This is a genomic window from Streptomyces lothianensis, from assembly GCF_047779955.1.
In the GTDB taxonomy this organism is placed as follows: domain Bacteria; phylum Actinomycetota; class Actinomycetes; order Streptomycetales; family Streptomycetaceae; genus Streptomyces.
In genome coordinates this window covers 114,689-170,610 of record NZ_JBLMKT010000023.1, presented here as the reverse complement: position 1 = coordinate 170,610, position 55,922 = coordinate 114,689, and the positions used below count along the sequence as shown (strand labels likewise).

Here is a 55,922-nt window from a genome sequence, read left to right as displayed (position 1 = left end):
CCCCGCGGGCGCTGCCCACCTGCGGCGCGGAGCGCGGGGATGTCTCGGGCGGTGCGGACCGGCTCGTGGGCGAACCCTCGAAGCTGGCGGCCCTGCTCGTCTGCGCCGACTACGACGCGCGGGCGGCGCGGCTGCCGGCCGGCTGCGACTGGTACGGGGCGAGCGGCATCGAGCGCATCGAGGTGCAGCTCGCGCTCGGCATCGCGGTGGTCCTCGCGCTGGTGGGCGGGGTGCTGTGGTGGCGCAGGCTGCGGCACCACCGCTGGGCGACGGTGGCCTGCGCGGCCGGGCTCGTGGGGCTCGTCCTCGACGTGGCGGGCGCGACGCAGGGGCTGCAGTCCGGGTATCTGCCCGCGGTGGCGCTGCTGTTGACGGGGGCCTGGTGGGTCGGCGCCGGTGTGGTGCTGCGCGGCGAGCGGCCCTGGTTCGGCTGGGTGACGGTGGCCCTCGGCGGGCTCACGCTCCTCGACGCCTTCGACAAGGCCGTGGTGATGCTGCCGTGGATCCCGCTCGGTCCCGCCTGGATCCGCGGACTCCTCGGCGTGGTCTGGGTGATCTGGGCCGTTGCGGTCGCGGCGACCCGCTCCGGAGAGGCGGGAGAGGCAGGAGGCGCAGGAGAGGCACCGGAGTCCCCGGAGGGGAACGGGGAACGGCCGCCGACCGCGGATGCGGACTCGGAGGTACCGGCGTGAGGGAAGCAGGGGGAGGAGCGGCTGCCGGGATGCAGGCGGGCGCGGTTTGCCCGCGCTGCCCCGGCCGCCGGGGTGGCCGGGGTGGCGCGGTCGGTCGGCTGCTCGGAGGCGTGGGCGAAGCGCCGGTCGGCCGGCGGCTGCTCGCCAGGCCGTTGCGGGCGGTCGCCGTGGGGCTGCTGCTCGTCGCCGCCACGGCAGGGTGCAGCGAGCGGCCGACCACCCATCACAAACCGGGTACCAGCCACGAGGAGGCCAGTGGCCCGGCCGGGCAGCTGCTCGACCGCAAGGACGCGTCGGGCCACCGCTTCCGGCAGGTCCCCGCCTCCGAGGCACCCTCCGTCGCGCTCACGGTGCGGCGCGACTCGGCGGACGGCTGGAACCTGCACCTGTCCGTCAAGCGCTTCCGGTTCACGCCCGACAGCGTCGGCGGGGGAGCGCTGCCGGGGCGGGGGCACGCGCACCTGTACCTGGACGAGCGCAAGATCGCCCGGGTCTACGGCGCGTGGTACCACCTGCCCGCCTCCGCCGTCCCGAAGGGCGAGCACCGCCTGACCGTCCGGCTGTACGCGGACGACCACACGGCCTGGGCGGTGGACGGCGAGCAGGTCGAGTCGACCGCCGACCTGACGAGCACCGGTGAGCCGGGCGGCCACGCGCACGGGGACGGCGGGAGTGGGGACGACGGGAACGGCGGTCATGGCGGCGGTGACGGGAACGGCGGCGGCGAAGGCACCGGGCATGGCGGTGGTGACGGCTCCGCCGGTGCGGACGCGGGCAGCGTCGACCGCACCGTGACGATCACCGTCGACGGCACCGAAGTCACCCCGCCCCCGGGACGCATCGAGGTGAAGAAGGGCGAGCGCGTCCGCCTCTCCGTCACCAGCGACCGCGCCGACACGATCCACGTGCACGGCTACGACCAGGAGGCCCGGCTCCCCGCGGGCCGCGCGGGCACGCTGACCTTCACCGCCGACCGCACCGGCCTCTTCGAGGTCGAGACCCATGGCTCGGGCCTCGTCCTGACCCAACTCGTGGTGCGGTGAGACGTGTTCGACCCTGCCGCCACCGCGCTGGCCCACGGCATCGGTTCCCGGCACGACCTGCCGCTCTCCCCCTTCTACGCCTACGCCGGTGCCTTCACCGCCCTGCTCGTCTCCTTCCTCGCGCTCGGCCTGCTCTGGTCCACCTCCCGCTTCCGCGGTGACCGCTCCGGCCTCGCGCTGCCCCGCGGAGTGCAACGCTTCGCCGATGCCCGGCCCATCCGCCTGCTTCTGCGCGGACTCGGCCTGGTAGCCGCCCTGTTCGTCCTCGCCCACCTCCTGTTCGGCCCCGACGATCCGGACCGCAATCCGGCGCCCGGCATGGTTCATGTGCTGTTCTGGGTCGGACTGGTCCCCCTCTCCCTGCTGTTCGGTCCCGTCTGGCGCCTGCTCAACCCCCTGCGCACCCTGCACGCGGCCGGGTGCCGCCTGCTGCGCCGCTCGCCCTCCACCGGGCACCCGCTCCCGCCCTGGCTCGGCCTGTGGCCGGCTGCCGCCGGGCTCTTCGCCTACACCTGGCTGGAGCTCGCTGCCCCCGATCCGGCCGCACGCACCGCGCTGCTCGCCTTCCTCCTCGCCTACGCCGCCGTCCAGCTCGCCGCCGCCGCATGGTTCGGCGCGCGCTGGTTCGGCCAGGGCGATGCCTTCGAGGCCTACTCCACCCTGTTCGCCCGTCTCTCCCCGCTCGGCCGCCGCCGCGACGGACGCCTCGCACTCCGCAACCCCTTCCACGGCCTCGACGCAACCCCGCCCGTCCCGGGCCTCGTTGCCACCGTCTGCGTCATGCTGGGCTCCACCGCCTATGACGGCTACTCCGACTCTCCCTCCTGGATCACCACCCTTCAGACCTCCTCCCTCGGCCGCACCGCCACGGCCACCCTCGGACTGCTCGGCGCCATCGCCCTGGTCGCCGCCCTCTACTCGCTGTGCGCGGGCGCCACCCGCGCCTTCGCCCGCAACACCCCACAGGACAACCCCCGGGCCGCCTTCGCCCACTCACTCGTGCCGATCGCCCTCGGCTATCTCATCGCCCATTACTTCACCCTCTTCGTGACGGAAGGGCCACGCACAGTCATGGTGGCATCCGGCACTGACAATCCGGATCCGCCCGCACCCCTCCTGGACGTCGGCGGCATCGCCGCTCTCCAGGTCGTCGCGATCATCACGGGGCATGTCCTGGGTGTCGTGGCGGCCCACGACCGCGCCGTACGCCTGCTGCCCCCGGCCAAGGCCGTCGCAGGTCAACTGCCACTGTTCGCCCTTATGATCACGTACACCCTGGGCGGCCTCGGCCTGCTCATCGCCTGAGGCGCGTACGCGAAGCCTGCATGATGGACCCCGTGACCACGATGCCTTCACTCAGCGACCAGTCCGCAGGCGCACTGCGCCGCGTCCCCGTGCAGGAGCGCAGCGCCGAACGGCTCGCCCGGATCCTCGACGCCTGCGCCGAACTGCTCGACCAGGTCGGCTACGACGGGCTGACGACCCGCGCCGTCGCGGACCGCGCGGGCGTGCCGATCGGTTCGGTGTACCGCTTCTTCGGCAACAAGCGTGCGCTCGCCGATGCCCTGGCGCTGCGCAATCTCGATCTGTACGCGGAACGCACCACGGCCCGGCTGGAGGGCCTCGAAGCCCCCGACTGGCGCGCCGCCGTGAACACCGCGCTCGACGAGTACCTGGCGATGAAGCGTTCCGTGCCCGGTTTCGGGCTGATCGACTTCGGGGTGCCCGCGGGCGGCACGGACGCCAACCACCGGGTCGCGGACCGGCTCGGCGGTGCGCTGGTCGGTCACCTCGGCAAACCCCTGGACGCACAGGTCCGCCGCGCGCTGCTGGTCGCGGTGGAGGCCACGGACGCGCTGCTGCAACTCGCCTTCCGCACCGATCCGTCGGGCGATGCCGACCTGATCGACGAGACCCGCAAGCTGCTGCACGCCTATCTGGCGCAGACCTTCGACTGAGCGTCCACCTCCGGCGGCCCGCTCGGCGATTCGGCCCCCGGACCCCCTCCCCAGCGTGCATACCGGTCGGTATGCTCACGGGAGCAAGCGCCGCACCCGCGACCGAAGCCCCCGGGAGGGCCCCGTGTCTGCCAGCCGTGACGCCCGTACCGCCCTGCGCATCTGCCCGCTCTGCGAAGCCACCTGCGGGCTCACCCTCACCATCGAGGGCACCCGCGTCACCGGCGCGCGCGGTGACCGGGACGATGTGTTCAGCCAGGGCTTCATCTGCCCCAAGGGCGCCTCCTTCGGCGCCCTCGACGCCGACCCCGACCGCCTGCGCACCCCGCTCGTCCGCAAGGACGGCCGGCTCCAGGAAGCGAGCTGGGACGAGGCCTTCGACGCCGTGGCCGCGGGCCTGCGGCCGCTGATAGAGGCCCACGGGCCCGAGGCGCTCGGCGTCATGCTGGGCAATCCGAACGTGCACACCATGGCCGGGGCCCTCTACCCGCCCGTGCTCCTTTCCGCGCTCAGGATCCGTAAGCTGTTCACGGCGAGCACCCTCGACCAGATGCCCAAGCACGTCTCCAGCGGACTGCTCTTCGGCGACCCGCTGGCGATCCCCGTGCCGGATCTCGACCGCACCGACCATCTGCTCCTCATCGGCGCCAACCCGCTCGAATCGAACGGCAGTCTCTGCACGGCCGCCGACTTCCCCGGCAAGCTCAAGGCGCTCAAGCGGCGCGGCGGCAGCCTCACCGTCATCGACCCGCGCCGCACCCGCACCGCCCGCCTCGCCACCCGGCACCTCGCCATCCGCCCCGGCGGCGACGGACTGCTGCTCGCGGCCCTCGCGCACACCCTCTTCGAGGAAGGGCTCGTCGAGCTCGGCGATCTCGGTGCGTACGTGGAGGGAGTGGAGCAGGTGCGGGAAGCGCTGGGCGCGTTCGGCCCGGAGGCCGTCGCGGGCGCCTGTGACATCCCGGCCGAGGAGATCCGTACCCTCGCACGGGAACTCGCGGGCGCGCAGTCCGCCGCCGTCTACGGCCGGATCGGTGCCAGCACCGTCGAGTTCGGCAGCCTCACCAGCTGGCTCGTGGACGTCCTCAACATCCTCACCGGCAATCTGGACCGCCCGGGCGGCGCGCTCTTCCCGCTCTCCGCGACGGACAAGACGCCCCGCGCCACCGCCACCGCCAGCGCCGACAAGGCATCGGGAGTCATCGACCGGACGCCTCGCCCCGACACCCCCGGCAAGGGCTTCGCCCTCGGCCGCTGGACCAGCCGCGTATCCGGATATCCCGAGGTCAAGGGCGAGCTGCCGGCCGCCGCGCTCGCAGAGGAGATCGACACCCCGGGTGAGGGCCGGATCCGCGCCCTGGTCACCATCGCCGGCAACCCCGTCCTGTCCGCGCCGGACGGCGAGCGGCTCGACCGGGCCCTGGCAGGCCTGGACTTCATGGTCGGCGTCGACCCGTATCTCAACGAGACCACCCGCCACGCCGATGTGATCCTGCCCCCGCCGCCGCCCGCGCAGAGCGCGCACTTCGACTTCGCCTTCAACGCCCTCGCCGTACGCAACCAGGTGCGCTACACCCGCCCGGCCGTACCCCTGGAGGACGGCCGGATGCAGGAGAGCGAGATCCTCGCCCGGCTCATCCTCGCCGCGACCGGAATGCACGGGATGCCGCCCGGGAGCGTCGACGACTTGGTGATCGAGCGCTCCCTCGGCAAGGCGGTCGCCGATCCGCGCTCGCCCGTGCACGGCCGCGAGCCGAAGGAGCTCGCGGCCCTGCTGAGCGGGGAGAACGGAGTCGAGCGACGCCTGGACATGATGCTGCGCCTCGGCCCGTACGGCGAAGGCTTCGGCGCCCACCCCGAAGGCCTCACGCTGACCGCTCTGCTCGCCCGTCCGCACGGCATCGACCTCGGGCCGCTGCAGCCGCGCATCCCGCAGCTCCTGCGGACCCGCAGCGGCCGCATCGAGCTGCTGCCCGAGCCGCTCGCCGCCGAACTGCCGCGCCTCGCGGCTTCCGTCGACCGCCCGTACGACGGTCTCGTCCTCATCGGCCGGCGTCATCTGCGGTCCAACAACAGCTGGATGCACAACCTCCCCGCCCTGGCCGGCGGCTCCAACCGCTGCACCCTGCAGATGCATCCCGAGGACGCGCGGCTGCACGGCCTGGACGACGGGGAGCGGGCGCGTGTGCGGGGCGAGGGCGGCGAGATCGAGGTGCCGGTGGAGATCACCGATTCCCTGCGCAGGGGAGTGGTGAGCCTTCCGCACGGCTGGGGCCACGACCGGCCCGGTACGCGGATGTCCGTGGCGCACCGCACTCCGGGCGCCAACTACAACCAGCTGCTCGACGGCACCCGGCTCGACCGGCTCTCCGGGACGGCCGTACAGAACGGCGTGCCCGTGCAGGTGGCACCGGCACCTGCCGGTCCGATCGCGGACGTCAGCGACTAACGTCACTTCCAGGGGCCCGAGGCCCCTCTGGCGCCGGAAAACTAACAGCGCTAGTTTGAAGGCTCACGCCGGTGACGTCAGGAAGGTCGAGGTATGAAGCCGCACGAGGGGCTCTACATCAACGGCACGTGGACGCCCGCCGCGTCCGCGGAGACCATCGAGGTGGTCAATCCGGCCGACGAGCAGGTGATCGGCCAGGTCGCGGCAGCCGGACCCGCCGATGTGGACACGGCGGTACGGGCCGCCCGCGCCGCCCTGCCCGCCTGGGCCGCGACCGCGCCCGCCGAACGCGCGGCCCGGCTGACCGCGCTGCGTGACGCGCTCGCCGCACGCCACGAGGAGATCGCCGGGACCGTCACCGCCGAACTGGGCGCACCGCTCGGCTTCGCCAAGGCCGTGCACGCGGGCCTGCCCATCGCGGTGGCCGGTACGTACGCTGAGCTGGCCGGCACGTACGCCTTCGAGGAGAAGATCGGGAACTCGACCGTCCTGCACGAGCCGGTCGGTGTCGTCGGCGCGATCACGCCCTGGAACTACCCGCTGCACCAGATCGTTGCCAAGGTGGCTCCCGCACTCGCCGCAGGCTGCACGATCGTCCTCAAGCCCGCCGAGGACACCCCGCTCGTCGCGCAGCTCTTCGCCGAGGCGGTGCACGAAGCAGGCGTGCCCGCGGGCGTGTTCAACCTGGTGACGGGCCTCGGCCCGGTCGCCGGACAGGCCCTGGCCGAGCACCCCGACGTCGACCTGGTCTCCTTCACCGGCTCGACCGCCGTCGGCAAGCAGATCGGCGCCACCGCGGGCGCCGCGGTCAAGCGGGTCGCCCTGGAGCTGGGCGGCAAGTCCGCCAACGTCATCCTGCCGAGCGCCGATCTGGCCAAGGCGGTCAACGTCGGCGTGGCCAACGTGATGTCCAACTCCGGCCAGACCTGCAGCGCCTGGACCCGGATGCTGGTCCACACCGACCAGTACGACGAGGCGGTCCAGCTCGCCACCGCGGCCGCCGCCAAGTACGTCCCCGGCGATCCGAACGACGAGTCGACCCGCCTCGGCCCCGTCGTCAACGCCAAGCAGCAGGCCCGCGTACGCGGTTACATCAAGCGCGGCGTCGAGGAAGGCGCCCGGATCGTGGCCGGCGGCCCCGAGTCCCCGCGCCCCGCCGGCTATTACGTCAGCCCCACCCTCTTCGCCGACGTCCGCCCGGAGATGACCATCGCCCAGGAGGAGATCTTCGGCCCCGTGATCTCCCTGATCCGCTACGAGGACGAGGCGGACGCCCTCCGTATCGCCAACGGCACGGTGTACGGGCTCGCGGGCGCGGTGTGGGCCGGTGACAACGACGAGGCCGTGGCGTTCGCGCGCCGGATGGACACCGGCCAGGTCGACATCAACGGCGGCAGGTTCAACCCGCTCGCCCCCTTCGGCGGCTACAAGCAGTCGGGCGTCGGGCGCGAACTCGGTCCGCACGGCCTGACCGAGTACCTGCAGACGAAGTCCCTGCAGCTCTGAGACAAGCGCTCCCCGCAGCTCTGCGACAAGTGCTCCCCGCAGCTGTCGACCAGCACCGCACCAGTTCCACCGGGTCCGCCCGTTCCGAGTCCGTCCTTGCCTACCCCAGGAGTACGCACCGTGGTCCGCGCCGCCGTTCTGCCCGCCGTCGGCTCCCCGCTGGAGCTCACCGAGATAGATCTGCCCGAGCCGGGACCGGGGCAGGTGCGGGTGAAGCTCGCGGCGGCCGGGGTCTGCCACTCGGACCTCTCACTGTCCAACGGCACCATGAGGGTGCCCACTCCCTGCGTCCTCGGCCACGAGGGCGCGGGCACGGTGCTTGCCGTAGGTGAGGGCGTGGACCATGTGGCGCCCGGCGACGGAGTCGTCCTCAACTGGGCGCCGTCCTGCGGCAGCTGCCACCACTGCATGATCGGCGAGGTCTGGCTCTGCTCCTCCGCGCTGAGCGGTGCGGCGAACATCCACGCCCGCGGCGCGGACGGCCGCGAGCTCCACCCGGGCCTGAACGTGGCCGCCTTCGCCGAGGAGACCGTGGTCGCCGCGAACTGTGTGCTCCCCGTCCCGGACGGCGTCCCGCTCACCGACGCCGCGCTGCTCGGCTGCGCCGTGCTCACCGGCTGGGGCGCGGTGCACCACTCGGCGCGGGTGCGGGAAGGGGAGTCCGTCGCCGTGTACGGCGTCGGCGGCGTGGGGCTCGCCACGCTTCAGGCGGCCCGGATCGCCGGCGCGGGACCGATCATCGCGGTCGACGTCTCCCCCGAGAAGGAGGAGCTGGCTCGCGCGGCAGGTGCCACCGGCTTCGTCCTCGCCTCCGAGACCACCGCCAAGGAGATCCGCAAACTCACCGAGGGCCGGGGCGCCGACGTGGCCATCGAGTGCGTCGGCCGCGCGAGCACCATCCGTACGGCCTGGGAGTCCACCCGGCGCGGCGGCCGCACCACCGTCGTCGGGATCGGCGGCAAGGACCAGCAGGTGACGTTCAACGCCCTGGAACTGTTCCACTGGGGCCGCACCCTCTCCGGCTGTGTCTACGGGAACAGCGATCCGGCCGCCGACCTGCCCGTACTCGCCGAACACATCCGCGCGGGCCGCCTCGACCTGTCGGCGCTCGTCACCGAGCACATCGGGCTCGACGGCATCCCGGCGGCCTTCGAGAACATGCTCGCGGGCAAGGGCGGCCGCGCGCTCGTCGTCTTCTAGAGCCTTCCAGAGCTGGTCCGGGGCTGGTCCGGGGCTGGTCAGGGGCCGGTCAAGGGCCGGTCAGGAGCCGGTCCTGGCAGGCCCTCAGCGCCGCACCCGACGGGCCGGGTCCGCCACAGGGCCCGGCTCCCGGGTGCCGGAGGCCACCACCCGCGACCGCCCCTTGGTACGCGAAACCGCCACGCCCGCCAGGCAGACCGCCCCACCGAGCAGCGTCAGCCACCCCGGCACCTCGTCCAGCGCCAGCCACGACATCAGCACCACGATCGCCGGCACCGCGTACGTGGTCGCGCCCAGCCTCCCCGCGGTCGTACGGGCCAGGGCATACGCCCAGGTGGTGAAGGCGAGGGCGGTCGGGAACACGCCCAGGTACACCATGTTGAGCGTCGCGCTCACCGGCGCCTCGCCCACCTCGGACAGCAGCACACCGGAGAACGGCAGGCAGGCCACCGCGCCGATCAGGCAGCTGAACGTGGTCACCTGCAGCGGGCTCGCATGCCGCAGCGTCGGCTTCTGTGCCACCATCCCGCTCGCGTACGAGAGGGCGGCGAGCAGGCAGAGCAGCACCCCGAGCAGGGACGCATCGCCCTCGCCGGACATCGAGAGCCCGACCACCGCCGCGCCCGCGAAGGACACGGCCATCCCGGCGAGCAACCGCTTCGGCAGGCCCTCCTTCAGGAGCCAGCCGGCGAGCAGCGCCATGACGAGCGGCCCGATGTTCACCACGAGCGCGGCCGTCCCCGCGTCCACCAGCTGCTCGCCCCAGTTGAGCACCACCATGTAGAGCCCGAACCAGAGCACCCCGGAGAACGCGATCCCGGGCCAGGCGGCCTTCGGCGGCAGCCCCTCGCGCCGTATGAGCAGGAACAGCCCGAGCGTCACCGTACCCGCGAGCAGACGTCCGAGAGCCAGCGCGCCCGGCGAGTACGCCTCGCCCGCGCTGCGGATGGAGACGAAGGCCGAGGCCCACAGCACCACCGTGACACCGGCGGCGGCGAGTGCGAGCAGTTCGGAGCGGCGCGTGCCCGAAGGAACGGGAGGCGTGGAGGTCGTCATGCAGCGGACCTTATGCGCGGGACTGTTCGGCGCCCATCGAATTGACGGCTGCCGTCAATCGGGCGGGCGCGGGCGCCGGCGCCCGCGCGACTCACAGCGCCCTGAACTGCTGTTCCAGACCGTCGAGCAGCGCCGTCAGACCCGCCTCGAAGGCCCGCTCGTCCACCTTGTCCTGCCGCTCGGCGAGCAGGTGCGCCTGGCCCAGGTGCGGATAGTCCGCCGGATCGTAGGCCTCCTCGTCGTCCACGAAACCGCCGGCGAAGGAGCCGAGGGCCGAGCCCATGATGAAGTAGCGCATCAGCGCGCCGATCGAGGTGGCCTGCGCGGGCGGCCAGCCCGCCGACGTCATCGCGCCGAAGACCGCGTCGGCGACCCTGAGGCCCGAGGGCCTGCGCCCCGGCCCGCGGGCGAGCACCGGAACGATGTGCGGATGGTCGCGCAGTGCGGCCCGGTAGGACACCGCCCAGTCGTGCAGTGCCTCCCGCCACGGCCGCCCGTCCTCGAACATCGACAGGTCGACTTGTGCACTCACCGAGTCGGCGACCGCCTCCAGGATCTGGTCCTTGGTGCGGAAGTGGTTGTACAGCGAGGGCCCGCTCACCCCCAGCTCCGCCGCGAGCCGCCGGGTGGAGACGGCGGCGAGCCCCTCCGCGTCCACCAGCGCACGCGCGGTCTCCACGATGCGGTCGGTGCTCAGCAGGGGCTTGCGCGGTCGGGCCATGCGGCACATAGTAGGGCCCCGGAGCTGAAAACTAGCAGTGGTAATTTACTGTGGTGATTCAGCAGTGGTCATTCACGAGGCGGGGCGGGTGCCGATGAACCTGGAACTCAGCGAAGAGCAGACGGCCGTGCGCGAGCTGGCCCGGGAGTTCACACTCTGCGAGATCACCCCGCACGTCACCGAGTGGGACCGCGCCGAGCAGGTCGACCGCACCATCGTCAAGAAGCTCGGCGAGGTCGGCTTCCTCGGGCTCACCATCGACGAGCGCCACGGCGGCAGCGGCGGCGACCACCTCGCGTACTGCCTGGTCACCGAGGAGCTCGGCCGCGGCGACTCCTCGGTGCGCGGCATCGTCTCCGTCTCGCTCGGCCTCGTCGCCAAGACGGTCGCCGCCTGGGGGAGCGAGGAACAGAAGCAGCAGTGGCTGCCCGGCCTCACCTCCGGCGCGTACGTGGGCTGCTTCGGCCTCACCGAACCCGGCACCGGCTCGGACGCGGGCAACCTCACCACCAAGGCCGTACGCGACGGGGACACGTACCTCGTCACCGGCACCAAGATGTTCATCACCAACGGCACCTGGGCCGATGTCGTACTGCTCTTCGCGCGCACCGGCGAGGAGTCCGGCCACAAGGGCGTCTCCGCCTTCCTGATCCCCACCGACACCCCCGGCCTCACCCGTCGCGCCATCCACGGCAAGCTCGGGCTGCGCGGCCAGGCCACCGCCGAACTCGTCCTCGAAGACGTGCGGGTGCCCGCCGCCGCGATGCTCGGACCCGAGGGCAAGGGCTTCTCGGTCGCGATGTCCGCGCTGGCCAAGGGACGGATGTCCGTCGCGGCGGGCTGCGTCGGAATCGCCCAGGCCGCCCTGGACGCGGCGGTGCGGTACGCGGGGGAGCGCGAGCAGTTCGGCGGCCCGATCGCCCGCCACCAGCTGGTCCAGGAACTGATCAGCGACATCGCCGTCGACGTGGACGCGGCACGCCTGCTGACCTGGCGGGTCGCCGACCTCGTCGACCGAGGCCTGCCGTTCGCCACGGAGTCCTCCAAGGCCAAGCTCTTCGCCTCCGAGGCGGCCGTACGCGCGGCCAACAACTGCCTCCAGGTCTTCGGCGGCTATGGCTATATCGACGAGTACCCCGCGGGCAAGCTGCTGCGCGACGCCCGCGTCATGACCCTCTATGAGGGCACCTCGCAGATCCAGAAACTGCTCATCGGGCGTGCACTGACGGGGATTTCGGCGTTCTGAGCCGTGCCGTGCCGTGCCGTGCCGTGCGGTGCCGTGCCGGCCGAGCCGTGCCATGCCGTGCGGTGCCGCTCCATCCCTGTCGTGTCGGACCGTTCTGAGTACCGCATGAGTAGGTCGACGGATGTGGCAGGCCCCCCGCGCCCCACCCTGTCGAGAAGATCCTCGCCGAGCGCGACCCCTTCCGTAACACCGGCCCCTAAGCGCTTGCTCACCGCTCGGGGTATGGTGTTCGCCCGGTGACTTGAAGGGGTGAGCGATGACCGCGAGCGAGGAGATCCAGGACGTGCCCTGGGGCGACGTCACCCCCGACGCCGCCCGGCGGCTCATGGTCGCGGCGGTCGAGGCCTTCGCCGAACGCGGCTACCACGCGACCACGACCCGGGACATCGCGGGCCGCGCCGGGATGAGCCCCGCGGCGCTCTACATCCACTACAAGACCAAGGAAGAGCTGCTCCACCGGATCAGCGCCATCGGTCACACCAAGGCCCTGGAGATCCTGCAGACCGCCGCCGACGCCGAGGGCACCCCCGCCGAGCGCCTCGCGCAGGCCGTGCACCACTTCGTGGTCTGGCACGCCGGGCACCACACCACCGCCCGTGTCGTGCAGTACGAACTCGACGCGCTCGACGCCGAGCACCGCGCCGAGGTCGTCCAGCTGCGCCGGCAGTGCGATGCGGCGGTACGGCGGATCCTCACGGACGGCGTGAAGGCCGGCGACTTCGAGGTCCCGGACATCCCCGGCGCCACCCTCGCCGTGCTCTCGCTCTGCATCGACGTCGCCCGCTGGTTCAACGTCGCCGGACGCCGTACGCCCGACGAGGTCGGCGCCTCGTACGCCGACCTCGTCCTCAGGATGGTGGGGGCGCGCCCCCGCTCGTGAAGCCCGGGGTCCCTGGAAGCAGCGAGGCCCCTGGGAGCGGCTCCGGACCCCCGGAAGCAGCTCTAGAAGTAGAACCGCGAGACCGACTCCGCGACGCACGCCGGCTTCTCGCCGCCCTCGCGCTCCACGGTCACCGCCGTCGTCAGCTGCACCCCGCCGTCCGCGGTGTCGGTGACCTCCTTGAGCACCGCGGTAGCGCGCACCCGGGAGCCGGCCGGGAGCGGGGAGGGGAAACGGACCTTGTTGGTCCCGTAGTTGATGCCCATCTTCACGTTCTCCACCCGCATGATCTGCGGCACGAGGGTGGGCAGCAGCGACAGGGTCAGATAGCCGTGCGCGATGGTCGTCCCGAACGGGCCCGCGGCCGCCTTTTCCGGGTCCACATGGATCCACTGGTGGTCCCCGGTGGCCTCCGCGAAGAGATCGATCCGCTTCTGGTCGACCTCCAGCCACTCGTCGCCGCCGAGCTGCTCACCGATCGCCGCACGCAGTTCCTCGGCCGACCTGAAAATCCTGGGCTCTGCCATCTGTGTCCCTGCCTCCCATAGGTTGCTAAGCGCTTGCTCAGCATGGGTCCAGGTCCTTGCCCATGTCAACGGAGCGGCGGCGACGGGTCCGGGCGGAACGCAGCGACGTTCCTGGTGGAGACAGCGACGGTCCGGGCGGAGGCGGCGACCGTGGAGTCAGGGCGTACGACCGGTGCCGGTAGGGTCCATGACGTGCCCCCGCAGATCCCGGAGAAGATCCACGAACTGTCCGTCGGCCAGCTGTCCGCCCGCAGCGGAGCCGCCGTCTCGGCCCTGCACTTCTACGAGTCCAAGGGCCTCATCAGCAGCCGCCGCACCTCCGGCAACCAGCGCCGCTACAGCCGCGACGCGCTGCGCCGCGTCGCCTTCGTCCGCGCGGCACAACGCGTCGGCATCCCCCTGGCCACCATCCGCGACGCCCTCGCCGAACTCCCCGAGGAGCGCACCCCCAACCGCGAGGACTGGGCCCGCCTTTCTCGGGCCTGGCGCGGCGAACTCGACGAACGCATCAAACAGCTGGGCCGCCTGCGCGACCACCTCACCGACTGCATCGGCTGCGGCTGCCTCTCCCTGGAGACCTGCGTCCTGTCCAACCCGGACGACACCTTCGGCGAGAGCATGACGGGTTCGCGTCTGCTGCCCGAGGCGAAGGCGTAGAACCTGCGGTGGGCTGAATGCCGGAGCGGACGCGCGCCGCGGGAGCGGATGCGGAGCTGCTGCTCAAGGCGGAGCTGCTGCTCAAGGCAGAGCTGCTGCTCCGGTGGAGCCTCTGCTCAAGGCGGAGCTGCTCGGGATGGCCGAAGTTGAGCGGTGGGGAGTGCTACGAGGTGCGGTCGAAGACCTGAGCCACCAGCTCCGCGTTGTCCGTCGCCCGGCGTCCGTTCGGCAGGAGCAGCGTGTCCTCCAGGCCGATGCGTATGAGCAGGCCGCGCTCCAGGGCGAGGCGCAGTACCGGCCAGGTGCCGTCCTCCTCGCCGTGGAGGAGGACGGGACGGCCGTGGGATGTGCCGATTTCGGTGAGGAGGGCGGTGGCCGATGCCGCCGCGGTGTCGGCTGAGGGGTCCGTGACCTCGGCGAGGACCCGCAGGACCCGTGCGGACAGGGGAGAGTTGCGGAAGCGCGCGGGTCCCTCGGTTCCCGACCACAGGCCCGCCTCAACACCCACGCCCCGGTCGAGGAGCGCCGCGGCCACCTCCTCCGCCCCCGGCTCATGCCAGTTGACCGAGGCGTGGTCGGGCAGGACCGTCCATGAGCGGATCCGCTCGATCCGGCGCTCCGGGTCCGGCTCGGCCCAGGTGCCCGTGGTCACCCCGACGGGAACGCTCACCACCGAACGTATGGCCTCCAGCGTCGCCGCGACCGCCCGCGGGGACAAGGTGTCCTGGCCGCACGGGGACTTGGGATGCACATGCACATCGCGCGCTCCCGCGGCGACCGCGCGCGCCGCCGACCGGCCCATGTCCTCGGGGGACATGGGCACGGCCGCGCCGTCGGCGGTGCCGCGCGAGCCGTTGAGACAGACCTGGAGCCACACCATGCCCTCGATGGTGCCAGCCGCCACTGACAGTTCCGCCACCACGCCACCACGCCATCACGTCGCGTCGCGCGCCTGCGCGTCAGCGGCATGATCCGCCGGGCGGACCCCAGGCGGACGCCGCCGACAGCAGCGGGCGGGCTCCCCGTGCCCGTATCCGCTGCAGCGCCCGCGCGCTCAGCACCGGGCGCGGTACGACGATGCCGCAGCGCAGGCAGAGCGGGCCGGTGAAGGGTTCGTGGGTGAGGGCCTGCTCCCAGGCGATGTCCGCCGAGGCGCAGACGGGGCAGACCTCGCCGGGTTCCCGTTCCAGCGCGGATATCAGGCGTCGCAGCACGGCCCCGAGCGGTGCGACGGGGTGGACGGCCGGGTTCTCGCACCAGGCGATGCCATGGCCACCCCAGGTCAGCCGGTGCCAGTCGTCGATCACACCGGGGCGGCGCAGCCCGTCGTGCTTCTCGCGCCTGCGGCGGGTGGCGAACTCGGCCTCGTAGGCGAGCCACACGGACCGCGCCTCCTCGAGTTCGTCGAGCGCGGCGACCAGCCGGGCCGGGTCGGGGGAGCGGTCCTCGGGGCCCAAACCCGCCCGTGTGCACAGATGGTCCCATGTGGCACGGTGCCCGTACGGGGCGAACCTCTCGAGGCATTTGCGCAGCGAATAGCGGCGCAGCGCCAGGTCGTTGTGCGGTTCACGCACCTGTCTCGCGAGGCTACGGAATCCCGCCATCGCCACGCACCTCCGTCGGTGGTACTCGGACGTCGGAGTTTGGACGCAGCGGGGCGCGATTCGGCTCCATTGCGTTTCGATGCGGTTCCGAAGGGCGTTCCGGTGGGGGTGGGCCGCGGTCCCGACCGAAGCCGTGTTTTTGGCCCTGACCGGCCCGCCACCGTCCCGGGGGTCAGCGGTACGCCAGGTACTTCCGCCGTACGTCACGGAATTCGGACAGGTCCGATCGCCAGCCGCCGACCACCTCGTCGAGACCGGCCCCGGCGTCGATCATCGTGCGCACCCGGGTGGAACCGGTGAGCTTGTCGATCCAGTGGTCGGGCCGCCAGGCGAAGCCGCTCCAGGTCTGTTTGGCCGTGATCAGCAGGCCGATGCCGGTGCGGATCGCGTCGAAGGCCGCACGGTCGTGGACGTGCAGCTGCACCCCGCCGACGGTCCTGCCCTGGAACTTGGAGAACGTCGGCTTGTAGTACGCCTCACGGAAGTGCACACCGTCCAGGCCGAGTTCATTGGCCGCCTCCGCCCACCGGCGGTCGATCCCCTCGGCGCCGAGCAGCTCGAAGGGTCGGGTCGTCCCGCGGCCCTCGGAGAGGTTCGTGCCCTCGAACATGCAGGTGCCGGGGTAGACCAGGGCGGTCTCGGGCGTGGGCATGTTGGGGCTCGGCGGCACCCAGGGCAGGCCGGACTGGTCGTAGAACTCGTCCCGACGCCAGCCGGACATCAGGACGGTCTCCAGCGGAACGGGGGAGCTGAGGAACTCGCCGTTGTACAGCCTTGCCAGCTCGGCGACGGTCATGCCGTGCGCCTGCGCGATCGGCTCGCGGCCGACGAACGTCGCGAACTCCTTGTGCAGTACGGGGCCTTCGGCGGACCGGCCGGTGACGGGGTTCGGGCGGTCGAGCACGACGAAGCGCTTGCCGGCGAGCCGGGCGGCGACCATGCAGTCGTAGAGCGTCCAGATGTACGTGTAGAAGCGGGCGCCGGCGTCCTGGATGTCGAAGACGACCGTGTCCACGGCGGCGGCCGTGAAGATGTCGGCGAGCTCCTGGCCGCTCTTCAGGTACGTGTCGTACACGGGCAGGCCGGTGGCCGGGTCCTGGTAGAAGCCCTCCGAGCCGCCTGCCTGGGCGGTGCCGCGGAAGCCGTGCTCGGGGCCGAAGACGGCGACGAGGTCGACGCGTTCGTCGGCGTGCATCACGTCGACGATGTGGGTGGCGGTGCGGGTGATGCCGGTGGGGTTGGTGACGATGCCGGCGCGTTCGCCGTCGAGGACGGCGTATCCGTCGGCCTGGAGGCGCTCGAATCCGGTGCGGAAGGGGCCGCCCGGGCGGGGCGGGTGTGGGGCCGCGGTGGCGCGGGCGGCGGTGGTCGCGGCCGAGGCCGCGGTGGCGGTCAGGGCGGTGGCTGCGGTTGCGGTCGTGGCTGCGGTGAGCAGCGTCCGTCTGGAGGGGTGCGGCATGGGCTCTCCTTGCGTCCGCGGTGGCTGAGGTGAGGTGCGCCTGCGGCGGGCTTCCTTCCCCACCCCGCCCCTCCCCGAAACCGGGGGCTCTGCCCCGGCCCCCCCGTATCGCGCTGAACGCGCTCGGCCGCGAACGCCGGCCGGACTGGGGTGCTGGACCGGGCTTGGCCGCAAACGCCGACCGGGCTGAGCACATGTCTTCCCCAGTGACATACCGACCGGTTAGTCTGCCGCGTAGGCACACGTACCCGGGACGGAGACCCGTATGACCTTCGCGCAGCAGAACGCCATCGTCACCGGAGCCGGCAGCGGCATCGGGGCCGCTCTCGCGCGGCGGTTCGCGGGAGAAGGGGCCCGGGTCGTCGTCAACGACATCGACGAGGCGAAGGCGAAGGCCGTCGCCGAGGAGATCGGGGGGATCGCGGTCGCCGGTGACGCCTCGGCGATCGTCGAGGAGGCGCGCGAGGCCCTCGGCGGCACCGTCGACGTCTACTGCGCCAACGCCGGCCTCGCGAGCGGCGGCACCGAGGCCGCCGAGGAGCAGGTCTGGGCGCGCGCCTGGGATGTCAACGTCATGGCGCACGTCCGGGCGGCGCACGCCCTGCTCCCGCACTGGCTGGAGCGCGGCGCGGGCCGCTTCGTCTCCACCGTCTCCGCCGCCGGGCTGCTCACGATGGTCGGCGCCGCCCCGTACAGCGTCACCAAGCACGGCGCGTACGCTTTCGCGGAGTGGCTCTCCCTCACGTACCGCCACCGCGGCCTGAAGGTGCATGCGATCTGCCCGCAGGGTGTGCGCACCGACATGCTCACGGCGGCCGGTTCCGCCGGTGAGGTCGTGCTCGCGCCGACTGCGATCGAGCCGGAGGACGTTGCGGACGCGCTCGTCGCGGGCATCGAGGAGGACCGCTTCCTGATCCTTCCGCACCCGGAGGTCGCCGAGTACTACCGTGTGCGGGCCGCCGAGCCCGACCGCTGGCTCGCAGGCATGAACCATCTGCAGCAGAAGTGGGAGGCACACACCAAGTGACGTACGCCGAGAAGCCGTGGCTCGCGCGCCTGAGCGAGGCCCAGCGCGCCCCCGTGTCCCCGCCGCCGTCTGTCGTGCACAGCTTCCGGGCCGCCGCGGCAAAGGCCCCGGACCGTACGGCACTCGCGTATTTCGACGGCCGCCTGAGCTATGCAGAGGTGGAGGCGCTCTCCGATGCGGTGGCCGGTCATCTCGCCGCGCGCGGCATAGCCGAGGGCGACCGGGTCGCACTGATGCTGCAGAACTCCCCACACTTCGTGCTCGCCCTGCTCGGCGCCTGGAAGGCCGGCGCGACCGTGGTGCCCGTCAACCCCATGTACAAATCGGGGGAGGTGCGTCACGTCCTCCACGATGCCGGGGTCGCCGGACTCATCTGCGCGGACCGGGCCTGGGCCGGGTATCTGCGCGAGGCGGCCCGGGGCTCGGCGGTACGGGTCGTGCTTACCGCCTGCGAACTCGATCTGCAGACGCGCGGCGACCGACGGGTCCTCGACTTCGAGCGGGCCGAGCCGGCCGAGGACGCCGAGGACCTGATCACCGTCGCCCGGCGCGGTACGAAGGCCCCCGACGTGCCGCAGCGCACCGCCGCCGACGTGGCCCTGATCAGCTACACCTCCGGCACGAGCGGGCAGCCCAAGGGCGCAATGAACCTGCACGGCAACATCACCTACAACGCCGAGCGGCAGCGCGCGGGCCACCCGCTGGCCGAGGGCTCGGCCTACTTCGCGCTCGCCCCGCTGTTCCACATCACCGGCATGGTCTGCCAGCTCGCGGCCTGCGCCGCCAACGCGGGCACGCTCGTGCTCGCCTACCGCTTCCACCCGGGTGTCGTCCTCGACGCCTTCACCGAGCACCGGCCCGCCTACACGGTAGGCCCGTCCACCGCGTTCATGGCCCTCGCGGCCCATCCGGAAGCCACCCGCGAGCACTTCGCGTCCTTCCAGGTGATCTCCTCGGGCGGCGCGCCCGTGCCGCCCGCGCTCGTCGAGAAGTTCCGGGCCGGCTTCGGGCCGTACATACGAAACGGCTACGGCCTCACGGAGTGCACCGCCCCGTGCGCCTCCGTGCCCCCGCAGCACGAGGCCCCCGTCGACCCCGCCTCCGGCACCCTGTCCGTCGGTGTGCCGGGCCCGGACACCGTCGTGCGGATCGTCGACGAGGCTGGGCGGGAGGTGCCGTTCGGCGAGCAGGGCGAGATCCTGGTCTCCGGGCCGCAGGTCGTGCCGGGTTACTGGGAGCGGCCCGAGGCGACCGCCGAATCCTTCCCCGACGGGGAGCTGCGCACCGGCGACATCGGTTTCATGGACAGCGACGGCTGGCTGTATGTCGTGGACCGCAAGAAGGACATGATCAACGCCTCGGGGTTCAAGGTCTGGCCGCGCGAGGTCGAGGACGTCCTCTACACCCACCCCGCCGTCCGCGAGGCCGCCGTCGTCGGCGTCCCCGACAGCTACCGGGGCGAGAGCGTCAAGGCCTACGTCAGCCTGCGGCCCGGCGCCGGGGCCGACCCGGGCGAGCTCGTCGCGTACTGCGAGGAGCGACTCGCCGCGTACAAGTACCCTCGCGCGGTGCAGATCCTGCCGGAGCTGCCGAAGACGACCAGTGGCAAGATCCTCCGGAGGGAACTGCGCGAACGTGCGCGGTGACCGAAGGAGAAGGAGCGGAAGGCAGGTGGCGACAGTGCCGAGGACGACAGGGCAACGCGCGACGGAGCAGAGCGGCACACCCGTCCCGCAGCGGCTGCTCGCCGCCGCCACCCGGCTCTTCGCGGAGCAGGGCTACGACCGCACCTCGGTGCAGGAGATCGTGGAGGCGGCGGGCGTCACCAAGGGCGCGCTGTACCACTACTTCGGCTCCAAGGACGATCTGCTGCACGAGATCTACGCCCGGGTCCTCCGGCTCCAGCAGGAGCGGCTCGACGCCTTCGCCGAGGCCGAGGAGCCGGTCGAGCAGCGCGTGCGGGCCGCAGCGGCCGATGTCGTGGTCACTACGATCGAGAACCTCGACGACGCGCAGATCTTCTTCCGCTCCATGCACCACCTGAGCCCGGAGAAGAACAAGCAGGTGCGGGCCGAGCGCCGCCGCTACCACGAGCGTTTCCGCGCCCTCATCGAGGAAGGGCAGAAGACCGGGGTGTTCTCCTCGGCCACGCCCGCGGACCTGGTGGTCGACTACCACTTCGGCTCCGTGCACCATCTGTCGACCTGGTACCGGCCGGACGGGCCGCTGACACAGCAGCAGGTGGCCGACCACCTGGCCGATCTACTGCTGCGGGCGCTGCGGCCCTGACGGCCCGTCGCTGCAGCCCTGACGGCTCGGCGATGAGGCCCTGACGGCCGGGCGCTGCGACCGTGACGGCCGGGGTGGGTCCGGCGGACCCGCCCCGGCCCGCACTCAGAGGTACTTCTTCAGCTCCCGACGCGCCAGCGAGCGCTGGTGCACCTCGTCCGGCCCGTCCGCGATCATCAGCGTCCGGGCCCCGGCGTACAGCTCGGCGAGCGGGAAGTCCTGGCTGACCCCGCCCGCGCCGTGCAGCTGAATCGCCTTGTCGATAATCCCGACGACCGTACGAGGCGTCGCGATCTTGATGGACTGGATCTCGGTGTGCGCGCCCTTGTTGCCGACCGTGTCCATCAGCCACGCGGTCTTCAGGACCAGCAGCCGCAGCTGCTCGACGGCCACGCGGGCATCGGCGATCCACTCGTGGATCACACCCTGCTGGGCGAGCGGCCTGCCGAAGGCCGTACGCGACACCGCACGCCTGCACATCAGCTCGATCGCGGCCTCCGCCATGCCGATGAGGCGCATGCAGTGGTGGATACGGCCCGGGCCGAGCCGCGCCTGGGCGATGGCGAAGCCGCCGCCCTCCTCGCCGATCAGGTTGCCCGCCGGTACACGTACGTTGTCGAAGATCACCTCGGCGTGCCCGCCGTGCCAGTGGTCCTCGTAGCCGAACACCCGCATGGCGCGGCGGACCTCCAGGCCCGGGGTGTCGCGCGGGACGAGGATCATGGACTGCTGGCGGCGGATGTCCTCGCCGTCCGGGTCGGTCTTGCCCATCACGATGAAGATCCGGCAGTCCGGGTTCATCGCCCCGGAGATGTACCACTTGCGGCCGTTGATGACGTACTCGTCGCCCTCGCGCTCGATGCGCGTCTCGATGTTCGTCGCGTCCGAGGAGGCCACCTCGGGCTCGGTCATCGCGAAGGCCGAACGGATCTCACCGGCGAGCAGCGGCTGAAGCCACTGCTTCTTCTGCTGCTCGCTGCCGAACTGGTGCAGCACCTCCATGTTGCCGGTGTCGGGGGCCGCGCAGTTCAGCGCGGTGGGTGCCAGATGCGGGGCGCGGCCGGTGATCTCGGCGAGCGGCGCGTACTGCAGATTGGTCAGCCCCGCCCCGTACTCGGAATCCGGCAGGAAGAGGTTCCACAGGCCCTGCCTTTTCGCCTCGGCCTTGACCTCCTCGACGACCGGCGGCACCAGCCACGGCGATTCGAGGTGTGCGGCCTGTTCGTGCATCACAGCCTGCGCCGGGTACACATGCTCGTCCATGAAGGCGAGCAGCCTGGCGCGCAGTTCCTCGGTGCGGGCGTCGAATGCGAAGTCCATACGGAATCAGCCTTCCTGAAGGGTGGTCAGGCCGTGCTCGATGAAGACGGGGACGAGTTCGCCGATCCGGTCGAAGCCGGCGCCGACGGTCTGGCCGAGGGTGTAGCGGTAGTGGATGCCCTCGAGGATCACGGCGAGCTTGAACCAGGCGAAGGCCGTGTACCAGCGGACGGCCGAGACATCGCGGCCCGAGCGCTCGGCGTAGCGCTCGATCAGTTCCTGCGGCGAGGGGTGGCCGGCCGCCGACGCGGTGGTGCTGATGGGGGAGTTGTCGAGAGCGAGCGGCTCGCTGTACATGATGAGCAGCCCGAGGTCGGTGAGCGGATCGCCGAGCGTGGACATCTCCCAGTCCAGGATGGCCTTGATCCGGTCGCCCTCGCCGATCAGCACGTTGTCGAGACGGTAGTCGCCGTGCACCACGGTCGGCGCTGGCGAGACGGGCATGGCGCGGCCGAGCGCGGCGTGCAGTTCGTCGATGCCGGCGAGATCGCGGTTGCGGGAGGCGTCGAGCTGCTTGCCCCAGCGTCGCAGCTGCCGGTCGAGGAAGCCCTCCGGCCGCCCGAAGTCCCCGAGGCCGACCGCCCCCGGGTCCACCGCGTGCAGCTCGACGAGCGTGTCCACCAGCGAGAACAGCGCCGCACGGGTCCGCTCGGGACCGATCGGCGCCAGTTCCTGGGCGGTGCGGTACGGGGTGCCGTCCACGAACTCCATCACGTAGAACGGCGCGCCGATGACCTCCTCGTCCTCGCACAGGAGCAGCGGCCGGGGCACCGGCACGTCCGTCGGGTACAGGGCCTCGATCACCCGGTGCTCACGCTTCATGTCATGCGCGGTGGCCAGTACGTGACCGAGCGGCGGGCGTCGTACCACCCAGTGCGAGGAGCCGTCGGTGACGTCGTACGTGAGGTTCGACCGGCCGCCCTCGATGTGCCGCCCTCGCAGCGGGCCCTGGACGAGACCGGGGATCTCTCGGTCGAGCCGGTCGCGCAGCCGGTCCAGATCGAGACCCGGCAGCTGATCTGAGCTCATACGTCGCTCTCCTCGTGGTGGACTTGAGAGTATGATGCCGACCAGTCGGTATGTAGTCCAGTGCGGGAGCGTCACGTGATCTGATTCTCGTGACCGTACGGGAGATTCGCATGACCGTACGGGAGATTCCCGTGGTCGTACGGGAGATTCCCGTGGTCGTACGGGAGGATTCCGTGGCCGTACGGGAGGATTCCGTGGCCGTACGGGAGGAATATGCCGCTTCGGTCAGTGGACGATCGTCACCGCGCACACCGTCAGGGCCAGCGTGCACCCCACCGCACCCCACGCCGCCCGCACGGAGAGCACCGCGGGGCGCGGCACGCTCAGGGCGTGCATCCGCCGGTGCGCCAGGGTGACGAACGCCAGCCACACGCACAGCGTGGCCGCCAGCGCGAGCAGGCCCGGCGCCGAAGGGCCGCCGCGCAGGGTCTGCCTGGCGGCGAGCGCCGCGGCCACCGTGCAGGACAGGGTCGTACGCCGCCAGGCCAGGCGGGTGCGTTCGGGCTGCAGCCCGGGATCGCGCGCCTCGGCGGCAGCCGGCGGCCGGCCGGAGCTCACTGCTCGTCCCAGCCGAACAGCACCACCACGACCATGATCAGCGCGACCGCGCCGACCGCGAGACTCAGCAGGGCCGGGAAGCGGGTCACCGGCAGATCCTCGCCGCGGCGCATCGCCAGCTCGCAGCGCACCCAGTGGTTCACCGCCCGCAGCGAGCACAGCGCGCCCACCGTGAGCAGGCTCAGCGCGAGCCCGATCCGCCAGGCCCAGCGCAGGTCCGGCAGGAACTGGTCGACCGCGAAACCGCCCCCGATCAGCGCGAGGGCGGTCCGTACCCAGGCGAGGAAGGTCCGTTCGTTGGCGAGTGAGAAGCGGTAGTCGGGGGTCTCGCCCTCGTCCCGTACCCGGGCGGGCGCGAACCACAGCCGCACTGCTGACAGGAGCCCGTTCACGTCCCGCACCCTATCCCCGGAGGATCACCGGCATGGGATGCCGGTTCCGGGAGGTCCTTCAGCCGGTGCGGTGCGGTGCGGTGCGGTGCGGTGCGGTGCGCCAGTGCCGGTGCCGACGTCGGTGCCAGTGCCGGTGCCGGGAGGCTCCTCACCTCTCCGGTGTGGTGCCCTGTGCCCGGAAGTCCTGCAGGCGCCGGTAGGCGTCGACGCCGTCCGGCGTCCACTCCCAGGTGCCGAGCAGCGGCTCCAGCTCCTCCTCGGTGACGAAACCGTGCCAGTCGATCTCGGACTCCTGCGGGGAGACGGGGAGGTCGCAGCGCACCTCGTACACGGTGGACCACCAGCTCCAGCCGTCCCCCTCGTACAGGAACTTGAACAGCGGAGTCGGCTGCGGCAGGCCCGAGACGCCCAGCTCCTCCTCGGCCTCGCGCAGCGCCGCCTCGTCGTAGGACTCGCCCGCACCGACGACCCCGCCGACGAACGTGTCGTAGAAGGAGGGGAAGACGGCCTTCGTCGGCGTCCTGCGGTGCACGAAGATCCGCCCTTCGGCGTCCCGCGCCTGGACGAAGACGCAGCGGTGCCGCAGCCGGGCGCGGGTCGCCTCGGTGCGCGGGGAGCGGCCGATGACGCGGTCCTCGGCGTCCACGATGTCGATGATCTCGTCGGCCTGTCCGGCCCCGTCGCCCTTGCCCGCAGTCGTCCTGTCGCCGCTCATACGGGACATCCAACCGCACAGCCTCCAGGCTCAACCGCACAGCCCCCCAGGCTCAACCGCACAGCCCCCAGGCTCAGGCCACTGCCCGGGCGAGCCCCGGCTCGCGGGTCACGGTGCCGGCGGGCATCGACGGATGGCGGCACAGCAGCACGATCCCCGTCACGATCGCGAGCAGCCCCAGCGCCTGAAAGGTCAGCGCCCCGGCGTCCGTCCGCAGCCGGTCGCCGAGGAACCCGACCCCGCAGAAGATCCCGGCCAGCGGCTGGGCCGCGGTCAGGGCCGGCAGCGAGCTGCGCAGCGGCGCCATCTCGAAGGCGCTCTGCACGAGCAGCAGCCCGGCCAGGCCGAGCACGAGAACCCCGTACGGCTGCCAGGAGGTGAGCAGCCCGAGCAGGCCCGCCTCGCCCGAGACCAGCTGGCCGCTGACGCGGGTGAGCGCGTCCTGCAGTCCGTACAGGAGGCCGCCCGCCGCGCCGAGCAGCGCCGGGCCGACGCCGAGGCGGAAGCGGCGCGCGAACGCGGTCAGGACGGCCGCCGCACCGAGTACCGTGCCGGCCACCAGCCAGAGCGGCAGCGGCCCCGCGGCCGCGTCCGAGCCCTCGGGGTGCCCGGCGACCAGGAAGGCGCTCACGCCGCCCGCGAGCAGCAGCAGGCCGCCCCAGCCCTGGCGTCCGAGCCGGTGCCCGGTGAGGCGGCGCACCAAGGCCATCGCGAACAGCAGATGGGTGGCGAGCAGCGGTTCGACCAGGGACATCTCGCCCTGGGCGAGGGCGAAGGCACCGAGCGCGGTACCGCCCGACATCAGCGCGATCCCGGCCAGCCAGCGCGGCATGCGTACGAGATCGAGCAGCAGCCTGGGCGAGAGGAAGTCGCCGAGCGGGGCGCGCCGGGCGGCTGTCTGCTGCAGTACGAAGCCGAAGCCCAGGCAGCAGGCGGCGCCGAGCGAGAGGAGCAGGATGGTCAGACTCACGGAAGGGACCTCGGGGGAGCGGGTCGTGCGTGGTGACTTGGGTGACCGTAGCGGGATTCATCACTTGATCGCCTTTCCCTGTGAGGTTTGCCACACGGTTGACGGGCGGTCGTCGTGAGCCGAGGATCTGACCGACCAGTAGTTATGTGAACCGGCTGCCCCGGATTCGAACCGGAGCCTGACAGAGCCGGACCTGACAGAAACGGACGGCGACGATGGCGTACGACGCAGATGTGATCGTGATCGGAGCGGGCCTGGCAGGCCTGGTGGCCACCGCGGAACTCGTCGACGCCGGCCGCAAGGTGATCCTCCTCGACCAGGAGCCCGAGCAGTCGATCGGCGGCCAGGCGCACTGGTCCTTCGGCGGCCTCTTCTTCGTCGACTCGCCCGAGCAACGCCGGCTGCGCATCAAGGACCACCACGATCTGGCCCTGCAGGACTGGATGGGCACGGCGGGCTTCGACCGCGAGGAGGACCACTGGCCGCGCAAATGGGCCGAGGCCTACGTGGACTTCGCGGCCGGTGAGAAGCGCTCCTGGCTGCACGGGCAGGGCGTCCGCTTCTTCCCGGTGGTCGGCTGGGCCGAGCGCGGCGGCTACGACGCCACCGGCCACGGCAACTCCGTACCTCGTTTCCACATCACCTGGGGCACCGGACCAGGCCTCGTGGCCCCCTTCGAGCGGCGGGTGCGCGAGGGCGTGGCGCGCGGCCTGGTCGAGCTGAGATTCCGCCACCGGGTCACCGGCCTGTCCCGCAGCGCGGGCGCGGTCGACACCGTCAGTGGCGAGATCCTCGAAGCCTCCTCGATCGAGCGCGGCCAGGAATCGAGCCGCACGGCCACCGGCACCTTCGAACTCAGGGCCCAGGCGGTGATCGTCACTTCGGGCGGCATCGGCGGCAATCACGACCTGGTGCGCAAGGCCTGGCCCACCCGCCTCGGCAAGGCTCCCGAGAAGCTGCTCTCCGGCGTCCCCGCCCACGTCGACGGGCTGATGTTGGGCATCACGGAGCAGGCGGGCGGCCGTCTGATCAACGGCGACCGCATGTGGCACTACACCGAGGGCATCGAGAACTGGAACCCCATCTGGCGGCGGCACGGCATCCGCATCCTGCCCGGACCGTCCTCGCTCTGGCTCGACGCCCGCGGAAAGCGCCTGCCGGTGCCGCTCTTCCCCGGCTTCGACACGCTCGGCACCCTCGAACACATCATGCACAGCGGCCACGACTACACCTGGTTCGTGCTCAACCAGCGCATCATCGGCAAGGAGTTCACCCTCTCCGGCTCCGAGCAGAACCCCGATCTGACCGGCAAGTCGGTACGCGGTGTCATCGACCGGGCGCGTGCGGATGTGCCCGCGCCCGTCCAGGCGTTCATGGACCACGGCGTCGACTTCGTCGTCGAGCACGATCTGCCCTCGCTGGTGCGCGGGATGAACGCGCTCACCAAGGAAGCCCTGATCGACGAGGCGGAGCTGCGGCGCGAGATCACCGCGCGCGACCGCGAGATCGCCAACCCGTTCACCAAGGACCTGCAGATCACCGCGATGCGCGGCTCGCGCAAGTTCCTCGGCGACAAGCTGATCCGCACCGCCGCCCCGCACCGGATCCTCGACCCGAAGGCGGGCCCGCTGGTCGCCGTCCGCCTCAACATCCTCACCCGCAAATCACTCGGTGGCCTGGAGACCGACCTCTCCTCCCGGGTCCTCACGGCCGACGGCGAGGCTTCTTCTGCCTCTTCGAGCAGGGGATGCCCCCTGCCCGGTGTGTACGCGGCGGGTGAGGCGGCCGGGTTCGGCGGCGGAGGCGTGCACGGGTACCGGGCCCTGGAGGGCACGTTCCTCGGCGGCTGCATCTTCTCCGGACGGGCCGCGGGACGCGCGGCGGCGAAAGCCGTCGGCTAGCCGTTCTCGGTTCCCCGGTACGGGTAGGGGTGGTCGATCCGTTCGACCACCCGGAACCGTTCCGCCACCACCAGGGTCTCGTCCGTGACGTGGAAGTCCGGATCCCCCAGCTCGGCGCGCACCTCGGGGCTGTGCCAGAACTCCTCGTGCGCGGCGCGCCATGCGGCCAGCGTCGTATGGCCCTCGCCCTCGTCGATCGCGTGCCGCAGGTCCACCTCGGCGATCGGCAGGACCCGTATCCCGGTGGTCTCGACGACGGCGACCACGCGCAGGTCGGAGTCGATCAGTGCGGCGCGCTGTCCGACGGCCGGCAGCTCCTCCGCCGGGTCGAAGAGCCCCGTGGTGGAGGTCTTCGCACCATCGAGCACGGCGGCGACCAGTTGGTCGCGCAGCGGGCCGGGGAAGGCGAGTTCGAAGGGGGCGAGATCCGTCGGGTCCGTCATGGGGATCACCCTAGGCGCGATCCGGGATCCGGGATCACGCCGGGCAAGAGGTGACGAAAGCCTGACGTGGGGCCGTCGCCCCTTCACCGCGCGTCCGTGACGTGCTCGAATCGTGCTGTGAACTCACTGACGCCCCACGACGAGACGGCGGACGGCCGGGGCAGTCCCGAGGACCGCGACGCCCCGGACATCCCCGACGCCGCGGACGGCCGGGGGAGCCCGGTCGGGCGGCGGGTCCTGCTCGGCATGCTCGGGCTCGGCGCCGCCGGAATCGCGGCCGCTCCCGTGCTGCAGCGGGCCGTCGAGGCCGTGGCCGCCAAGGACCCCACGGGCCTGACCGACGTGCTGCCCGCGGGCGGCGGCTTCCGCTACTACTCCGTGGTGGCCTCCGTACCGCACAAGGACGCGGAGACCTACCGCCTCACCGTCGACGGGCTCGTCGAGAACAAGGCCACGTACACCCTCGACGAACTGCGCGCGCTCCCGCAGACCCGGATCGTCCGCGACGTCCAGTGCGTCACCGGCTGGCGGGTGCTCGACACGCCTTTCCAGGGCGTGCAGCTGTCCACGCTTCTCGACGCAGCAGGCGTGCGTCCCGAAGCGCGCGCCGTGCGCTTCGAGTGCTTCGACGGCGCGTACAGCGAGAGCCTGACGCTGCGGCAGGCCCGCCGCAAGGACGTCCTGGTCGCCCACCGCATGCGGGACAAGGACCTTCCGCACGCACACGGCGGCCCGGTCCGCCTCTACGTCGCCCCCATGTACTTCTACAAATCGGCCAAGTGGCTCTCCCGGATCACCGTCACCGACAAGGTCGTCCCCGGCTACTGGGAGGAGCGAGGCTATGACATCGACGCCTGGGTCGGCCGGTCCAACGGCCGCGAAGACGACCCCACCGCCTGAACAACCGCCCGCTGAACAATCGCCCGCTGAACAACCGCCCGTTGAACAGCCCCCGGCTGAACCGTCGGCCCGGGTACGCCGTTTCACCCGCGCCGAACGCTGGATCCACCGCGGCACGGCGACCCTCATGGCGGTGTGCCTGTTCTCGGCGGCCTGTCTGTATCTGCCGTCCCTGGCCCAACTGGTCGGCCGCCGTCACCTGGTGGTCACGGTCCACGAGTGGTCGGGCCTGCTGCTGCCCGCGCCCTTCCTCCTGGGCCTGCTCTCCCGCGCCTTCCGCGCCGACCTGCGCCGCCTCAACCGCTTCGGCCCGCACGATAGGCAGTGGTGGCGCGCGGCACTGCGCCGCGAGAAGGGCCCGCGCCCTGCCGGGAAGTTCAACGCCGGCCAGAAGTCCTACGCGGCGTGGATCGCCGGAGCGAGCCTGGTGATGCTCGGTACGGGCCTGCTCATGTGGTTCACCGGCCTCGCGCCGCTGACCTGGCGCACGGGCGCGACCTTCGTCCACGACTGGCTGGCCCTGGCCGTCTCGATCGTCCTGGCCGGACACATCGCCAAGGCCCTCGCCGACCCCGAAGCCCGCCGCGGCCTCAGAACGGGCTCGGTGGACCGTGCCTGGGCGGAGCGGGAGCATCCGCTGTGGCGCGACAGGTGAAGCCCGGTTCGGTGGGGGAGCAGTGGATCAGCGACGTACGCCGAACCACTGCTCGGCGCCGAACTCCTCGAACCGCTCCACCTCGGTGAAGCCGAGCTTCAGCGCAAGGCGCATCGAGCGCTCGTTGGCGGTCTGGGTGCAGAGCACCACGGGCTCGTCAGGCAGCTTCTCCGCACACCAGCCGAGAGCCGCCGCGCAGGCTTCCGCGGCGTATCCGCGCCCCCACGCCCGCGGCAGGAACATATAGCCGAGTTCGACCTCCTGGACGCCGGGGTCGGTGTGGCCGGGCCGCCCGACATCGCGCCGGTCGATGGTGAGGCTCCCGATCATTGCTCCGTCGAGGGTGACCACGAAGATTCCGGGCCGCCGCCCCGGCACCTCGGGCACCGCCCGTTCGAGCTCCTCGACAGGGCGAGCACCGCCGAGGTAGGTGTTCACCTCCGGTGTGGAGAACAGCTCGATGAACGCCGCGCGGTCCCCTGCCTCGGCCTCCCTGAGCACGAGCCGTTCGGTGCGTATCGGGGCGGGCGGCCAGGTGACGGGTCCGAGGTCTGCCATGGCGGGCAACCTATCGGACGGGTGCGGGAGCTGATCGCTCCCGCATGCAGAGCCCGCGGCACGTCCAAGACGCCGGCCCCCTCAGCCGAGGAAGTCCCCGTCCACGTACACCCACGCGCCATCGAGCCGTACGAACCGGCTGCGTTCGTGCAGCGCACCCGGCACCCCGGCATCGGTGTAGCGGGCTTGGAAGGTCACCGTTCCGGTGGAGTGGAAGGCCGTACCCTCGGTGGTGGCCTCGATCTCCAGGCCTTCCCAGCGCATCGCGGAATCGAATCCGATCCCCGGCGGCCGTGTGTCCGGGTGCCAGGTCCGCAGCAGGTATGCCTCGTCGCGTACGACGAAGGCCGCGTACCGGGAGCGCATCAGCTCCTCGGGTGCCGATGCACGGGCCGTGCCGGAATGCAGTCGTCCGCAGCACTCCCCGTAGGGGACGCCACGCCCGCACGGGCAGGGGGAGGTCGGGGTGACGGCGGACGATGCGGCGCGCCGTCCGGTGGCCGCCTGGGCTGGGCGCTTGGGGCGTCGTGACATGGGCGCCATTGTCCCCCGGGCCCCGCGCGCGGCGCCCACGAGTCCGCCGGAAGCCGCATGTGGCGTACATCTATCGCTGCCCGCTCTACGCCAGGTGGAGGGAACGCAATCGTTCCCTACACCCAGCGCAGTACACCGGTCCAGCCCCAGGGGGTGACCGAATCACGGATTCCGCCCTTGACCATGGATGGGTACACCGGACAGAACTTCGTGCAGTCTCCCGTCTGCCCGGTCTTCTTCCTGCCCGTAATCGACGGAAGCTTGGTCTCAGGTGGCTACGTTCCTTTATCGACTCGGCCGCGGCGCGTTCCGGCGCCGTGGTCTGGTCGCCCTCCTCTGGGTGGCCATACTCGTGGGCATCGGCGGCGCCGCATCGGTCGCGCCGGCCGCGCCCGAAGACTCCTTCTCCATGCCCGGCACCGAGTCGCAGAAGGCCTTCGACCTCCTCGAGGAGCGCTTCCCGGGCCAGGCCTCCGACGCCGCCACCGCCCGTGTGGTGATCAAGGCGCCCGAGGGCGGGAAGCTGACCGAAGGCGCCGGAAAGGCACACGTCGACGACCTGGTCGCCGACCTCGCCGACAACCCGCAGGTCGAGGCGGTCGCCAACCCCTTCGAGGCCAATGCCGTCAGCAAGGACGGCTCGACCGCGTACGCCTCCGTCTCCTACAAGGTCAACGCTCAGGAGCTGACCGACGAGGCCCGTGAGGCGCTCACCAAGTCCACGGACGAGGCCCGCACCGACGGCTACACCATCGAGACCGGCGGCGACGCCGTGATGGAAGAGCCCGAGATGGGCGGCACCGCCGAGCTGATCGGCATGGGCGTCGCGCTCGTCGTCCTCGTGCTCACCTTCGGCTCGCTGGTCGCCGCGGGCATGCCGCTGATCTCCGCGATCATCGGTGTCGGCATCGGCACCTCCGCGATCGCCGCTCTCGCTTCCACGCTCGGCCTCTCCGCCACCACCGGCACGCTCGCCACGATGATCGGCCTCGCGGTCGCCATCGACTACGCGCTGTTCATCATCGCCCGCTTCCGCGCGGAGGTCGCCGAGGGACGCGAGTTCGACGAGGCCGCGGGCCGTGCCGTCGGCACCGCGGGATCCGCCGTGGTCTTCGCCGGCCTCACCGTGATCGTCGCCCTCTCGGGCCTCGCGGTCGTCAACATCCCGATCCTCACCAAGATGGGCCTGGCCGCCGCGGCCACCGTCGCCGTCGCCGTGCTGATCGCGCTCACCCTCACCCCGGCGCTGCTCGGCTTCGCCCGCAGGCAGGCGCTGAGCCGCAAGGACCGCAAGTCCCTGAAGGCCGGCGCCGGGCTGCAGAACACCGGCAAGCAGAAGCTCGGCACCCGCTGGGCCCACTTCGTCCTGCGCCGCCCGGTCGCCGTCCTGGTCACCGCGGTGCTCGGCCTCGGCATCGTCGCCGTGCCGGTCTCCAGCATGGAACTCGGCCTGCCGGACGAGGGCAGCTCCGCGCCCGACTCCACACAGCGCAAGGCCTACGACATCCTCTCGGACTCCTTCGGCGCCGGATTCAACGGCCCGCTGAGTGTCGTCGTCGACGCCAAGGGCATCGACGACCCGCAGGCCGCCGCCGACGCGGTCAACAAGAAGATCACCGAGCAGGGCGAGGCCGCGGCGGTCACCCCGCCCACGTTCAACAAGGCCGGCGACACCGCCACCATGATGGTCATGCCCAAGACCGGCCCGAGCGACCCGGCCACCGAGACGCTGGTGCGCGACCTGCGCGGTCTCGCCGGTGACCTGAAGGGCGAGACCGGCGCCACCGTCCTGGTCACCGGTATGACCGCGATGACGATCGACTTCTCGCAGACCCTCAACGACGCGCTGCTGCCGTATCTGGCGCTGATCGTCGGCCTGGCGTTCATCCTCCTGATGCTGGTGTTCCGCTCGGTCCTCGTCCCGCTGAAGGCCGCACTCGGCTTCCTGCTCTCGGTGCTCGCCGCACTGGGTGCGGTGGTCGCGGTCTTCCAATGGGGCTGGCTCGCCGACCTCTTCGGCGTCGAGCAGCCGGGCCCGATCATGTCGATGATGCCGATCTTCATGATCGGTGTGGTCTTCGGTCTCGCCATGGACTACGAGGTGTTCCTGGTGACCCGGATGCGCGAGGCGTACGTGCACGGGGCCTCGCCCGCCGAGGCCATCGCCACCGGCTTCACCCTGGGCGGCCGGGTCGTCTCCGCCGCCGCGATCATCATGATCAGCGTGTTCTCCGGCTTCATCCTGGAGACCAACGACATGGTCAAGATGATGGGCTTCGGCCTCGCGATCGCCGTCCTCTTCGACGCCTTCGTGGTCCGCATGGCGATCGTGCCCGCGGTCCTGGCGCTGCTCGGCCACAAGGCCTGGTGGCTGCCCGGGTGGCTGAACCGGATCCTGCCCAACGTGGACGTCGAGGGCGAGAAGCTGCACAAGCAGCTCGGCGACACCAAGGTGCCCGCACAGGAGCCGCGCGAGCAGGAGCCCGCCGGCGTCTGACCCGGAGGTCCCGCACGGCGTGGATGGCCCGGTCCCGAACGTTCAGCCGAACGTCCGGGACCGGGCCACCGGCGTTTACGGGCAGCGCACCGGTTCGCCCGGCAGCGCACCGGTTCGCCGCGTGGCCCACCGTCTCGCCGCGCCGTCCTCCGTAGGGGCGCCTAGCGTGGAGAAGCGGATCCCCGCCGAGCGCGGATCCGGACACCGAGCGCGGATCCGGTAACGGCCGCCGCGCCCGGGCCACCGAGCCGACCCCGAGCAGGAGGCAGAACCATGCCCGCATATCCGCTGGGCGCACCGTGCTGGGCCGATGCGACGTTCCCCGACCTCGAAGCAGCCAAGTCCTTCTACGGCGAGATCCTCGGCTGGACCTTCGACGAGGGCGCCGAGGAATTCGGCGGCTACACGCAGGCGCTCGTCGACGGCAGGCCGGTGGCCGCCGTCGTACCGCAGATGCCGGGCATGGAGGAGGCCGGGCCGCCGGCCTGGAGCCTGTATCTGGCCTCGCCGGATCTGGCGGCCACCGCCGAGAAGATCAAGGCCAACGGCGGCACGGTCGTAGTGGATCCCATGCAGGTCGGCCCGTTCGGTTCGATGCTCGTCGCCCGCGACCCCGGCGGCGTAGGCTTCTGCGTCTGGCAGGCCGACCAGCACCAGGGCTTCGAGAAGGTCAACGAACCCGGCGGCTTCTGCTGGGCAGAGGTCACCACCCGCGACGCCGCCGCGGCGGACGCGTTCTTCCCCGCGGTCTTCGGCTACAACGCGCGGAAGATGAAAGACGACACCATCGACTTCGCGGTGTGGGACCTCGGCGCGGACCCGCTCCTCGGCCGGATGCAGATGACGAAGGACTTCCCGCCGGACGTCCCCCCGCACATCAACGTGTACTTCGTGGTCGAGGACTGCGATGTGGCCGTGGACGCGGTCAAGCGCCTGGGCGGACAGGTCCACTTCGGCCCGATGAGCATGCCTTTCGGTCGTTTCGCGACGGTGACGGACCCGCAGGGTGCGGTGTTCTCGGTGATCGACGTGACGACGACGGAGGGCGAGGTGCCGGAGATGATCTGAGCGCTGGACCGCCGGACCCCCGGGCTCCGGTACCCCCGGCCTCCCGGGCTCCGGACCACCGGCCTGCGGGCTCCGGATCACCGCCCTTCCGGGCTCCGGGCCACCGGACTTGGAGCGGGCCGCGCTCACCCGGGCGGCGGCCCGTTCCCACATGCGGAGTACGACCCGCCCCCGATTCCCGCGCACCCGGCCGTGATCTTCCCGCCCCGATGCATCATGCTTGCCCCAGCGGAATGCGCCCCGGCCCGAAGGGCAGGCGGGAGCGCCCGCCGAACTCGGCGCCGCCGACCGACCTGGCAAGGGGGATCACGGGTGAACCGCTACGAGCGCCACGGCGAACTGCTGCGCCTGCTCGCCGAACAGCGCCAGCTCGATGTGGAGACGGCCGCAAAGGACCTTGACGTCTCCGCGGCCACCATCCGCCGCGACCTCGACCAGCTCGCCGAGCAGGGTCTCCTCATCCGCACCCGCGGCGGCGCCATGCCCAACGACGTCACGTACGACCTTCCGCTGCGCTACCGCTACGCCCGCGACTCGGTGGAGAAGGAACGCATCGGCCGTGCCGCCGCCGCGCTCGCCACCCGCGGCATGGTCGTCGGCATCAACGGCGGTACCACGACCACCGAAGTGGCCCGCGCCCTCGCGGCCCGCCCCGACCTCCTGGAGCGCGAGCCCTCCGAGGGCCCCGCGCTCACCCTGGTCACCAACGCGCTGAACATCGGCCACGAACTCGCCGTACGCACCCATCTGAAGGTCGTCACCACCGGCGGCGTGGCCATGCCCCAGTCCTACGAGCTCGTGGGCCCGCTCGCGGGCCTGATCCTCAAGGAGATCCGCCTCGACATCGCCTTCATCGGCGTGGACGCACTCGACCCCGACCGCGGCGCCAGCGCCCGCAGCGAACACGAGGCCAGCATCAACGCGCTCCTCGCCGAACAGGCCGACCGCCTGGTCGTGGTCGCCGACTCGACGAAACTCGGCATCCAGGCCTTCGCCCGCATCTGCCCGCCCCAGGCGATCGACACGGTGGTCACGGACGACAGGGCGCCCGAGAAGGCGCGGATCCTGGAGGAGCGAGGCATGAAGGTCATCCAGGCCTGAGCGTGCGCGCGGCGCCTGCCGCGCAAGCGGAGCGCGCACTCTGCGGATACGGCTGTGTGTACGCGGATACGGCTGTGTGTACGCGGAGCGCCGTTCCCGCGTACACACGCAAGCGGCCAGTGACTGGATCAGTCACTGGCCGCTTCTTCTGTGTCCGAGGGGGGACTTGAACCCCCACGCCCGATAAAGGGCACTAGCACCTCAAGCTAGCGCGTCTGCCATTCCGCCACCCGGACCGGTGACCCGCGGTTTCCCGCGGCGACGTGGAAAACCATAGCAAACATTCGAGGGTGCTCGATCACCCCCGCCCTTGGGTACGACCCCGGGTACGCGGGAGGATGGCGGGGACCAGCGGCAGCATCGGCGAGAGGAACGCGGCGTGAGCGAGTCGGCTACGAACGGGCAGGGCAGGGAGCAGCACATCGCCGGTGAGGACGAAGTGGTCGGCCTGTGCCGTGATCTGATCCGCATCGACACCAGCAACTACGGCGACCACTCCGGGCCGGGCGAGCGCAAGGCGGCCGAGTACGTCGCGGAGAAGCTCGCCGAGGTCGGGCTCGAACCGCAGATCTTCGAGTCCCACCCGGGCCGTGCCTCCACGGTCGCCCGGATCGAGGGCGAGGACCCCTCCAAGCCGGCGCTCCTGATCCACGGTCACACCGATGTCGTACCGGCCAACGCGCAGGACTGGACCCACCACCCGTTCTCCGGCGAGATCGCCGACGGGTGCGTGTGGGGCCGCGGCGCGGTCGACATGAAGGACATGGACGCGATGACGCTCGCGGTCGTGCGCGAGCGGATGCGCAGCGGTCGCAAGCCTCCGCGGGACATCGTGCTCGCCTTCCTCGCGGACGAGGAGGCCGGCGGCACCTACGGCGCACGGCATCTGGTCGACAAGCACCCGGACCTCTTCGAGGGCGTGACCGAGGCCGTCGGCGAGGTGGGCGGCTTCTCGTTCACCGTCAATGAGAACCTGCGGCTCTACCTCGTCGAGACCGCCCAGAAGGGCATGCACTGGATGCGGCTTACCGTGGACGGCACCGCGGGGCACGGCTCGATGACCAACAAGGACAACGCGATCACCGAGCTGTGCGAGGCCGTCGGACGCCTCGGACGCCACGAGTGGCCGGTGCGCGTCACCAAGACCGTACGTTCGTTCCTGGACGAACTCTCCGACGCGCTCGGGACCGAGCTGGACCCCGAGGACATGGACGCCACCCTCGCCAAGCTCGGCGGCATCGCCAAGATGGTCGGCGCCACGCTCAGGAATTCCGCCGCGCCGACGATGCTCGGCGCCGGCTACAAGGTGAACGTCATCCCCGGCGAGGCGACAGCACACGTCGACGGGCGCTTCCTGCCGGGGTACGAAGAGGAGTTCCTCGCCGACCTCGACCGGATCCTCGGCCCGCGGGTGAAGCGGGAGGACGTGCACGGCGACAAGGCGCTCGAGACCGACTTCGACGGCAGGCTCGTGGACGCCATGCAGGTGGCCCTGAAGGCCGAGGACCCGATCGCGCGCGCCGTGCCGTACATGCTCTCCGGCGGCACCGACGCGAAGTCCTTCGACGATCTCGGCATCCGCTGCTTCGGCTTCGCCCCGCTGCAGCTGCCGCCGGAGCTGGACTTCGCGGGCATGTTCCACGGCGTGGACGAGCGGGTGCCGACCGAGGGGCTCAAGTTCGGTGTGCGCGTCCTCGACCGGTTCATCGACGCTTCCTGAACGCGCCGCGCACCGGGGCCTGAGCCCGGTTCTGAGTCCGGTTCTGTGCCCGGTTCTCTGCCCGGTCCAGAGCCGGTTCCTGAGCTTCGCTCACGGCGGTTGACCGCTTGATTAGGTCGCGCGTGCGAGCCTCCCGGAAAGGGTGAAAGCGCGTCGGGGCTCGTAGCCCGATTGGCCCCTCCTCGTTACAGGTGGTGCAGTCCGCGGCTGGGACTGCATTGCCAACGAGGAGGAATAATGATCAAGAAGGTCGTCGCTGCTGCGGCTGCCACGGGTGGCATCGTTCTCGCGGGTGCGGGTGTCGCGGCTGCCGACGCCGGTGCCCAGGGCGCCGCCGTGCATTCCCCCGGCGTGCTCTCGGGCAACGTCGTTCAGGTCCCGGTCCACGTTCCGGTGAACGTGTGCGGCAACACCATCTCGGTGATCGGGCTGCTGAACCCCGCCTTCGGCAACACCTGCACCAACGTCTGAGACGTAGTGCCTCACCCCTCGTGGGTCTGAGCCTGTCGGCCCCGGAGTGCGTGCCATGCGCTCCGGGGCCGCCTGGCTTCCGGTCGCACCCGCACAAGGGAGCGGTTGCGCACTTCAGTAGCTCAAAGGCAGGGAACAACCTATGAGACAGGTCACGCGCAAAGGCCTGATCACCGTGGCGGCGGCGAGCGGTGTGCTCGCTGTCACGGGCGGCGCCGCGTTCGCCGATTCACAGGCCGAGGGCAGCACTGCCGGGTCCCCGGGTGTGCTGTCCGGCAACACCGTCGAGGCGCCGGTCCATGTCCCGGTGAACGTCTGCGGGAACACGGTCGACGTCGTCGGGCTGCTCAACCCGGCTTCGGGCAACAGCTGTGCCAACGTCTCCGATGGAGGCGGCAGCAGTCACAGCGGTGGCGGCAGCGACAGTGCTGACAGCACCGGATACGGCGACAGCGGCTCCGGCAGTGGCAGCGGCACGCACGGCGGTAACGGCACGGGCGGCGGCGGTGACACGGCCGGATACGGCACGGCCGGCGGTGGCGCCGAGGCCGACGGCACCGCGGAAGGCTCGCCGGGGATCCTGTCCGGCAACACGGTCCAGGCGCCCGTCGACCTCTCCCTGAACGTCTGCGGGAACAGTGCCACCGTCGGTGGACTGGGCAATGCCACCGAGGGCAACGACTGCGTCAACGGTGAGGTCCCGCCGGCGCCCGAGGAGCCGCCCGTCGTCCCCGAGACGCCGGACGAGCCCAACGTCCCGCAGCCACACACCGGTACCCCGCCCCCGGGCACCCAGCGGCTCGCGCAGACCGGTACCGACTTCCCGGTCGGCATCGCCGCACCGGTGGGCGCGGGCCTGCTGCTCGCGGGCGCCGTGCTCTACCGCAGGGCGCGCGCCGCCGCCTGAGCGGCTTCGGCACGAAACGCCAGAGGGCCCCGTCCGGCGGGGCCCTCTGGCGTTGTCGCATGTCCTCGGTGGCAGGAACCTCACCACGTCGCACGCACTTGGCGGATGATCCGCCGGCGCAGCCGCACCCGGCGGCTTCCGTCGCGACGCAGGGTCATACGGTGCAACTCCCAGTGTCCGTACTCGGCGTGGTCGGTCAGCAGGCGAGTCGTGTCCTTGCGGGAGACCCCGCGTGGCACGTAGACGTCGAGAAATTCGTATTCGGCCATCGCATCTATTGTGCGGGCAACGCCCCGGTACGGATAGCGTCTGTCCCATGTCTGATGCTGAGCAGCCCACGGTTGCCGAGGTACGTGCTGCCGCCGAGGCGGTCAAGACCGCGCTCGACCGTCACCTCGCCGCGGTGGAAGGGCGTTCGGGGGACGACGACCCGGACGTCTACGAGGCGTTCAACGAGCTGGCCGCCGCGGCCGAGGCCTACGACGAACTGCTCTACGACGCCCATGACGAGGTCACACCCTTCGAGATCCCCGGCACCGAGGACGGCCTGCCGCCCTATGCCGGGCCCGACGAGCCACACGCCCTCAGCGTGCTGATCCGGCGGGACTACACAGTCGCCGAGCCGCACCGGCTGCACGCACAGGCACAGCGCGTCGCCGACCTCGATGCCGAAACGGCGGGGGAGGCCTCGTCGGCCGACTCGGCCGGCAGCAGCACGCATACGGCGCTCGGGGTGCTGTTCGGCGAGTTCGAACCTGACGAAATCGCCTCCCGGCACAAGGAGTTCGGCCTGGAGGAGGGCGATTCCACGCTGTGGGTGACCGCGGCGGACGAGACGCCCGAACCGGGGGAGTGGCTGGAGGCCCCCTTCGACACGGCGGACCCCACGCGCGTGATCTGCCGTTTCGACGTCAGCACGGTATTCGACGAGGAGCCCGACGGCTCCCCGGACCTGTAAGTCCTCCCGGCTCCACCTCAGCCACCTCGGACCCCACCTCAGCCATCCACCCCCGGCACCTGGGCCCGCACCAGCCGCTCGAGCCGTGTCGTACGCGGCTTCGCCGGGACCTCGGCGACGGCACGGCCCAGCGCGCCCTCCGCTCCGTGCACCACGGAAAGATGCCGCTCGGCACGGCTGAACGCCGAGTACACCCATGCCCGCGTGAGGGCGCGCGCCGCATCACCCGGCAGCACGGCCACGACCGCCGGCCAGCGCCGCCCGAGCGCCTCCTGCGCGGTGAGCGCCCACCCGTGCCGTACGTCCGTCTCCACCCGCTCCTTGGGTACGAGCACGGCCGTGCCCTCACAGTCGAGCCGCAGCCCCTGGGCATCGGCGCCGTGCACGCGCCCGGGCACGGCGGTCCGGGCAGGCGCCTCGTAGAGGACCAGGTCACCCGTGTCGAAGCCGCCGAAACGGCCAGGACCGGGGTTGACCCGCTCCTTGAGCGCCGCGTTCAGCGCACGCGTCCCGGCGGGGCCGTCCTGGCCCATGGTGATGACCTGGGCGGACTCCACGGGGATGCCGAAGGCGCGTGGAATAGAGTCCGCGAGCAGCTGCACCGTGCGGTGCACGGCCTCGCCCGGATCGCGGGCGGGCACGATCACCACTTCCTTGTCCGGGGCCTCGACCTGGTTCAGCTCGCCGATCCCGATGCCGGAGACGAGCTCGCCGATCGGTCCGGGGTCGGGCGTCCGCGAGACGATCTGCGGGCAGGTCTTCGCGGCGAGCAGATCGGCGAAGACCCGCCCGGCGCCCGTGGACCAAAGCACGCCCGGATCCCCGCTGAGGACCAGTCGGGCGCCGTCGGGCAGGGATTCCACGAGCATCGCGGCGCTCTCGACGTCGAGCTGAGGCGCGTCGAGCACCACGAGCAGATCCACGGCCAGGGCGCCCTCACCGTCCCGGCCGGGGCCCGCGGCGCCCGAGAGGAGATCCGCCACGGTCACCACCTCGGCTGCGTGGTGCTCCGCCACAGCACCTGCCCCGGCCGACGGCTCGGTATCTGCCCCGGACGGCGCCGAGATGACTGCGCCGGCCGACGCCGCGGCGAAGCGCCGACGCCCGTCCGAGGTGTGTGTGGCGGCGCAGACGCGCAGCCCGAGACCGCGGGCCGCGGTGAGCAGTGCCGCCGGTTCGGCGCGGGCGCTCTCCCCGCCGGTGTGCAGCACAAGCCCGTGCCTGCCGACGGCACGGATCAGGTCGGCGGCCGAGCCGCGCACCGCGCCGGCGGCGGCGTCCCACGCCTCGGGCCTGGTACCGGAGTCCTTGGCCAGGGCGTTCGTCAGACCGGCGAGGGAATCGGCCAGGCTCTCCTCGGCCAGCGCATACCGTTCGAGACCGAACAGCACACGGACCGGGCGTTCGGCTTCCTCGGCCTCCTCCGCGCCTTCCGCGGCTTCGGCGGGAGCCTGGGCGGCCGGCAGGGCATCCAAGGCCTCCTCGAACACCAGGACTTCGCCTTCGGCGACGGCCCTCTCCACCGCGGCATCGGGATCGGGGACGCCACGCTTGGACAGCGCCGACTTGAGCACATCGGCGTCCAGCGCGGTGTGCCCGGCGGCCGCGGCCTGTTCCAGGAGCCAGCCGGTCAGGGCGCGTCCCCTGCGCTCGTCGTCCGGCCCGCAGGCGTCCTTGAGCAGCGCACGGGCGAACCCGTCGGCGTGCTCGGGACGCACGCCGGGCACGCGGAGCAGCTGCCAGGGATCGTCGAGCAGCAGCTCACCGGCGGCCTCGCCGAGCAGTGCGGCGGTGCGGGCGGCCAGGTCCTGGGGTGCGCCGCCGCGGGCAAGGACCGCTCGTACGGCCTCGACCGTCGAGGCGGCAGGGGCGCTCGGGGCGGCCACGGGCTGCGCCACCGGCCTGGGCTGCTCCGGCGCGGGCCTGCGCGGCTCCGGAGGCTCGCTGACGACCCGGGTCATCGGCTGCTCGCCGCTCTCCACGGCCCGTACGGCCGCGAGCAGATCCGCCGCGGTGCCGCTCAGCTTGCCGCCCGCGGCGATCGGCCCTCCCTTCTCGGCCTTGCGCTGCTCGATCCGCTCCCGAAGCTCCCGTTGCGCCGCCAGTTCCGCCTCGGCCTCGGACAACTGGGCCGCTGCCGCACCGTCCGCCCCGTCGACCGCCTCATCGGAACCGTCCGCCTCGCCCGAACCGTCCGCCTCGCCCGAACCGTCGGCCTCATCGGAACCGTCCGCCTCGCCCGAACCGTCCGCCTCATCCGAGCCGTCTGCCTCGCCCGAACCAACCGCCTCGGCTGAACCCCCTGCCTCGTCCGCTTCTGCCGACCCGTCCGTCTCCGGCTCGCTGGTCGCCGCCGCCTCACCGTCCCCAGGCCCGCCCTGCGTCCCGACCTCACCGGCCGACGCCCCGTCGCCGCCTCCCGCGCGCACCTCTGCTCCGCCCCGCGGTTCCTCCGCGTCTGCGGATTGCGTACTCACAACGTGCTCCAGTCCTGATCGGGATAGCGGTGCACGGGTGCCGACACATCGTCGAGCGCCCGGCAGATCTCGTCAGGAAGACTAAGCGTCTCCACTGACAACGCCTCCGTGAGCTGCTGCGCCGTGCGTGCCCCCACGACCGGCGCGGCCACCCCGGGTCGGTCGCGCACCCACGCGAGCGCCACCTGCAGCGGTGTCGCGGCGAGCCCGTCCGCCGCCGTCGCCACCGCGTCCACGACCCGCGAGGCGGCCTCGTCGAGATAGGGGGCCACGAACGGCGCCAGGGATGCGGAGGCGCCCCGCGAGTCGGCGGGGGTGGCGTGCCGGTACTTGCCGGTCAGCACCCCGCGCCCCAGCGGTGAGGACGGCAGCAGCCCGACGCCCAGGTCCAGGGCCGCCGGCAGCACCTCGCGCTCGACACCGCGCTGCAGCAGCGAGTACTCCATCTGCGTACTCGCGAGGCGCGTACGCACCCCGGGCACCGCGAGCTGCCAGGTCGCGGCCTTGGCCAGCTGCCAGCCGCTGAAGTTCGACACCCCCGCATAGCGCGCCCGCCCGCTCGCCACGGCTGTGTCCAGTGCCTGCAGCGTCTCCTCCAGCGGCGTGGCCGGATCGAAGGCGTGCACCTGCCACACGTCCACATGGTCCGTGCCGAGCCGCTGCAGCGAGGCGTCGAGGGCCGAGAGCAGATGTCCGCGCGAGCCGTCGAAGCGGCGGTAGGGATCGGGCACGCTGCCGGCCTTGGTCGCGATGACCAGGTCACGGCGCGGCACCAGGCCTGACTCGATGAGCCGCCCGAGCACATACTCGGCATCACCGTCCCCGTACACGTCCGCCGTGTCGACGAGGGTGCCGCCCGCGTCCCAGAAGGTCTTCAACAAATCGGCGGCGTCGTGCTCGTCGGTGTCCCGGCCCCAGGTGAGGGTGCCGAGCCCGATCCGGGATACCCGCAGGCCGGTCCGGCCGAGATGCCTCTGCTCCATGGGCGCTGAGGTTACTGTCCATGTGCCGTCTCGTGGGAGCCTGTGGATAACCGGCCCTGCCGCAAACTGTCCCTACCCGCTAGGCTCCCCGCAACACACACGTTACTGATCAGTAAGGGGTGCGGCCGATGCGACTCGGGATCAACCTGGGCTACTGGGGCGCCGGAATGGACGCGGACAACCTGGCCGTCGCCCGTGAAGCCGACAAACTCGGCTACTCGGTCTGCTGGGCCGCGGAGGCCTACGGCTCGGACGCGGCGACGGTCCTGTCCTGGGTGGCGGCCCAGACGGAACGGATCGACGTCGGCTCCGCCATCTTCCAGATCCCGGCCCGGCAGCCCGCCATGACGGCGATGACCGCCGCGACCCTCGACTCCCTGTCCGGCGGCCGCTTCCGCCTCGGCCTCGGCGTCTCGGGGCCGCAGGTCTCCGAGGGCTGGTACGGCGTCAAGTTCGACAAGCCGCTGGCCCGCACGCGCGAGTACGTGGAGATCGTCCGCAGGGCGATGTCGCGGGAGCGGCTGAGCTACGAGGGCGAGCACTGGACGCTGCCGCTGCCCGACGGACCGGGCAAGCCCATCAAGCTGACCGTGCACCCGGCCCGCGAGCATATCCCGGTCTACATCGCGGCGATCGGCCCGAAGAACCTGGAGCAGACCGGCGAGATCGCCGAGGGCGCCCTGCTGATCTTCCCGTCCGCCGAACACCTCGAGGACACCGCGCTGAAGCACATCCGGGCGGGGCGCGAGAAGGCGGGCCTGTCCATGGACGGCTTCGATGTCTGCCCGACCCTGCCGCTCGCCCTCGGCGCGGACGACGGCATCGACGCGCTCGCGGACACCTTCCGCCCGTACACCGCGCTCTACGTGGGCGGCATGGGCAGCCGTAAGCAGAACTTCTACAACCAGCTCGCCCAGCGCATGGGCTACGAGAAGGAAGCGGCCGAGATCCAGGACAAGTACCTCGCCGGCGACAAGCAGGGCGCCGCGGCCGCCGTACCCCAGCAGCTGATCGACTCGACGGCGCTGCTCGGCTCCGTGGACCGCATCGCCGAGCGCATGCAGGCCTACGCCTCGGCCGGGGTTACCACTCTGACCCTCGCACCCGCCGGATTCACGCTCGACGAGCGCCTCGCGGCGCTGCGGGCCGGAGTGGAAGCGGTGGAGCGCGCCGGACTGGCCTGAGAACCGACCCGTACGAGGGCCGACCGGACCGCGAGCCGACCGAAGCGACCGCTGGAACGGCCTCAAACGCGGGGAAGTCTTTCCGCGGCCGTGGTGGGGGCTCGGGGGGTCTTCCCCGCCACGGCCGTCACCGAACACAACGCCCCCGGGTGCTCTCCGGTTACGGGTGCGGCGGGCCCGGCGGACAGGCTGCGAAGCGGGTTCCGCTTCGCAGCCGTACAGTCCGCCGCGTCCTTCGTTCGGCTGAGGTGACCCCTACACGTGTTGCCTTATGGCGCGCCTGCCATTTGACTCGTTCTTTGCGGAAGTCCGCGTGGCGAGCGACGGCATGGAGGTGCCTGCGATGCTTTCGGCCAGGAGTCTCTTCCAGGAGATCATCGACAACGACGAGTCCTTCCAGCTGTTCTGTTCCATCGCCGCCAGCGGCGAGGCCCAGGGCGGCTGGGAGAACGGGCGGATCGCCGCCCTCGTCCCCGAGGGCCAGCGCGCCCTCGCCCCCAAGATCACCCGGCACGGAGCCGACGAGGACAAACACGGGCGGATCTTCAATGCACTGCTGAAGAAGCGCCGCCTGGAACCGGTCGACGTGCCCGCCGACACCGACTACACGATGCTGCTCGAACAGCACGGCATCGGCCTCGCCCACGAGAAGCTGCGCGCCGACGAGCCGCTCACCGAGCAGGACATCATCACCTACCTCTCGCACAGCCGCGTCACCGAGCAGCGCGCCGCCGACCAGATGGTCATGCTGCGCAAGTACTTCGGCGACCACCCCGAGCTGGGCAAGGCCATCCGGATGATCTCCGACGACGAGGACAACCACCTCGCGTACTGCCACGAGGAACTGCTCCGCCTGGCCTACGCCGGACACGGCCGCACCATCCAGGCGACGCTGCGCGAGAGCGCCCTCGCCGAGATCCGGGTCTACCGCGACGTCAGCCTCGCCGTCATGGCGCGGATGGGTGCCATCCTGGGCTGGTCACCGCTCAAGGCGAAGACGCTCGCCGCGGGCATCCACGCCATGTACGCCTTCGAACGGGCCGGCGGATGGCGGCGGATGGTCTCCCTGAAGATGCCCGAGCGGCGCGACGCGCTGGGTGGCCCCGCCACCTCCGCCCCCGAGTTCGCCTGAGGGGGTACCGCACGGCGCCTCACAGCCAGCCGCGCTGCTTGAACAGGCGGTAGAGGCCGTACACCGCACCGCCCATCACGAGCAGCACACCGGGATACCCCCACCGCTGGTCGAGTTCGGGCATATGCGTGAAGTTCATGCCGTAGATCCCCGCGATCATCGTCGGCACCGCGGCCATCGCGGCCCAGGCGGAGATCTTGCGCATGTCGTCGTTCTGCCGCACGCCCGTCTGTGCGAGATGTGCCGAGAGGATGTCCGAGCACAGCCGGTCGAGGGAGTCCACGCTCTCGTTGGCGCGGGTCAGATGGTCGTTCACGTCGCGGAAGAACAGTTGCGAGTGTTCGTCCACGAACGGCACACCCGCGCCCGTGAGCCGCAGCATCGGGGTGGTCAACGGCACGGTCGCCCGGCGGAATTCGAGGATCTGCCGCTTGAAGTCGTAGATCCGCGCGGCGAGCGTCCTGGTGTCGCCCGCGGTCGGCGCGAAGACCTCCTCCTCCAGCGACTCCAGGTCGAGCTGCAGCTCACCGGCCACCTCCATGTAGTGGTCGACGACGGCATCGCTCACCGCGTAGAGCACGGAGGTGGGCCCGTGCCGCAGGACCTCCGGCTGCTCCTCCAGGCGCCTGCGTACGCTGCCGAGCGGTGCGCTCTCGCCGTGCCGCACGGTCACCACGAAGGAATCGCCGACGAACAGCATCAGCTCCTCGGTGGTCACCTCGTCGTGCCGCACGTCGTACGCGACGGGCTTGAGCACCATGAACAGCGAATCGTCGTACACCTCGAGCTTGGGCCGCTGATGCGCCTCGAGCGCATCCTCGACGGCGAGCGGATGCAGCCCGAACTCAGAGCTGACCAGCGCGAACTCGTCCTGCGTCGGCTCGTGCAGGCCCAGCCACAAAAAGGCGTCACCACTCGCCCGCGCCGCGTCCAACGCCACGGAGAAGTCTCCCTGGCCCTCGATGCGGCGGCCTTCGCGGTAGAGGGCGCAGTCCACGATCACGCAGCGCATCCTTCCCTGATCCGCCCGCGACCGCACCCCGTACGGTCCGCACGGCAGCACCCCGTACCGTCCGCACGGCAGCACCCCGCACGGTCCGCATGACCGCACCCGCTACGGTCCGCACGGCCGTGCGCCTACCCTTTCCGCATGCCCACCTTGATTCTTCTGCGGCACGGACGCTCCACCGCCAACACCGACGGGGTGCTCGCCGGACGCCTGCCCGGGATCGCGCTCGACGAGCACGGGCGGCGACAGGCCGCAGCACTGCCCGAGCGGCTCGCCGAGGTGCCGCTCGCGCTCGCGGTCACCAGCCCGCTGCAGCGCTGCAAGGAGACCCTCACTCCGCTGCTCGCCGCCCGCGAGGGACTCGCCCTGCACGAGGACGAACGGATCGTGGAGTGCGACTACGGCGACTGGTCCGGGCGAAAGCTCGCCGAACTCGCGGACGAACCGCTGATGGAGGTCGTCCAGCAGCATCCGACCGCGGCCGCCTTCCCGGGCGGCGAGTCCATGCGCGAGATGCAGCACCGCGCCGCCGAGGCGGTGCGCGAGTGGAACACCCGGGTGGAACGCGACTTCGGACCGCACGCCGCGTATCTGATGTGCGCCCACGGCGACATCATCAAGTCCCTTGTGGCGGACGCGATCGGCCTCCATCTGGACCTGTTCCAGCGCATCTCCGTGCAGCCGTGCTCGGTGACCGCGATCCGCTACACGCGCCTGCGCCCCTTCCTCGTACGCCTGGGGGACACCGGGGACTTGGGCTCCCTCGCGCCGCCCGCCGCACCCACCGAACCCGAGCGGACCGATGCGACGGTCGGAGGCGATGCGGGCGCACCGTGATCGTCGCCCGCAGTAGGGTGGCACCGTCCGCGTACCCGCTTCCGTCCACCGGAACGTCCCCGCAGCAAGGAGTGGCCAGGCCGTGACCCGTCAGGTGTTCCTGTACGACCCTCCGGAGCGCTTCGTGGCCGGAACCGTGGGTCTGCCCGGGCGCCGCACGTTCTTTCTGCAGGCCTCGGCCGGCGGCCGGGTCACGAGTGTGGCCCTGGAGAAGACCCAGGTCGCGGCGCTGGCCGAACGGATGGACGAGCTGCTCGACGAGGTCGTGCGGCGCAGCGGCGGCAGCGCCTCCGTCCCCGCGGTCGCCTCCCCGGAGAACACCGACACCGCGCCGCTCGACGCACCCGTCGACGAGGAGTTCCGGGTCGGCACCATGGCCCTGGCCTGGGACGGCGACTCCGAGCAGATGATCGTCGAGGCGCAGGCCCTGGTCGAGCTGGACGCCGAGAGCGAGGACGATCTCGCCGCCGCCGAGGAGCGGCTCCTCCAGGACGAGGAGAACGGCCCGCCCATGCTGCGCGTCCGCCTCAGCGGCGCACAGGCGCGGGCCTTCGCCAAGCGCGCCCTCGACGTGGTGAACGCCGGACGCCCGCCGTGCCCGCTGTGCAGTCTGCCGCTCGACCCGGAGGGACACGTATGTCCGCGCCAGAACGGATACCGCCGCGGGGCCTGAGCAGGGACTGCAGGGCCCTGCTCGAACACGGCGAGCTGACCGTGCGCGGCCGGATCCGTGAGGCCTCCAACGCCGTTCTGCTCTGCGAGGTCTCCTACGAGGGCGAGTCGGCCACCTGCGTCTACAAGCCCGTGGCCGGGGAGCGCCCCCTGTGGGACTTCCCGGACGGCACGCTCGCCGAGCGCGAGGTCGCCGCGTACGAGGTCTCCGAGGCCACCGGCTGGGGCCTGATCCCGCCCACGGTGCTGCGCGAGGGCCCGTACGGGACCGGGATGTGCCAGCTGTGGATCGACGCACCCGAGGAACCCGGCCCCGAGCTGCTCGCGCTCGTCGAGGCCGAGGAGCCGGGGGAGGGCTGGAAGGCGGTGGCGTTCGCCGAGGTCGGTGAGGGCCGTCAGGCACTCCTCGTCCACGCCGACGACGAACGCCTGCGCCGGCTCGCGGTCCTCGATGCCGTGATCAACAACGCGGACCGCAAGGGCGGCCACCTGATCGCCGCCGCCGAGCGGCATCTGTACGGCATCGACCACGGCGTCACGTTCCACACGGAGAACAAGCTCCGCACGCTGCTGTGGGGCTGGGCAGGCGAACCGCTCCCGCCGTGGGCCCTGACCTCCCTGACCGACCTGTCCGCCGCGCTCGCCCCCGAGGGCCCCCTGACGGCCCGCCTGACACCTCTGCTCACCCCGACGGAGGTGGAGGCGACCAGGGCCAGGGTCCGTGGCCTGCTGCGCTCGGGGGTCCACCCGGTCCCGGCGGGCGACTGGCCTGCGATTCCGTGGCCGCCGGTGTAGCGTTCCGGCCCCGGCGGCAACTTCAGTCCCTGGGGCAACTTCAGCCCCTGCGGCGATTGAGCAGATCCGAACGAAGTTCGGATGCGGGGGTCCGGGGGCGGAGCCCCAGGTTTCGGGAAGGGGCGGGGCGGGGAAAAAGCCCGCCGCAGGCGCCCCCACCGGCACCCGAAACCGACCGCAACCAGCCAAGATCCCGATCCGGCTCGTAAGCGGATGAACTCTCCGGTTAGGCTCGACGTATGCATGCCTGGCCCGCTTCCGAGGTCCCCGCCCTTCCCGGCAAGGGCCGCGACCTCAGGATCCACGACACCGCGACCGGCGGACGAGTCACCCTCGATCCCGGTCCCGTCGCCCGTATCTACGTCTGCGGCATCACCCCGTACGACGCGACCCATATGGGTCACGCGGCGACCTACAACGCGTTCGACCTCGTCCAGCGCGTATGGCTCGACACCAAGCGGCAGGTGCAGTACGTCCAAAACGTCACGGACGTCGACGACCCCCTCCTCGAACGCGCGATCCGCAACGGCGAGGACTGGGCCGGACTCGCGGAGCGCGAGACGGTGCTGTTCCGTGAGGACATGACCGCCCTCAGGATGCTGCCGCCGCAGCACTACATCGGCGCCGTGGAGGCCATACCCGGCATCGTCCCGCTCGTGGAACGCCTGCGGGACATGGGCGCCGCCTATGAACTCGAAGGCGACATCTACTTCTCCGTCGAATCCGACAAGCACTTCGGCAAGGTCTCCCACCTCGACGCCGCCGCCATGAAGCTGCTCTCCGCCGAACGCGGCGGCGACCCCGAGCGCCCCGGCAAGAAGAACCCGCTCGACCCGATGCTGTGGATGGCCGCCCGCGAGGGCGAGCCGAGCTGGGACGGAGGCTCGCTCGGAGCCGGACGCCCCGGCTGGCACATCGAGTGCGTGGCCATCGCCCTCGACCACCTCGGCATGGGCTTCGACATCCAGGGCGGCGGCTCCGACCTGGCCTTCCCGCACCACGAGATGGGCGCCTCGCACGCCCAGGTGCTCACCGGGGAATACCCGATGGCCAAGGCGTACGTCCACGCCGGCATGGTCGGGCTCGACGGCGAGAAGATGTCCAAGTCCAAGGGCAACCTGGTCTTCGTCAGCAAGCTGCGCCGCGACGGAGTGGACCCCGCGGCCATCCGGCTCGCGCTCCTCTCGCACCACTACCGGGCCGACTGGGAGTGGACCGACCAGGTGCTTGCCGACGCGGTCGAGCGGCTCGGCCGCTGGCGTGCCGCCGTCTCGCGCCCCGACGGACCGGCCGCGGAGGCCCTCGTCGAGGAGATCCGCGAGGCCCTGGCCGATGATCTCGACGCACCGGCCGCGCTCGCGGCCGTCGACCGCTGGGCCGAACTGCAGACCGCGCAGGGCGGTACGGACGAGGGCGCGCCGGGGCTCGTCTCCCGCGCCGTGGACGCGCTGCTCGGGGTGGCGCTCTGACGCCTTGCATCCGGCACCTCGCGGATGAGTCGTTCCACGGGAAAGGCGCCGGACGGGCTCGCTGCCCGTCCGGCGCCTTTCCCGTACGGCCGCTCACAAGCGGCCGGAACACGTCCGCCTGACGCGATGCCGCCGACGCGTCGACGCGATGCGGCCGGCCGACACGCTCTCAGTCCTGTGCGTCGTCGTCCTCGCCCTCGGACGCACCTTCCGCGGGAGAGGGCGGCTCCTCGGCCCGCTCGGTGTCCGCCCGCTCCGTACCCCGGGTGTCACCGGCCGGCGGATACGGCGGCTTCGTGCGGTCGTGCGAGGTGTCCCGCTGGAACGGCCCTTCGGCGGCCTCCGTCGCATGCCCGGGACCACCGTCACGCCGCCGCAGATAGCGCTCGAACTCCCGCGCGATCGCCTCGCCCGAGGCCTCGGGCAGCTCGGCGGTGTCCCGCGCCTCCTCCAGGGTCTGTACGTACTCGGCGACCTCGCTGTCCTCGGCGGCCAGCTGGTCCACCCCGACCTGCCAGGCGCGCGCGTCCTCGGGGAGCTCGCCGAGCGGGATCCTGAGGTCGATCAGGTCCTCCAGGCGGTTGAGGAGCGCCAGCGTGGCCTTGGGGTTGGGCGGCTGCGAGACATAGTGCGGAACGGCCGCCCACAGCGACACGGCGGGCACACCCGCGTGCGTGCAGGCCTCCTGCAGGACGCCGACGATGCCGGTGGGACCCTCGTAGCGGGTCTCCTCCAGGTTCATCGAACGGGCCAGGTCCGGGTCCGAGGTGACACCGCTGACGGGCACCGGCCGGGTATGCGGGGTGTCGCCGAGCAACGCGCCCAGGATCACCACGAGTTCGACGCCGAGCTCGTGCGCGAAGCCCAGCAGCTCGTTGCAGAACGAGCGCCAGCGCATCGACGGTTCGATGCCGCGGACGAGGACCAGGTCACGCGGCTTCGCACCCCCCACACGGACGACGGAGAGCCGCGTCGTCGGCCAGGTGATCTTGCGGGTGCCGCCCTCCATGAAGACGACGGGACGGTTGACCTGGAAGTCGTAGTAGTCCTCGGCGTCGAGCGCGGCGAAGACCTCGCCCTTCCATTCCTTGTCGAGGTGAGAGACCACGGTGGAGGCGGCGTCGCCGGCGTCGTTCCAGCCCTCGAACGCGGCCACCATGACCGGGTCGACCAGCTCGGGAACCCCTTCGAGCTCGATCACCCAGCGCCTCCTTCCGACGTTGCACTGTGCACGCCCCAACCTTAAGGCCATTCCGGGGGCCTTCCGCAGCCCCTTTGCGTGCGGCTTGCGGCGGCCGCCGGGCGCCCGCCGCCCCCGCGATCGAGGTGAGGGGAGTTTGTCTGGAGGACCCCGCTCCCAAACCCCCGGCCGGTGCCGGATCGACCACCGGCCGGGGGTTCAGCCGAGCTCCCGGGCCGCGCGCATCCACTGCTCCACGCCCGCCACATGCACCGTCGCCCAGGACCGGGCGGCCTCCGCATCGCCCTCGCGCAGCGCGCGCAGGATCATCCGGTGCTCGTGCAGCGTGCGGCCGACGGCGTCCCGGGCGGCGAGCGTGCCCCAGACCCGCTCGCGGGCCGCGGGACCGGACAGGCCGTCGAGCAGCGAGCAGAGCACCGAGTTGCCGCAGGCCGCCGCGATGCCCCGGTGGAAGGCCAGGTCGCAGGCGACGAGTTCCCCGACCGAGGGCGCCGGGCCGAGCGCGTCGAGCTGGGCGTCGAGCGCCCGCAGTTCGTCCGCCCCGATGAGAGCGGCGGCCTGCGCGGTCGCGGCAGGCTCCAGGATCCGCCGTACGGCGAGGAACTCCAGGACCGTGTCGTCGCGCTGGAGGTCCGCCGCGAAACTGAGCGCGTGCAGCAGCAGCTGTGGGTCGAGGCTCGTCACATACGTGCCGTCGCCCTGGCGTACATCGAGGACGCGGATCAGGGAGAGCGCCCGTACGGCCTCGCGCAGCGAATTGCGGGACAGGCCGAGCTCGGCGGCGAGCTCGCTCTCCTTGGGCAGACGGTCGCCGGGCCCCAGCGCCCCGGAGACGATCATGCCCTTGATCTTCACGATGGCCTCGTCGGTGACAGCCATGGCGACCTCCCCCGAACCTCCGACGTACTGCGGGTCAGTATGCGGCCGTACGGCGGTGGTGCAAGACGTTCCCGCAGATCAAGCGCTTGCCGTGACCGTACGTGAGCGAATCGGTGCCAAGCGTGCGGGGGGGCGGCCGTCCGGACGGCCGCCCCCCACAACCCTGCCCCGGGGGCTACTCGGCGTCGAGCAGTCCCTGCACCTTGGCGCGAATCTCGTCGGTGGCAAGGCCCCGGATCGTCAGCGTCGTACGGCGGCGCAGCACGTCGTCCGCCGTCTCGGCCCACTCGTGGTCGCGGGCGTAGGCGACCTGCGCCCAGATCTCCGGGGCGTCCGGGTGGATGCGCTGCGCCAGCTCCGGGTTCTCGTTGGCGAGCCGGGCGATGTCGAAGGCCAGCGAACCGTAGTGCGTGGCCAGGTGACGTGCGGTGTCGGCGGCCATCCGCGGGCCGGGCGCCGGACCGTCCACGAGCAGCCGGTGGGCGACCGCGCGCGGGCTTGCGATGCCCGGAAGCGGCAGCTTCCTGGGCAGCCGGCCGACCGGCTCCAGGTCCTCGCCGAGCGGGTGGCCCGGCAGCTGCGCCAGCTTGTTCATCACGGTGCGGCCGATGTGCCGGAACGTGGTCCACTTGCCGCCGGCCACCGACAGCATGCCGCCCTTGCCCTCGGTCACCACCGTCTCGCGCTTGGCCTTCGCCGTGTCGCCCGGACCGCCGGGCAGCACCCGCAGACCCGCGAAGGAGTACGTGATCAGATCGCGCGAGAGTTGCTGGTCGCGGATGGAGAAGGCGGCCTCGTCGAGGATCTGCTTCGTGTCCTGCTCGGTGACGGACACCTCGCGCGGATCACCCTCGTAGACCTCGTCGGTGGTGCCGAGCAGCAGCATGTCCTCCCAGGGCAGGGCGAACGTGATGCGGTACTTGTCGATCGGGGTGGCGAGCGCCGCCTTCCAGGGCGAGGTGCGCTTGAGCACGAGGTGCGCGCCCTTGGACAGGCGGATGGACGGCGCCGCGTTCGGGTCCTCCATCGTGCGCAGGTGGTCCACCCACGGGCCGGTCGCATTGAGCACGAGACGCGCGTCGACCCCGAACTCCGTGCCGTCGAGCCGGTCCTTGAGCTCGGCGCCCGTGACCCGGCCGCGCGTGAAGCGCAGCCCGGTGACCTCCGCGTGGTTCAGGACCACGGCGCCCGATTCGGCGGCCGCACGGACCGTCATCAGGGCCATGCGCGCGTCGTTCATCTGGTCGTCGCCGTACACGGCCACGGCCTTGAGGTTGTCGGTGCGCAGCTCCGGCACGTCCTGCGCGGCCTTCGACGGGCTGAGCAGATGCCCGACCCCGTCACCGAAGGCGGACAGCGCGCTGTACGCGAACACACCGGCGCCCAGCTTCGCCGCGCCGTGCGGACCGCCCTTGTACACGGGCAGATAGAACGTCAGCGGGTTGGCGAGGTGCGGTGCCACCTGACGGGAGACCGCACGCCGCTCGAAGTGGTTCTCGGCCACCAGCTTCACCGCACCGGTCTGCAGATAGCGCAGACCGCCGTGCAACAGCTTGGAGGAGGCCGAGGAGGTGGCGCCGGCGAAGTCACCGGCGTCCACGAGCGCCACCCGCAGGCCGGACTGCGCGGCATGCCAGGCGGTGGAGATGCCCAGGATCCCGCCGCCGATGACCAGCAGGTCGTACGTGGCGCGCGACAGCAGGTCGCGGGTCTCGGCCCGGCCCGGGTTGCTGCCCGCGGTCGCGTGTGTCCCGAGCGCGGGGATGCTCTGCAGGGTGGTACTCATGGTCCAACTCCTCGTCGGCGGCGGCCGGCCGGAGTGACCGGCCGCGCGCCATCTCTCAAGGCCGCTCAGGCCTGTGTTCCGTCAGGCCGCTCAGGCCTCGGCATCCTCGACCCAGCCCATGGTCCGCTCGACGGCCTTGAGCCAGTTCTTGTACTCGCGGTCCCGCTGTTCGGCCGGCATCCGCGGGGTCCACTCCGCGGCGCGGCGCCAGTTGGCCCGCAGGGCTTCGGTGTCCGGCCAGTAGCCGACGGCCAGACCGGCGGCGTAGGCGGCACCGAGGCAGGTGGTCTCGGCGACCATCGGACGCACCACGGGGGCGTCCAGGAAGTCCGAGAGGGTCTGCATCAGCAGGTTGTTGGAGGTCATGCCGCCGTCGACCTTCAGCGCGGCCAGCTCGACACCGGAGTCCTTCGTCATGGCGTCGGTGATCTCGCGGGTCTGCCAGGCGGTGGCCTCCAGGACGGCGCGCGCGAGGTGCGCCTTGGTGACGTACCGGGTCAGGCCGGCGATCACACCGCGGGCGTCGGAGCGCCAGTACGGGGCGAACAGGCCGGAGAAGGCCGGTACGAAGTACGCGCCGCCGTTGTCCTCGACGCTGGAGGCGAGGGTCTCGATCTCGGCGGCCGAGTTGATCAGGCCCATCTGGTCGCGCATCCACTGCACCAGCGAACCGGTGACGGCGATGGACCCCTCGAGCGCGTAGACCGGCTTCTGGTCGCCGATCTGGTAGCCGACCGTGGTGAGCAGGCCGTTGTACGAGTTGACCGGCGTCTCACCGGTGTTCATCAGCATGAAGGTGCCGGTGCCGTACGTGGACTTGGCCTCGCCCTCGCTGAAGCAGGTCTGGCCGAACAGGGCGGCCTGCTGGTCACCGAGCGCCGAGGCGACCGGGACACCCGCGAGCACGCCGTCCTTGGCGGTGCCGTACACCTCGGCGGAGGAGCGGATCTCCGGCAGCAGCGAGGCCGGGATGTTCATCGAGTGCAGGATGCGCTCGTCCCAGGCCATCTCGTGCAGGTTCATCAGCATGGTGCGCGAGGCGTTGGTGACGTCCGTGACGTGCACGCCGCCGTCGACACCGCCGGTCAGGTTCCAGATGACCCAGGAGTCCATGGTGCCGAAGAGGATGTCGCCGCGCTCGGCGCGCTCGCGCAGCCCCTCGACGTTGTCGAGCAGCCAGCGGACCTTCGGGCCGGAGAAGTAGCTCGCCAGCGGCAGGCCCGTCTCGCGGCGGAAGCGGTCCTGGCCGACGTTGCGGCCGAGCTCCTTGCACAGGGCGTCGGTGCGCGTGTCCTGCCAGACGATCGCGTTGTGCACCGGCTCGCCGGTGTTCTTGTCCCACAGGACGGTGGTCTCACGCTGGTTGGTGATACCGATCGCCTTGACGTCGGCGGCGGTGATGCCGGCCTTGGTGATCGCGCCGGCGACGACGGATTCGACGTTGACCCAGATTTCCCTGGCGTTGTGCTCCACCCAGCCGGGCTTGGGGAAGATCTGCTCGTGCTCGCGCTGGTCGACGGAGACGATCCGGCCGTCGGTGTCGAAGACGATGCAACGGCTCGAGGTCGTGCCCTGGTCGATCGCGGCGATGAACGGGCCCGCTCCGTGGGAGTTGGCGCCTGCGGTGTGTGCGTCGGTCACTGGTTGCTCCAAGAAGTCTGTGTAGGGCGGCGGCTCTGCGCGGCGGAAACTACCTTCTGCCCACTATGTCGGTCAGGCGAAGGCGATGTTGTAGAGGCCGCCGGCTATTGCTCCACCGATCAGCGGACCCACGACCGGAACCCAGGCGTACGACCAGTCCGAACCGCCCTTGTTGGGCAGCGGGAGCAGCGCGTGCACGATGCGCGGACCGAGGTCGCGCGCCGGGTTGATGGCGTAACCGGTCGGACCGCCGAGCGAGAGGCCGATGCTCACCACGACGAACGACGTGATCAGCGCGCCGAGCACGCCGAGGCCGGTGCCGTCGCCGTTCAGGCCCTGCGTGAGGATGGCGAGGACCAGGACGGCCGTGCCGATGATCTCGGTGGCGAGGTTCTGCGCGGCGTTGCGGATCTCGGGCGCGGTGGAGAAGATGCCGAGCACCGGCCCGGGCGTGTCCGTGGAGACGGCCTTCACCGTGTCCTGGGCGCCCGGGCCGCCGACGATCTCGCGGTCGGTCAGATGGGCCTGGAACTGCCCGTAGTACGTGACCCACACCAGGGCGGCACCGATCATGGCGCCGATCAGCTGCGAGAAGAGGTAGAGCGGAACGTCGCCCCACTCGGTGCCGCCCTCGATCGCGAGGCCGAGGGTGACGGCCGGGTTGAGGTGGGCGCCCGAGACGCCGCCGGCGAGATACGCGGCGGTCAGCACGGCGAATCCCCAGCCGAACGTGATGGCGAGCCATCCGGCGTTGCGGGCCTTCGAGTGCTTGAGCGTGACGGCGGCACAGACACCGCCGCCGAGCAGGATGAGCACGGCGGTCCCGATGACTTCGCCGACGAAAAT

Annotated in this window: 54 protein-coding genes and 1 tRNA gene (2 of these 55 running past the window's edge); 30 read left to right on the top strand and 25 right to left on the bottom strand. The window is 71.4% G+C overall.

The genetic code is table 11. The features are described from left to right. The 7 genes from ACLF6P_RS06760 to ACLF6P_RS06730 form a co-directional block, all read left to right on the top strand. A protein-coding gene (locus tag ACLF6P_RS06760; RefSeq protein WP_415948855.1) for a right-handed parallel beta-helix repeat-containing protein crosses the window boundary here: on the top strand, positions 1 to 692 show its 3' portion. The gene continues 1,402 nt to the left of window position 1, outside the view; only the last 692 of its 2,094 coding nucleotides appear in the window; its start codon lies off the left edge, out of view; its stop codon occupies positions 690 to 692. A gap of 110 nt (positions 693 to 802) precedes the next feature. Beyond that, positions 803 to 1,735 carry a hypothetical protein gene (locus ACLF6P_RS06755; protein ID WP_415948853.1) on the top strand — a complete coding sequence of 311 codons (933 nt, stop codon included), beginning with the start codon at positions 803 to 805 and terminating at the stop codon, positions 1,733 to 1,735. 3 nt (positions 1,736 to 1,738) lie between these two features. Further along, positions 1,739 to 3,040, top strand: coding sequence for a hypothetical protein (locus ACLF6P_RS06750; RefSeq protein ID WP_415948851.1), 1,302 nt, complete (start codon positions 1,739 to 1,741; stop codon positions 3,038 to 3,040). Positions 3,041 to 3,063: 23 nt separating this feature from the next. Further along, positions 3,064 to 3,693: a TetR/AcrR family transcriptional regulator gene (locus ACLF6P_RS06745; protein WP_415948932.1), complete on the top strand. Its 630-nt coding sequence runs from the start codon at positions 3,064 to 3,066 to the stop codon at positions 3,691 to 3,693. Between the two features lie 124 nt (positions 3,694 to 3,817). Further along, entirely contained in the window at positions 3,818 to 6,142 is a 2,325-nt protein-coding gene (locus ACLF6P_RS06740) for a molybdopterin oxidoreductase family protein (protein WP_415948849.1), read from the top strand. 93 nt (positions 6,143 to 6,235) lie between these two features. Next, complete coding sequence (locus tag ACLF6P_RS06735; protein ID WP_415948847.1) at positions 6,236 to 7,648, top strand: aldehyde dehydrogenase family protein; 1,413 nt, start codon at positions 6,236 to 6,238, stop codon at positions 7,646 to 7,648. A 120-nt stretch (positions 7,649 to 7,768) separates the two neighbouring features. Further along, a complete protein-coding gene (locus tag ACLF6P_RS06730) occupies positions 7,769 to 8,848 on the top strand; it encodes a Zn-dependent alcohol dehydrogenase (RefSeq protein ID WP_415948845.1) in 1,080 nt (359 codons plus the stop codon). 84 nt (positions 8,849 to 8,932) lie between these two features. Here the strand turns inward: ACLF6P_RS06730 and ACLF6P_RS06725 are convergent, their stop codons facing one another. Together ACLF6P_RS06725 and ACLF6P_RS06720 are read right to left on the bottom strand one after the other, a co-directional pair. Beyond that, a complete protein-coding gene (locus ACLF6P_RS06725) occupies positions 8,933 to 9,904 on the bottom strand; it encodes a DMT family transporter (protein ID WP_415948843.1) in 972 nt (323 codons plus the stop codon). A 91-nt stretch (positions 9,905 to 9,995) separates the two neighbouring features. Continuing rightward, a complete protein-coding gene (locus ACLF6P_RS06720) occupies positions 9,996 to 10,625 on the bottom strand; it encodes a TetR/AcrR family transcriptional regulator (RefSeq protein ID WP_415948841.1) in 630 nt (209 codons plus the stop codon). Positions 10,626 to 10,719: 94 nt separating this feature from the next. Between ACLF6P_RS06720 and ACLF6P_RS06715 the strand changes: the two genes are divergently transcribed. Next, positions 10,720 to 11,871, top strand: a complete 1,152-nt coding sequence (locus ACLF6P_RS06715; protein ID WP_415948930.1) for an acyl-CoA dehydrogenase family protein — start codon at positions 10,720 to 10,722, stop codon at positions 11,869 to 11,871. A 256-nt stretch (positions 11,872 to 12,127) separates the two neighbouring features. After that, the gene (locus tag ACLF6P_RS06710; RefSeq protein ID WP_415948839.1) at positions 12,128 to 12,751 is read left to right on the top strand and encodes a TetR/AcrR family transcriptional regulator; all 624 of its coding nucleotides are present in this window, start codon (positions 12,128 to 12,130) and stop codon (positions 12,749 to 12,751) included. Between the two features lie 62 nt (positions 12,752 to 12,813). Here ACLF6P_RS06710 and ACLF6P_RS06705 read toward each other — a convergent pair whose 3' ends face one another. Further along, entirely contained in the window at positions 12,814 to 13,278 is a 465-nt protein-coding gene (locus ACLF6P_RS06705) for a MaoC family dehydratase (RefSeq protein WP_415948837.1), read from the bottom strand. Between the two features lie 192 nt (positions 13,279 to 13,470). Between ACLF6P_RS06705 and soxR the strand changes: the two genes are divergently transcribed. Both soxR and ACLF6P_RS06695 read left to right on the top strand, forming a co-directional pair. Then, positions 13,471 to 13,935 (top strand): redox-sensitive transcriptional activator SoxR, encoded by a 465-nt coding sequence (gene soxR, locus ACLF6P_RS06700; protein WP_415948835.1) that lies wholly within the window; start codon positions 13,471 to 13,473, stop codon positions 13,933 to 13,935. 17 nt (positions 13,936 to 13,952) lie between these two features. Beyond that, a complete protein-coding gene (locus tag ACLF6P_RS06695) occupies positions 13,953 to 14,123 on the top strand; it encodes a hypothetical protein (protein WP_415948833.1) in 171 nt (56 codons plus the stop codon). Here ACLF6P_RS06695 and ACLF6P_RS06690 read toward each other — a convergent pair. The 3 genes from ACLF6P_RS06690 to ACLF6P_RS06680 form a co-directional block, all read right to left on the bottom strand. Further along, positions 14,099 to 14,815: a 3-keto-5-aminohexanoate cleavage protein gene (locus tag ACLF6P_RS06690; RefSeq protein WP_415948928.1), complete on the bottom strand. Its 717-nt coding sequence runs from the start codon at positions 14,813 to 14,815 to the stop codon at positions 14,099 to 14,101. The genes ACLF6P_RS06695 and ACLF6P_RS06690 overlap by 25 nt on opposite strands. A 79-nt stretch (positions 14,816 to 14,894) precedes the next feature. Beyond that, positions 14,895 to 15,539, bottom strand: coding sequence for a hypothetical protein (locus ACLF6P_RS06685; RefSeq protein WP_415948831.1), 645 nt, complete (start codon positions 15,537 to 15,539; stop codon positions 14,895 to 14,897). 172 nt (positions 15,540 to 15,711) lie between these two features. Then, entirely contained in the window at positions 15,712 to 16,998 is a 1,287-nt protein-coding gene (locus tag ACLF6P_RS06680; protein ID WP_415948830.1) for an exo-beta-N-acetylmuramidase NamZ family protein, read from the bottom strand. 265 nt (positions 16,999 to 17,263) lie between these two features. On the opposite strand from ACLF6P_RS06680, the gene ACLF6P_RS06675 reads away from it, so the two are divergent. Genes ACLF6P_RS06675 through ACLF6P_RS06665 form a run of 3 tightly spaced genes read left to right on the top strand, consistent with a single transcriptional unit; the run spans position 17,264 to position 20,314 of the window. After that, the gene (locus ACLF6P_RS06675; protein ID WP_415948829.1) at positions 17,264 to 18,025 is read left to right on the top strand and encodes an SDR family oxidoreductase; all 762 of its coding nucleotides are present in this window, start codon (positions 17,264 to 17,266) and stop codon (positions 18,023 to 18,025) included. Further along, on the top strand, positions 18,022 to 19,671 hold the full coding sequence (locus ACLF6P_RS06670; protein ID WP_415948827.1) for a class I adenylate-forming enzyme family protein: 1,650 nt from the start codon (positions 18,022 to 18,024) through the stop codon (positions 19,669 to 19,671). Before ACLF6P_RS06675 ends, ACLF6P_RS06670 begins: the two co-directional genes overlap by 4 nt. A gap of 25 nt (positions 19,672 to 19,696) precedes the next feature. After that, positions 19,697 to 20,314: a TetR/AcrR family transcriptional regulator gene (locus ACLF6P_RS06665; RefSeq protein WP_415948825.1), complete on the top strand. Its 618-nt coding sequence runs from the start codon at positions 19,697 to 19,699 to the stop codon at positions 20,312 to 20,314. Between the two features lie 105 nt (positions 20,315 to 20,419). Here the strand turns inward: ACLF6P_RS06665 and ACLF6P_RS06660 are convergent, their stop codons facing one another. The 6 genes from ACLF6P_RS06660 to ACLF6P_RS06635 form a co-directional block, all read right to left on the bottom strand. Then, positions 20,420 to 21,634, bottom strand: a complete 1,215-nt coding sequence (locus ACLF6P_RS06660; protein ID WP_415948823.1) for an acyl-CoA dehydrogenase family protein — start codon at positions 21,632 to 21,634, stop codon at positions 20,420 to 20,422. Positions 21,635 to 21,640: 6 nt separating this feature from the next. Further along, positions 21,641 to 22,663 (bottom strand): phosphotransferase family protein, encoded by a 1,023-nt coding sequence (locus tag ACLF6P_RS06655; RefSeq protein WP_415948821.1) that lies wholly within the window; start codon positions 22,661 to 22,663, stop codon positions 21,641 to 21,643. A gap of 225 nt (positions 22,664 to 22,888) precedes the next feature. Continuing rightward, positions 22,889 to 23,221 (bottom strand): DUF202 domain-containing protein, encoded by a 333-nt coding sequence (locus ACLF6P_RS06650; RefSeq protein WP_415948819.1) that lies wholly within the window; start codon positions 23,219 to 23,221, stop codon positions 22,889 to 22,891. Then, positions 23,218 to 23,613, bottom strand: a complete 396-nt coding sequence (locus ACLF6P_RS06645; RefSeq protein ID WP_415948818.1) for a YidH family protein — start codon at positions 23,611 to 23,613, stop codon at positions 23,218 to 23,220. Before ACLF6P_RS06645 ends, ACLF6P_RS06650 begins: the two co-directional genes overlap by 4 nt. Before the next feature lie 148 nt (positions 23,614 to 23,761). Beyond that, positions 23,762 to 24,328: an NUDIX hydrolase gene (locus tag ACLF6P_RS06640; RefSeq protein ID WP_415948816.1), complete on the bottom strand. Its 567-nt coding sequence runs from the start codon at positions 24,326 to 24,328 to the stop codon at positions 23,762 to 23,764. 73 nt (positions 24,329 to 24,401) lie between these two features. Beyond that, entirely contained in the window at positions 24,402 to 25,298 is an 897-nt protein-coding gene (locus tag ACLF6P_RS06635; protein WP_415948815.1) for a DMT family transporter, read from the bottom strand. Between the two features lie 215 nt (positions 25,299 to 25,513). Between ACLF6P_RS06635 and ACLF6P_RS06630 the strand changes: the two genes are divergently transcribed. Then, positions 25,514 to 27,199 (top strand): FAD-binding dehydrogenase, encoded by a 1,686-nt coding sequence (locus ACLF6P_RS06630; RefSeq protein WP_415948813.1) that lies wholly within the window; start codon positions 25,514 to 25,516, stop codon positions 27,197 to 27,199. Here the strand turns inward: ACLF6P_RS06630 and ACLF6P_RS06625 are convergent. Next, positions 27,196 to 27,642, bottom strand: a complete 447-nt coding sequence (locus tag ACLF6P_RS06625; protein ID WP_415948812.1) for an ASCH domain-containing protein — start codon at positions 27,640 to 27,642, stop codon at positions 27,196 to 27,198. The two genes, ACLF6P_RS06630 and ACLF6P_RS06625, sit on opposite strands and share 4 nt — an antisense overlap. 117 nt (positions 27,643 to 27,759) lie before the next feature. Between ACLF6P_RS06625 and ACLF6P_RS06620 the strand changes: the two genes are divergently transcribed. Beyond that, positions 27,760 to 28,542 carry a molybdopterin-dependent oxidoreductase gene (locus tag ACLF6P_RS06620; protein ID WP_415948810.1) on the top strand — a complete coding sequence of 261 codons (783 nt, stop codon included), beginning with the start codon at positions 27,760 to 27,762 and terminating at the stop codon, positions 28,540 to 28,542. Further along, on the top strand, positions 28,484 to 29,197 hold the full coding sequence (locus tag ACLF6P_RS06615) for a cytochrome b/b6 domain-containing protein (RefSeq protein WP_415948808.1): 714 nt from the start codon (positions 28,484 to 28,486) through the stop codon (positions 29,195 to 29,197). The genes ACLF6P_RS06620 and ACLF6P_RS06615 overlap by 59 nt, the downstream gene beginning before the upstream one ends. Before the next feature lie 27 nt (positions 29,198 to 29,224). Here ACLF6P_RS06615 and ACLF6P_RS06610 read toward each other — a convergent pair whose 3' ends face one another. Both ACLF6P_RS06610 and ACLF6P_RS06605 read right to left on the bottom strand, forming a co-directional pair. Then, positions 29,225 to 29,755: a GNAT family N-acetyltransferase gene (locus ACLF6P_RS06610; protein WP_415948807.1), complete on the bottom strand. Its 531-nt coding sequence runs from the start codon at positions 29,753 to 29,755 to the stop codon at positions 29,225 to 29,227. A gap of 81 nt (positions 29,756 to 29,836) precedes the next feature. Next, the gene (locus ACLF6P_RS06605) at positions 29,837 to 30,289 is read right to left on the bottom strand and encodes a YchJ family protein (protein ID WP_415948805.1); all 453 of its coding nucleotides are present in this window, start codon (positions 30,287 to 30,289) and stop codon (positions 29,837 to 29,839) included. Between the two features lie 271 nt (positions 30,290 to 30,560). On the opposite strand from ACLF6P_RS06605, the gene ACLF6P_RS06600 reads away from it, so the two are divergent. From ACLF6P_RS06600 to ACLF6P_RS06590, 3 genes are all read left to right on the top strand, one after another. Continuing rightward, positions 30,561 to 32,786: an MMPL family transporter gene (locus ACLF6P_RS06600; RefSeq protein WP_415948804.1), complete on the top strand. Its 2,226-nt coding sequence runs from the start codon at positions 30,561 to 30,563 to the stop codon at positions 32,784 to 32,786. 273 nt (positions 32,787 to 33,059) lie between these two features. After that, complete coding sequence (locus ACLF6P_RS06595; protein ID WP_415948803.1) at positions 33,060 to 33,854, top strand: VOC family protein; 795 nt, start codon at positions 33,060 to 33,062, stop codon at positions 33,852 to 33,854. A gap of 312 nt (positions 33,855 to 34,166) precedes the next feature. Next, on the top strand, positions 34,167 to 34,955 hold the full coding sequence (locus ACLF6P_RS06590) for a DeoR/GlpR family DNA-binding transcription regulator (protein ID WP_415948802.1): 789 nt from the start codon (positions 34,167 to 34,169) through the stop codon (positions 34,953 to 34,955). Positions 34,956 to 35,106: 151 nt separating this feature from the next. Here ACLF6P_RS06590 and ACLF6P_RS06585 read toward each other — a convergent pair. Further along, positions 35,107 to 35,191, bottom strand: a tRNA-Leu gene (locus ACLF6P_RS06585). A gap of 143 nt (positions 35,192 to 35,334) precedes the next feature. Between ACLF6P_RS06585 and ACLF6P_RS06580 the strand changes: the two genes are divergently transcribed. From ACLF6P_RS06580 to ACLF6P_RS06570, 3 genes are all read left to right on the top strand, one after another. Then, a complete protein-coding gene (locus ACLF6P_RS06580; protein ID WP_415948800.1) occupies positions 35,335 to 36,675 on the top strand; it encodes a M20/M25/M40 family metallo-hydrolase in 1,341 nt (446 codons plus the stop codon). A gap of 237 nt (positions 36,676 to 36,912) precedes the next feature. Then, positions 36,913 to 37,146, top strand: coding sequence for a chaplin ChpH (gene chpH / locus ACLF6P_RS06575; protein WP_415948799.1), 234 nt, complete (start codon positions 36,913 to 36,915; stop codon positions 37,144 to 37,146). A 142-nt stretch (positions 37,147 to 37,288) separates the two neighbouring features. Further along, positions 37,289 to 38,053: a chaplin gene (locus tag ACLF6P_RS06570; RefSeq protein ID WP_415948798.1), complete on the top strand. Its 765-nt coding sequence runs from the start codon at positions 37,289 to 37,291 to the stop codon at positions 38,051 to 38,053. A gap of 80 nt (positions 38,054 to 38,133) precedes the next feature. Here the strand turns inward: ACLF6P_RS06570 and ACLF6P_RS06565 are convergent, their stop codons facing one another. Further along, positions 38,134 to 38,322 (bottom strand): DUF5703 family protein, encoded by a 189-nt coding sequence (locus ACLF6P_RS06565; protein ID WP_415948796.1) that lies wholly within the window; start codon positions 38,320 to 38,322, stop codon positions 38,134 to 38,136. 47 nt (positions 38,323 to 38,369) lie between these two features. Here ACLF6P_RS06565 and ACLF6P_RS06560 point away from each other — a divergent pair, with 47 nt between their 5' ends. Beyond that, positions 38,370 to 39,011 carry a hypothetical protein gene (locus ACLF6P_RS06560; protein WP_415948795.1) on the top strand — a complete coding sequence of 214 codons (642 nt, stop codon included), beginning with the start codon at positions 38,370 to 38,372 and terminating at the stop codon, positions 39,009 to 39,011. Positions 39,012 to 39,049: 38 nt separating this feature from the next. On the opposite strand, the gene ACLF6P_RS06555 is transcribed toward ACLF6P_RS06560, so the two are convergent. Next, on the bottom strand, positions 39,050 to 41,488 hold the full coding sequence (locus tag ACLF6P_RS06555) for a helix-hairpin-helix domain-containing protein (protein ID WP_415948794.1): 2,439 nt from the start codon (positions 41,486 to 41,488) through the stop codon (positions 39,050 to 39,052). Next, on the bottom strand, positions 41,485 to 42,471 hold the full coding sequence (locus ACLF6P_RS06550) for an aldo/keto reductase (RefSeq protein WP_415948793.1): 987 nt from the start codon (positions 42,469 to 42,471) through the stop codon (positions 41,485 to 41,487). Before ACLF6P_RS06550 ends, ACLF6P_RS06555 begins: the two co-directional genes overlap by 4 nt. 128 nt (positions 42,472 to 42,599) lie before the next feature. Between ACLF6P_RS06550 and ACLF6P_RS06545 the strand changes: the two genes are divergently transcribed. Both ACLF6P_RS06545 and ACLF6P_RS06540 read left to right on the top strand, forming a co-directional pair. Beyond that, the gene (locus tag ACLF6P_RS06545; RefSeq protein WP_415948792.1) at positions 42,600 to 43,655 is read left to right on the top strand and encodes an LLM class F420-dependent oxidoreductase; all 1,056 of its coding nucleotides are present in this window, start codon (positions 42,600 to 42,602) and stop codon (positions 43,653 to 43,655) included. 343 nt (positions 43,656 to 43,998) lie between these two features. Then, entirely contained in the window at positions 43,999 to 44,787 is a 789-nt protein-coding gene (locus tag ACLF6P_RS06540) for a ferritin-like domain-containing protein (RefSeq protein WP_415948790.1), read from the top strand. Positions 44,788 to 44,806: 19 nt separating this feature from the next. On the opposite strand, the gene corA is transcribed toward ACLF6P_RS06540, so the two are convergent. After that, entirely contained in the window at positions 44,807 to 45,799 is a 993-nt protein-coding gene (gene corA / locus ACLF6P_RS06535; RefSeq protein WP_415948788.1) for a magnesium/cobalt transporter CorA, read from the bottom strand. Positions 45,800 to 45,937: 138 nt separating this feature from the next. On the opposite strand from corA, the gene ACLF6P_RS06530 reads away from it, so the two are divergent. The 4 genes from ACLF6P_RS06530 to mshC all read left to right on the top strand — a co-directional run bounded on the left by ACLF6P_RS06530 (position 45,938) and on the right by mshC (position 49,569). Further along, entirely contained in the window at positions 45,938 to 46,633 is a 696-nt protein-coding gene (locus ACLF6P_RS06530; protein ID WP_415948787.1) for a histidine phosphatase family protein, read from the top strand. An 82-nt stretch (positions 46,634 to 46,715) separates the two neighbouring features. Continuing rightward, positions 46,716 to 47,306 carry a DUF3090 domain-containing protein gene (locus tag ACLF6P_RS06525; protein ID WP_415948785.1) on the top strand — a complete coding sequence of 197 codons (591 nt, stop codon included), beginning with the start codon at positions 46,716 to 46,718 and terminating at the stop codon, positions 47,304 to 47,306. Beyond that, positions 47,270 to 48,100, top strand: coding sequence for an SCO1664 family protein (locus tag ACLF6P_RS06520; protein WP_415948784.1), 831 nt, complete (start codon positions 47,270 to 47,272; stop codon positions 48,098 to 48,100). Before ACLF6P_RS06525 ends, ACLF6P_RS06520 begins: the two co-directional genes overlap by 37 nt. Positions 48,101 to 48,339: 239 nt before the next feature. Continuing rightward, on the top strand, positions 48,340 to 49,569 hold the full coding sequence (gene mshC, locus ACLF6P_RS06515) for a cysteine--1-D-myo-inosityl 2-amino-2-deoxy-alpha-D-glucopyranoside ligase (RefSeq protein WP_415948783.1): 1,230 nt from the start codon (positions 48,340 to 48,342) through the stop codon (positions 49,567 to 49,569). A 169-nt stretch (positions 49,570 to 49,738) separates the two neighbouring features. Here the strand turns inward: mshC and ACLF6P_RS06510 are convergent, their stop codons facing one another. From ACLF6P_RS06510 to ACLF6P_RS06490, 5 genes are all read right to left on the bottom strand, one after another. Continuing rightward, positions 49,739 to 50,770 carry a PAC2 family protein gene (locus ACLF6P_RS06510; protein ID WP_415948781.1) on the bottom strand — a complete coding sequence of 344 codons (1,032 nt, stop codon included), beginning with the start codon at positions 50,768 to 50,770 and terminating at the stop codon, positions 49,739 to 49,741. 198 nt (positions 50,771 to 50,968) lie between these two features. Continuing rightward, positions 50,969 to 51,649, bottom strand: a complete 681-nt coding sequence (locus ACLF6P_RS06505) for a FadR/GntR family transcriptional regulator (protein ID WP_415948779.1) — start codon at positions 51,647 to 51,649, stop codon at positions 50,969 to 50,971. 175 nt (positions 51,650 to 51,824) lie between these two features. Next, positions 51,825 to 53,435 carry a glycerol-3-phosphate dehydrogenase/oxidase gene (locus ACLF6P_RS06500; RefSeq protein WP_415948777.1) on the bottom strand — a complete coding sequence of 537 codons (1,611 nt, stop codon included), beginning with the start codon at positions 53,433 to 53,435 and terminating at the stop codon, positions 51,825 to 51,827. A 90-nt stretch (positions 53,436 to 53,525) separates the two neighbouring features. Further along, entirely contained in the window at positions 53,526 to 55,076 is a 1,551-nt protein-coding gene (glpK, locus tag ACLF6P_RS06495) for a glycerol kinase GlpK (protein ID WP_415948776.1), read from the bottom strand. A 72-nt stretch (positions 55,077 to 55,148) separates the two neighbouring features. Beyond that, positions 55,149 to 55,922, bottom strand: partial view of an MIP/aquaporin family protein gene (locus ACLF6P_RS06490; protein ID WP_415948774.1) — the 3' portion only. The gene runs 15 nt beyond the window's last position; 774 of the gene's 789 nt are visible here — the last part of the coding sequence; its start codon lies off the right edge, out of view; the stop codon is at positions 55,149 to 55,151.

Bases quoted from the DNA above. Each gene is read 5' to 3' on its own strand.
- ACLF6P_RS06745 (WP_415948932.1), top strand. From the start codon at position 3,064: ATGGACCCCGTGACCACGATGCCTTCACTCAGCGACCAGTCCGCAGGC.
- ACLF6P_RS06735 (WP_415948847.1), top strand. From the start codon at position 6,236: ATGAAGCCGCACGAGGGGCTCTACATCAACGGCACGTGGACGCCCGCC.
- ACLF6P_RS06725 (WP_415948843.1), bottom strand. From the start codon at position 9,904: ATGACGACCTCCACGCCTCCCGTTCCTTCGGGCACGCGCCGCTCCGAA.
- ACLF6P_RS06720 (WP_415948841.1), bottom strand. From the start codon at position 10,625: ATGGCCCGACCGCGCAAGCCCCTGCTGAGCACCGACCGCATCGTGGAG.
- ACLF6P_RS06715 (WP_415948930.1), top strand. From the start codon at position 10,720: ATGAACCTGGAACTCAGCGAAGAGCAGACGGCCGTGCGCGAGCTGGCC.
- ACLF6P_RS06710 (WP_415948839.1), top strand. From the start codon at position 12,128: ATGACCGCGAGCGAGGAGATCCAGGACGTGCCCTGGGGCGACGTCACC.
- ACLF6P_RS06705 (WP_415948837.1), bottom strand. From the start codon at position 13,278: ATGGCAGAGCCCAGGATTTTCAGGTCGGCCGAGGAACTGCGTGCGGCG.
- ACLF6P_RS06695 (WP_415948833.1), top strand. From the start codon at position 13,953: ATGCCGGAGCGGACGCGCGCCGCGGGAGCGGATGCGGAGCTGCTGCTC.
- ACLF6P_RS06690 (WP_415948928.1), bottom strand. From the start codon at position 14,815: ATGGTGTGGCTCCAGGTCTGTCTCAACGGCTCGCGCGGCACCGCCGAC.
- ACLF6P_RS06685 (WP_415948831.1), bottom strand. From the start codon at position 15,539: ATGGCGGGATTCCGTAGCCTCGCGAGACAGGTGCGTGAACCGCACAAC.
- ACLF6P_RS06680 (WP_415948830.1), bottom strand. From the start codon at position 16,998: ATGCCGCACCCCTCCAGACGGACGCTGCTCACCGCAGCCACGACCGCA.
- ACLF6P_RS06675 (WP_415948829.1), top strand. From the start codon at position 17,264: ATGACCTTCGCGCAGCAGAACGCCATCGTCACCGGAGCCGGCAGCGGC.
- ACLF6P_RS06660 (WP_415948823.1), bottom strand. From the start codon at position 21,634: ATGGACTTCGCATTCGACGCCCGCACCGAGGAACTGCGCGCCAGGCTG.
- ACLF6P_RS06655 (WP_415948821.1), bottom strand. From the start codon at position 22,663: ATGAGCTCAGATCAGCTGCCGGGTCTCGATCTGGACCGGCTGCGCGAC.
- ACLF6P_RS06640 (WP_415948816.1), bottom strand. From the start codon at position 24,328: ATGAGCGGCGACAGGACGACTGCGGGCAAGGGCGACGGGGCCGGACAG.
- ACLF6P_RS06630 (WP_415948813.1), top strand. From the start codon at position 25,514: ATGGCGTACGACGCAGATGTGATCGTGATCGGAGCGGGCCTGGCAGGC.
- ACLF6P_RS06625 (WP_415948812.1), bottom strand. From the start codon at position 27,642: ATGACGGACCCGACGGATCTCGCCCCCTTCGAACTCGCCTTCCCCGGC.
- ACLF6P_RS06615 (WP_415948808.1), top strand. From the start codon at position 28,484: ATGACATCGACGCCTGGGTCGGCCGGTCCAACGGCCGCGAAGACGACC.
- ACLF6P_RS06610 (WP_415948807.1), bottom strand. From the start codon at position 29,755: ATGGCAGACCTCGGACCCGTCACCTGGCCGCCCGCCCCGATACGCACC.
- ACLF6P_RS06605 (WP_415948805.1), bottom strand. From the start codon at position 30,289: ATGTCACGACGCCCCAAGCGCCCAGCCCAGGCGGCCACCGGACGGCGC.
- ACLF6P_RS06595 (WP_415948803.1), top strand. From the start codon at position 33,060: ATGCCCGCATATCCGCTGGGCGCACCGTGCTGGGCCGATGCGACGTTC.
- chpH (WP_415948799.1), top strand. From the start codon at position 36,913: ATGATCAAGAAGGTCGTCGCTGCTGCGGCTGCCACGGGTGGCATCGTT.
- ACLF6P_RS06570 (WP_415948798.1), top strand. From the start codon at position 37,289: ATGAGACAGGTCACGCGCAAAGGCCTGATCACCGTGGCGGCGGCGAGC.
- ACLF6P_RS06565 (WP_415948796.1), bottom strand. From the start codon at position 38,322: ATGGCCGAATACGAATTTCTCGACGTCTACGTGCCACGCGGGGTCTCC.
- ACLF6P_RS06560 (WP_415948795.1), top strand. From the start codon at position 38,370: ATGTCTGATGCTGAGCAGCCCACGGTTGCCGAGGTACGTGCTGCCGCC.
- ACLF6P_RS06550 (WP_415948793.1), bottom strand. From the start codon at position 42,471: ATGGAGCAGAGGCATCTCGGCCGGACCGGCCTGCGGGTATCCCGGATC.
- ACLF6P_RS06545 (WP_415948792.1), top strand. From the start codon at position 42,600: ATGCGACTCGGGATCAACCTGGGCTACTGGGGCGCCGGAATGGACGCG.
- ACLF6P_RS06540 (WP_415948790.1), top strand. From the start codon at position 43,999: ATGCTTTCGGCCAGGAGTCTCTTCCAGGAGATCATCGACAACGACGAG.
- corA (WP_415948788.1), bottom strand. From the start codon at position 45,799: ATGCGCTGCGTGATCGTGGACTGCGCCCTCTACCGCGAAGGCCGCCGC.
- ACLF6P_RS06530 (WP_415948787.1), top strand. From the start codon at position 45,938: ATGCCCACCTTGATTCTTCTGCGGCACGGACGCTCCACCGCCAACACC.
- ACLF6P_RS06520 (WP_415948784.1), top strand. From the start codon at position 47,270: ATGTCCGCGCCAGAACGGATACCGCCGCGGGGCCTGAGCAGGGACTGC.
- mshC (WP_415948783.1), top strand. From the start codon at position 48,340: ATGCATGCCTGGCCCGCTTCCGAGGTCCCCGCCCTTCCCGGCAAGGGC.
- ACLF6P_RS06505 (WP_415948779.1), bottom strand. From the start codon at position 51,649: ATGGCTGTCACCGACGAGGCCATCGTGAAGATCAAGGGCATGATCGTC.
- ACLF6P_RS06500 (WP_415948777.1), bottom strand. From the start codon at position 53,435: ATGAGTACCACCCTGCAGAGCATCCCCGCGCTCGGGACACACGCGACC.